Source organism: Microcoleus sp. Pol11C2 (assembly GCF_036701505.1).
Taxonomy (GTDB): domain Bacteria; phylum Cyanobacteriota; class Cyanobacteriia; order Cyanobacteriales; family Microcoleaceae; genus Microcoleus.
On the sequence record NZ_JAUBQX010000004.1, the window covers coordinates 173649 to 231319 of the forward strand.

Genomic DNA, 57671 nt, shown 5'->3' on the forward strand with positions numbered 1-57671 from the left:
GCTGTGCCATCGCTTTTCCACAATTCTCTGCCGTTGGTAGCGTCAGTGGCTGAGAAATAGAGAGTGTTGTTGAAGTTGATCAAGCGATAAGGGTTTGAATTGCTACCCCCCGGATTGATGTCTTTAACCAGCTCCGTGCCGGAGGCTGTGCCATCGCTTTTCCACAATTCATCGCCGTTGGTACCGTTATTGGCTGAGAAATAGAGAGTGTTGTTGAAGTTGATGAAGCTACCAGGGTCTGAAGCTGAAGTGTTAGACCCCAGATTGATGTCTTTAACCAGCACCGTGCCGGAGGCTGTGCCATCGCTTTTCCACCATTCATTGCCGTTGGTACCGTTATTGGCTGAGAAATAGAGAGTGTTGTTGAAGTTGATGAAGCTACCAGGGCTTGAACCGATACCCCCCGGCCAGATATCTTTAACCAGCTCCGTGCCGAAGGCTGTGCCATCGCTTTTCCACAATTCTCTGCCGTTGGTACCGTTATCGGCTGAGAAATAGAGAGTGTTGTTGAAGTTGATGAAGCTACCAGGGTATGAAGCGGTAGCCCCCGGATTGATGTCTTTAACCAGCTCCGTGCCGGAGGCTGTGCCATCGCTTTTCCACAATTCACTGCCGTTGGTATCGTCACGGGCTATGAAATAGAGAGTGTTGTTGAAGTTGAAGAAGTTCTCAGGGCTTGAATGGGTAGCCCCCGGATTGATGTCTTTGATGAAGGTTAGGCCTAAGATTCCTTGGTAGTTGGTCATTGCTAGGGGGCCCAATGGCAGGAGAGCCTGAATTTTCCCGGTTTTTACTTCTAAGTTCCAGTCGCCTCCTAGTTCTGCATTGCCTGTAATGTTATTCGATGCTGCTACATCGGCTAAAGTTAATTCGCTCAGTTCTTTTACAAATTTGATTCCTGTTTCTCCTGCTGCTACATCGCAGCCGTAGAGCTGGATATCGCCATTTTCTGTTAAGGCATTTCCCCACTGTTTGATCTGAGTGCTGAAAGTTTTTATCTCTTTGTCATTGAGGGTGTCTGCACCGAGTTTTAAACTACCTGGGCTGCCGTGTGAAAGGATGTGTACGGCTTCAATGCCTCTTTCACTAGCTAGTGCTTGGGTAATTTGTTCAATGCCACTACGCTTGTTATCTAAAATGACTATTTTAGCGTTAGCATCGGCGCCCTCTATCAAGTTTTGATAATTCTGTACAGAAGAGTCTACGAAAATAATTTGCTTGTGGGCGGTAGATGAGTTCATAATTACTGAAATCCTTGATATCTATGGTTTACATCCAAGTTTCGCTCCCCCTCGCATCTCCCTTAAAAAGGGAGACTTTGAACGCTCTTCCCCCTTTTTAAGGGGGGTTAGGGGGAATCTAGAGGCTAATGTTTTGCGGCTTATTGAGTTTTCGCTACAATCGCACTAGCACGACTATTTGTTGAATCTGTCCAAAAGGATAAGCCATCAAATCGCTCAAACAAGTCGGGAGGTAAAATCGTTTTTCTCGGTTTAAATTCAACTTGAGCTCGCACTTGATGTAACCCTTGTGTTTTCAGCTTATTATCAAATTCCGGTTCTTGATATTCAACATTATCAAAATCATGCTCAAAAGGCTCTTCGCCGAGAAATTGATAAATCAGCGACATTGTTTTAGCCGGCCCTTTGGTTAATAAATCGTAATCTACCAGTAGAAGGGCTCCACTCTGCTCGCTATAAAATGCTTCTTTAAGAGCGTTATAAGCATAACCCACTAAACGGGAACTTTGACTTAATGCCTCCGTGCGATTATAAACTGTAGCCCGTTCCACTGGATTATTAAATAACCTGGAAACCTCAAAGGCATTGCGCCGAATTAGTAGCTCAATGCTATCCATAATCCAAGCAATGTTTCTGACGCAGCAGATGACTTTTGCTTCGGGAAAGAGTTCCAGAATTAATGGCAACTTGCTGCACCAAAGACGATTGGTGTCAAAAATCACTTCTTTTTCAGCTTGCGGGTGGTAATAGGCTGAAAAGATGCTCATAATCAGTGCCCGTTTTTGTTCAGAGGAAATGAACACGGAAAACTCATTATCTTCGCTCAGGGCTTCCAACATTCGCTCCACTAAACCCCCGACGGGGGAGGTCATAGCAGCGTGAAATCGCGGATTTTGCCGGAGTAATGCTGCGAGTAAAGTAGAACCAGATCGGGGTAGTCCTGATATGAAGTGAGCTTTCACTGGCTTCGCGCTGGAATGGGTTTGTACAATTTAGATGCAAGCTCAGGGTATCATCATAATGACATATCTTTTATAAGATAGTTTTATTTAATATTTCATTTCGCAACACAACATCAAGGTTTACGATATCTTTACAATCTAGACATCGTAACTTTACTTTTGCTATCTGTATCATGGCTTAGGGCCCCTGTCAGTCGGAAAAGTCGGCTCTTTGCCATGATTACAGAATTACTCTGGAATTTTTGACCGCAGATGGTGGCGGATGTAGGCGGATGAACGCAGATTAGGATACAGTTTGTTTAGTTACTTCGACATAAATATGTTCTAACCGCACCGGATACCGAGCGATTGAATCAATAGAAATCCCATCAAAACGCAAAATAATCTCTTTTAATTCTAAACGTTCCGGCAGCCAAAAAGCCAAATCGCTACCGTAGCGGCGGGGAATGAAACTGTATTGTTTAGCGCGGGCGATGACTTCAGCTTCTTCGTCGGTTTTTACCACGATAATTTCTTGAGCCGGAATCAGTTTTTGCAACTCTTCCAAACTGCCCTCAGCGACAATACTGCCATTTTTCAGAATTCCGATTTTCTGACAAAGACGCTCAGCTTCATCCAACAAGTGAGTTGTCAGCAAAATTGTAATTCCTTCCGATTGCAAGCGCTGAATTAACTCCCAAATTTCATAGCGAGCCTCAATATCTAAACCCGTTGTCGGTTCATCTAAAATTACTAATTTAGGCTGATGTACCAAAGCCACCGCAATATTCAAACGGCGTTGCATTCCTCCGCTCAAAGTTTCTACTGGGCTTGTAGCTCTATCTGTCAAATTTACTGCTTTCAAACAGTGTCTTACTTGATAGCGACGCTGTTTGCGCTCTAAGCCGTAAATTTGAGCAAAAAAGTTGAGGTTTTCTTCGCAGCTAAGGCTTTTGTAAAGCAAATTTTCTTGTGGCGCTACACCTATTAAGGATTTTGTAGAGTCAGAAACAGGTTCGCCATTAATAGAAACTTGACCGCTGTCGGCATTTAGCAAATTGCATAAAATATTGATAGTTGTAGTTTTTCCCGCCCCGTTTGGCCCGAGCAAACCGTAAATTTCTCCAGCTTGGATGTGCAGTGTTAAATCTTTAAGCACTGAACGCTCGCCATAGGACTTATTTAGCTTTTCAATTTGCAGCACTGCTTTAATTCTCCGTATTATTTTATATATTTACGGGTGTTTCTGAACGATTAAACCGCAGAGAACGCAGAGGGCGCTGAGTCTCCAGAAGAGAGAGATGAATAATTACGACATAATGAGATAGTTTTAAAGTCTTCTTTCTACTCTCAGCATTCGGCGGTAAGAAAGCCATCCACCTGCAATCATGGCAATAGAAAATATGAATAAATACCAAAAGTGTTTGGCAATATCAGCCAAATCTTTGCCGTCAGCCCACACGCCCATCAGCGCTTCGTTCATGTGATAAATTGGATTGTACTGGGCGAGTTCCAGCAGACTTTGGGGAAAGAGCGAAGTAGGCAAAAATGCGCCTCCTAAAATCAACAAAGGAACGCCGAAAGCTGCTACTAGGGAGTTGACATCTTCAGTGCGCCTCGCAAACTGGGTGCCGAGAATAAAGCCTACACCTACATAAGATACAATACTGAGCAGAATAATCGCACATCCTAGCAGAATAGACCCTTGGAATTGTGCTCCTAAACAAGAGGCGATCGTGTATACTAAAATTACCTGACCGATGCCGATGCAACTATGAGCCAGGAAAATTCCTAAAAAGTAGGAAGTGCCGCTCAGCGGGGAAATAAACAAGCGTTTGAGGGTATGCTGTTCTCGCTCTGCTACTACTGTTGCTACGCTACCACCGAGACAGCTAAAAAATAAAGCTGCTCCTACTAAGCTTGCAGGTGCAGCAACTTCAAAGGCTTTTGCTGTGCTGAGATTAGCGCGTTCTTTTAAAATTAAACCGTTAATTACCAAGATAGAAACTGGAAAAATACTCCACAATACTAAGCTGCGTCGCCGCCTCCCCAATTCAATTAAAATCCGCTGGGCTACTGCGAGCGTTTCGTACCAGTATTTCATAGCAAATATATTAGTATTGTTAGAATTGGGAATTGGCGATCGCGCCACCGGATATCATACCATAGAGGTGCAAATAAGTTTAACTCTCAATAAAAAACCCGCCGACGCGGGTTTTGTGATTGTAGGGGGATAGGTTTTAACACCAGTAAAAAAAAGCATGGAACTGTAACAAATTCCAAATCCATATCTAATCAGTTATTCCCTATCGAAAATCGAAAATCGTATAACTTGTCGCCCTCTGTCGCTGCTCTCAATTAATACTAAAGTTTTTACCTCTGTAGCATCCTTGAAAGGAAGTTAAATTCGTGCGGTTTCTCTGTTCCAATTTAGTCACGAGGGAAGAAGTATTGGTACTTTCCGCGGTAGCACCCCACTTGTAGATAAAGTCGCCGAGATTGTCTCTGGTTTCTTCGTAGCTGTGCTCTTCAATTGGAATTCCCGAAACTCCTGAAACAGTTTGGTTGTGGTATCCGTTAACGATGATTTTTTCGATAACTGCGCCCGGTTCTGCGGTAATGTTCCATTGCACCGGTTCGTAGGCTGAAAGCGCGAGAATTATTGGCTTGTTTCGGCGTTCTACTTTGACTTCGATCGCACTTTTTGATAAATCTCGGTTCTTGTGATCCGCATTGGCTTCGTAAACGCCTATTAAATGAAGTTCTTTATTTCCGCTTGACGAACCGATATAAGCTGAAAAATCGTCGGAACCGCCCAGCCCGCAGTTAGCGCCAGAACTAATTGGAGAAATAAAAGCCGCTTTTTCGGCTATTTTCTGCTGCACCGCCGGCACTACCCACAATCCGGTTCCGATGCCTAAAGCACCTATTAAAGCGGCTGCGATACCGAAAGGAAGGACATTTGTCAGGTTGCGAATAACTGGTTTGGCTGTTAGTTGAGATAGGGTTTGCTGCCAATTTTCACCAGTTTGTCGATCGGCATTCCCGCCATCGAGACAGGCCAATAAACCTAAACTTTCCGGCTGTTCGAGCAGACTTTGAACTGTTTTCCCTTCACCGACGTAGAGATTTCTAGTTTCGGTGTCTAAAAGCAGCCAGTAGCGATCGCCCTCGCCGAGGTTGTACTCTTGTAGCGCAGGATCGACTAAATCGTGCTGCAAAAACACCAGCCAAGCCATATTATTGCCAGTGCCGACTGTTTTGCCGTCGCTGGAAATAAGTTGGTCGATTTCGGGTTCCCAGCGCCAAGCTACCCAGCGACTCTCTCCTCGATAGCCGAGGGATTTTTCTAGTTGCGGATGAGCGGTTATTTCTAAGCGTTGAACTAAGTTTGACACTAGATGTCCTCCTCAAGTGCGATCGCCACTTCAATGTCTTAGCATAACTCATCCCCGGCAGTTCAAGGAGTGCCCGTGCCGTTGCCAGTTGTACTGTTGGGAGACAAATTGTTGCTGGGAGTGGTATAGGGCGAACTTCCCGGATTGAGATTATTCTGATTGGTATTCGGCGAAGTTCCCGGATTGGCATTATTGGGACTGGTACTCGGTGAACTTCCCGGATTGAGATTATTCTGATTGGTATTCGGCGAAGTTTCCGGAGTGGGATTATTGGGAGTGATATAGGGCGAACTTCCCGGATTGAGATTATTGGGATTGGTAGTCGGTGAAGTTCCCGGATTGGCATTGGGAGTACCTGCGGGCGAAGTTCCCGGATTGACATTGGGAGTACCTGCGGGCGAAGTTCCCGGATTGACATTGGGAGTACCTGCGGGCGAAGTTCCCGGATTGGCATTGGGAGTACCTGCGGGCGAAGTTCCCGGATTGGCATTGTTGGGATTGTTGGGATTTGCCGTGCCTGTAGGAGTAGTTATCGGGGTGCCGACACCATCTCTGGTGATGGCGTTGGGGTTCGGGGGAGGAGGCGGAGGAGTGCCTGCATTAGGGTTATTTGCAGGAGCATTGGCGGGGTTGCCCGCAACCGGAGCAGGGTTTTGGGGAGCAGCGTTGCTGCCGCACAAGCTGACTAAATCAAAAGTTGTGCCGCCTCGAGTTTCGATAAAGCAAACCGGCACATTTACTTCGGGGTTTGAGGCTCTGGGAAAATCGGCTGTTCCCGGCATGGGACGGCTAAAGGCAGCTTCAGCCATCAGTGGGGTCAAGGCCGCCGATAGAGCGGCGATTGTTCGCAATAATCTCATCAGCGTTTCCTCAAATGTTGAAGTTTATTTTCTCCAGTATTGCCCATAAATTGCCAAGTGTCGTCACTCTAAAAGCCGATCGATCTTTTGGACAACTGCTTCTACAGGGCCACCGCTGGCTGAAATATCTGGCGCAGGCAGAAAGTACAGGTAGAACAAGCCTAGAGTGCCACAGTCGCGCATCCGTTGCCCTTCTTCCTTGATATTTTTAGTACCGAATTCGCGGGTCAACGTAAGCGTTCAAAATATCAATTACAATGCTGGCAATTACGACAATTGCCGCAAAAAACACCACAATACCTTGAACAGTTGGATAATCCCGCAAGCTAATCGCTTCGTAAAGGCGATTTGCCAACCCCGGCCAAGAAAAAGTAACCTCTGTTAAAATAGCACCGCCCAACAGTGCAGCAAAAGTCAATCCTAAGACAGTAATCACCGGAATTAGTGCATTTTTCAGAGCGTGAGCCCATAAAATCTGGAATTCGGGAATGCCTCTAGCTCTAGCTGCTTCGACATAATCTGCTTGCAAAGTTTGCTTGAGATTCACTCTGACAATGCGCTCGAAAATGCCGCTCAAAAGAATCCCCAATGTCAAACTCGGAAGTGCCAAATAATGTAAAGATGTGAGAAACTGAGCAGGGTTAGCGCTCAGGAGACTGTCAATAGTGTATAGTCCTGTGTAGCCTTCGGGGGCTGGGAATGTCACGGGAAAGCGAGTTCCCAAGGGAAACCATCCCAACTGCACCGCGAAAATTAATTGCAAAACCATGCCGGCCCAAAAAGCGGGCAGCGAGTAAGTGATAATGCCAAACAAACGTCCCGCAGCATCGAAAATAGTGTTGGGGCGGGATGCTGCCAGGGAACCGATACTGATGCCGACAATTAAAGCTATGGCCATGCTACAAACTGCTAATTCCACTGTAGCGGGGAAATAATCTCCGATAATTTGCCACACGGTTTGTCCGCGAGTGGTGATGGAGGTTCCCAAGTCGAAGCTCAACAAGTCTTTCATGTATTTGAGATATTGCTGCCACAGGGGTGCGTCCAGGCCGAGTTGAGTTCGCATTGCTTCTTTGGCTGCTGCAGGAGCTCGTGAGCCGAGAATGGCATCTATGGGGTCGCCCGGAGTGGCCCGCAACAATAAAAATACTGCTGTGGTGATTGTCCACAACATTAGGGGTGCGAGAAGCAAGCGGAGAAAAATATAAGATTGCAGGGCTTTGGAACGAGACATAATATTTGGGAATTGCCAATTGCGAAGTCATTAGACATTAATCAGATGTGGAAGGCATCAGGCAGATGGAAGGTAGAAGATGGAAGAAACAGATATTATTGTATATCTGCGACTTCCGTGCCGCGAATCAGGGAAATTGAGCATTGCTAAGAGACAGTTGAGTTGATTTTTGCGAAAAAGTCGATCGACTTTTTCGCAATTGGCGATTTTCCTATTCGCCCAGCAGCGATTCAAAGGCGGCTTGTAAAGACTTGATATCGCCTACTCTGGCTACTAACAAGTTTTCGCTGCCGGCATCTTCCAGCCTGTGTCTCCAATACTGGATGCTATCGGAGTTGTTCATCCAGAAACTAATCACGGTGTCTACAACTCGATCGACATCCCAGCCCCGGTAAGGAGAAACTGTCTCCACAGATGCGACAAACGCATCGAGAGTACACTTCCAGTTTCCCAAGTATTCTACACCCGATGGCTCCTGTTGTTTCAGCAATTCCTGCTGCTGGTTAAAAAATGTTAAAGTTGGAGATACGCCCAGGATTTCAAATGTATAGTTCATGTCATCCTCCAGAAGTATTATTTTGCCAAAATATTGAGCGTCAAAAAAAGCCAAAAACGCTTTAATTTGCTGCTTTTGATGGAATGCAGATGCTTCAATTATCCTCTTGGTACTCGATGGCTTACGCCCGCTACGCTAAGGGATTTTGGCGGCTTATCTTATTAATAGCAAATTTTTTAACACCCGATTGTCACAGAATTTACATTTGTCCTGGCACGGTAGAAAAAAATCAAATCAAATTTTTATTAACTAGGCGTAAGGAAGACAATGCCCACCCGGACAAAGTGACACCTTTTAGATTTAAAAGTTGAGATTAAAAATTTGAATAATTGGCAATGACTGATGACAACCACAGTGTAGAGCACAGGCCTAAAGTTGCTTTTTTTTACGGAGTGTGACTTTTTGACCGCGAGTCCCTAGAGCGATCGCCACATTCAGGCAAGTAGTGGCATGATTAATATTACAAGTTTTTACAGTAGCGGTGGAAACCTCAGCCCCGTTTTGAGCGGCTGGTCGCTGCACTTCACTATGTGTGTAGAACATTGTAACTTATATCGAGGGGCTTTTTTAAGCGGCAAACGATACGCAAACTCGGTAGGTGTCAGAATATTGATGTTATTGAAAAATCTGAGCAGTTGTCTGATGAAAAGCTCGCCCAAGATGTCACTGAGCCTAGTTTTGTTGATACCGCTGGTGGTACAAATCTCCGTAGCAGTCGGCGTGACTGGATGGCTTTCGTTTCGCAATGGCCAGAAAGCCGTCAATGACCTGGCTACGAGGTTAAGCTTGGAAGTTGCAGCGAGGACGAAAGAAAATTTCCGCAGTTTTGGGGATGTGTCTCATTTATTTCTGCAAATGAATACTGCTGCGATCGCCTCTGGAAACTTAGATCCGGAAGACTTCCCCAACTTAGAGCGCTATTTGTGGAACCAGACCAAGCTGAGCGATCGAAATACAACGATCTACTACGGCGACGAACAGGGCAGATTCCTTTTGCTCAAGCGAGAAGCAGAAAACTTAGTATACATCAGAGACGAGTCAACCGCTCCAAACCGCCAAATTTATCGTCTAGATAGCCAAGGAAATCGCACCGAGCTAATCAAAACCGTTGCCTATGACCCCCGTACTAGACCGTGGTACCAAGCTGCCAAACGGTCAGGCAAAGCCACTTGGTCTCCAATCTACGTCTTTGCAGCACCGCCAGTGCTCGGCATTACGCCGGTGATGCCTATTTACAATGAAACAGGAAACCTGCGGGGGGTATTGGCAATTGACCTGACTCTTTCTCAAATCAGCGATTTTCTCAAAAGCATCAAAATTAGCCCGTCAGGACAAGTTTTTGCGATCGAACGCAGCGGGGAAATAGTCGCCAGTTCCACAGATGAACTGCCCTTTGTCACCGACAAAGACGGACAACAAAAACGGCTGTTGGGGACACAGAGCAAAAATTTGCTAATTCGATCGGCGTCCACATACTTGCAAAAACGATTTGGTAGTTTTGAACAAATTGACAGCAAAGGACAGTTTACCTTCGAGATAGACGGCAAACGTCAATTCATTACCGTTGCTCCCCTGCAAGACGGCCGTGGCCTCGATTGGCTGATTGTAGTCGCAATCCCGGAAGCAGACTTTATGGAGCAAATTAACGCCAACACTCGCACAACTATCTTATTGTGCTTTTTTGCCTTCATACTGGCGATCGCACTCGGAATATTTACCTCTCGCTGGGTTGTCAAACCGATTACCAGATTGCTGGAAGCTTCCAAAGCTTTAACAAAAATGTCTGAGTCATCCGACTTCACCTCCGCAGAATTAGACGGCGAAGTCGAAGTGAAAGGTGTCAACGAACTCGGTCTTCTAGCTCAGTCTTTCAATCAAATGGCCCGACAATTGCGATCGTCTTTTGTTGCCCTAGAACAAACCAACTCTAGTTTAGAACAGCGAGTAGCAGAGCGGACTGCCGAACTCAAAGCCGCAGAAGCAGAATTGCGGGCTTTGTTTGCAGCCATGAACGAATTAATTATAGTTGTGGACTCCAATGGTCGCTACTTAAAAATCGCGCCTACAAATATTTCCCTGCTCTACAAACCAGCCGAAGAATTAGTTGGCAAAACAGTCAAAGAGGTGTTTCCGCAAGCTACAGCCGACAATTTTATCCACCACATCCGAGCCGCTTTAGATACTCAGCAAACTGTCAGCATCGAGTACGATTTAACCATTAACGACCGCGAACTTTGTTTTGCAGCCAGCATTTCACCGCTTTCAGAACAATCCGTCATTGTGGTGGCCCGCGATATTACCGAACAGAAGCGAGCCGAATCGGCGCGACGCCAAAGGCAAAAACAATTGCTCAAACAAAATACGGTTTTGGTAGAATTGGCAAGAAATAAAGCGCTATATCGAGGCGATTTGCAAGTAGCTTTGAGGCAAATCACCGAAGCGGCCGCTCATACCCTAGATGCAGAACGAGCCGGAGCATGGTTGTACGATGAAAGCCGATCGAAACTGCAATGTCTCGACCAATTTTACCGCAGCAACCACCAGCATTCCCAAGGTAATGAACTCGCAGCAGCAGACTATCCAGCTTATTTTCAAGCTTTGGAAGAACACCGGACGATCGCAGCCGAGGACGCTCTCTCAGATATTAGAACTAGAGAATTTGCCGAATCTTACTTTTCACAAGCTGGCACTACTTCTACCTTAGACGCGCCAGTGCGCCTCGGCGGACAAACAGTCGGAGTCATCTGTATCGAACAAGTGGGAACTACTCGCAACTGGACATTAGAAGAACAAAATTTTGCTGCTTCCCTGGCAGATTTGGTATCATTGGCGATCGAAGCCAGCGAGCGCGATCGTACACAAAACGCTTTGCGTCAAGCAGAACAAAAATATCGTAGCATTTTTGAAAATGCTGTCGAAGGCATTTTTCAAAGAACCCCCGAAGGCCACTTCTTGAGCGTAAATCCAGCTTTAGCCCGCATCTATGGCTACGCCACTCCCGAAGAATTAACATCAAATCTCACCAACATCAGGCAGCAAGCTTACGTCAATCCTCAGCAGGGCGAAAAGTTTATGCGGGTGATGGAAGAATTCGGAGAAGTTTCGGGGTTTGAGTCACAAGTTTACCGCGTTGATGGCAAGGTAATTTGGATTTCCGAAAGCGCGCGTGCAGTGTGCGACGCCAACGGCGAGATACTTTATTATGAAGGCAGCGTCGAGGATATTAGCGATCGTAAAGTCTTTGAATCCGCCTTGCAACTCGCCCTAGAAGCAGCCGAAGCTGCTTCCACCGCAAAAAGCGCATTTTTAGCAAACATGAGCCACGAACTGCGAACACCTCTGAATGCGATCATCGGCTACAGCGAAATGCTCCAAGAAGAAACCGCAGAATTGGGTTACGATGAACTCACCCCAGATTTAGACAAAATTCGCACTTCCGGCCGACACTTGCTATCGCTAATTAACGACATTCTCGACATTTCTAAAATCGAAGCCGGCCGCATGGATCTTTACTTAGAAACCTTCGACATCGCCGCCTTGATTGAAGATGTCGCCTCCACCGCCGCGCCGCTAATTGAGAAAAACGGCAACACTCTAAACCTGCATCAAATTACGAATATCGGCACTATGCACGGTGACATTACCAAAGTGCAGCAGATTTTATTAAATTTGCTGAGCAATGCCGCCAAATTCACTCAAAACGGTACAATTACCCTCACAGCCAGCCGAGAAATGATTGCGGGCGACAGCAGCGAAGCAAAACAAGAAAACACTTCTGAACAGGCGGCAAGTTCTCAATCTTCAATTGCTAGTAAAGAATTTTTAGTTGTTAATTGTACAGATACAGGAATTGGGATGACTCCCGACCAGTTGCAGCACATTTTCCAACCCTTTACCCAAGCAGACGCTTCCACCACCCGCAAATACGGCGGCACTGGTTTGGGATTAGCAATCAGCCAGCGTTTTTGCCTAATGATGAGTGGCAATATTTCAGTAAAAAGTCAGGAGGGTGTTGGTTCTACTTTTACGATCCGCTTGCCGGTTAATCCGCCCAATTAGGGTGCATCACACACGCAGCACTCAATTTCCGGAAAAAATAATGCTGGCACACCTTATAAGGGAAGTTCCCCTAAAAAAGGGGGACTTCAAAGCAAGTAGGGAAACTAAAAGTAAAAAGAACATTCTTTTTATTTTTTATTTTTTACTTTTATCTTACTCATCACGGCTGTGTACTTGGCTTAGATTCTCCATCTACCACCCCCTTCGTATTTATAAGATCAGCGATATCTTTTTTTCCATTTTCAATAAACCATTGATACTGAGCGAGCATTTCGGGACGACCATGTTGTAGACACTTCTGTTTCAAGTCCGATTCCTCTTTTGTATCTAGTTTATTTTCGAGAATAGCTGCAAGGAAGCAATAAGCCATCCCTCCACCGATCTGGTTTTTGATAACTTTTTTGTCGAAAGAAATTGCTTTTTTGAGTTCTTTTTCAGCCTCTTGGTTTTGTTTTTGTTTGAGCAGTACCCAGCCCAAGTTTAGATGCAGTTCATAGTTGAGTTGAAACTCTTTTTCTTCTTTAGGTTCTTTAGGAGCCCGTTGTAATCCCATTCGCAGTAAAGATTCACCGGGAATCAGTTTGTTTTGGCTAATATAAACGCGACCTAAATTATTAAAAGCGCGGGCATCTCCTTGCTGTAAAACTTTTTTATACTCATTGCTAGCTTGATCGAGATCACCCAAAGATTCGTAGATTTTCCCCAAGGCAATTTGAATGTCCAAATTCTCGGGATTTATTTTTGCCGCTTGCTCGTATTTCGCTTTTGCTTTTACCAGTAAACCTTTTTCATATAGTTTTTGTCCGTCTTGATAATTCCGTTCCCCAATCCGAGGCAAAGATTGAGAGACTCCCACAGATGCCAACAATAACATTGCGGTAATTCCCAAGGTTGCTTGACTGTGAAACTGGGGAGAAATATTGAGTTTTGTGAGCATATTTTTAATCTTATCTTGTCCTGTGTTCTGCAAGGTGCGGATTACCGTGAGAAGTAACCCTCCTTGTCCCAGCAGGCCTAAGGTCTCCAAGAAACCGAATCCTCCCGTGGAAAAGAGTTGAACGAAGTTTGTCATATAGGCCGCTACCACCGTCAATCCAGCGATAGTCAGCCCGTTGAACAACGGCTCGAGGGGATGTGAGTGGGAAACTTCCTCCTCGGAGGTGGGTGCGAGGAACCACCACCAAGCTTCTGTGGAGGGGTGAAATGTCGATCGCCATTCTGCCAAATTTGCTCCTCTGGCGATCGCATCGGCTTGTTGTTTCAGGAAGTTGTCCAATTCGAGTAGTTTAGCCAAACTTTCCAAAGAAATCTGGGTTTTATCGCTGAGTGCTTCTTTGATGGCATCGCGAGCAACTAAAATCTGGATAATTTTTATTTCTGAGGGTTCAGACTTTGCCAATTTTAGGTTAGTGAGAGCATCAGTATATTGAGCTAAGGCCTGTTCTAATTTCACGAGCCGACTGGAATAATTAGATTACTGAAAAAATTTTACAGCAAATTGCAGGTATATACTTGAAGATAATTGTAGCCCACAGTTGCAGCACATTTTCCAACCCTTTACCCAAGCAGACGCTTCCACCACCCGCAAGTACGGCGGCATCGGTTTGGAATTAGCAATCAGCCAGCGTTTTTGCCTCATGATGGGCGGCAATATTTCAGTAAAAAGTCAGGAGGGTGTTGGTTCTACTTTTACCATTTCCTTACCTGTTAATCCGCCCAATTAGAGGGAGTAACTGTTACACCGACTCTGCCTGGAAACTAGAAATTACTAACTTCCAATTACCTTTGAATGCTGCGCGGATCGAGAGCATCCCGCAACCCATCCCCCAATAAATTAAACGCCAAGACAGTCAAAATAATCAGTATCGCCGGAGGCCAAACCAACCACGGCTGCAACACTAAAATCGAAGCATTAGTAGAGAGGGATAGTAAATTTCCCCAAGAAGGATCGGGCTGTTGAATTCCCAAGCCAATTAAACTCAAAACCGACTCCGCCACAATAAAACCCGGAACAGACAAAGTAGCAGAAATAATTACATAAGTAGCAGTTTGTGGCAAAACGTGGCGGACAATAATATAAATTGGGTTGGCGCCCATTGCCCGCGCCGCTTGCACGAATTCTAGCTGTTTAATTGACAGTACCTGACCGCGAATCACCCGCGCTAAACTCGCCCAACTGATAAATGAAGTAATCAGCACAATCAATATAAATCGCTGAGCACTTGTCAATCCCGGTGGCAATACTGCTGCTAGCGCTACTAATAAATAAAGACCGGGAATCGTCATCAATACTTCGGCAAAACGCATTAAAATACTATCAATCCAACTGCCGAAATAACCAGATATGCCTCCGATAAACAATCCCAAGGGAAAAGAAATTGCTATTCCTACTAAACCGATGCTGAGGCTAATTCTGCTGCCATGTACTAAGCGACTGAATTGATCGCGAGCTTGTTCATCCGTGCCTAAAAGATTAATTTGGCCTTCTCCTGTAGTGCCAAACAGGTGCCTGTCGAAAGGCAAAAATCCTAAAAATTTATAGGGGGAAGCTTTGACAAACAAACCAACAGCAGATGGTTTTTGCCAGTCTACAATTACCTCACGAGCGCCCGTATTCGCATCCACCGGGCCCTGAGTAGTCGGATAAACGTGGGGGCCGATAAAGCGCCCGTCTTGGGTGCTTAAATAAATCTGAGTCGGTGGCAGCAAGGAACCGTTTAATTGAGAGTCGTAGGGGTCGTAAGGTGCCACAAATTCGGCTAAAAGCGCGACTGTATAAAAAATTAACAGTAGCACGGCTCCCAACCGAGCTAGAGGATTGTCTCTAAGATTTTGCCACCAGTTCATAAGTTTTTAGGTTTGAGATTTTAAGTTGGTTAGTAATAAAGACTAAAGTTCTTTGTAGAGACTTTAGTCTGTTCTTAATGGACTCAGCAGCCAAAAGTAAATTCCAGACGTATAAAAGTTTTCATAACTGAATTACTTACTACAAAAATTAGACTACTTTTGTTCATCTCCGACCAAGATTATTCGAGTTTCCTCTTCTGGTATTTTCCCCAATTCCTCGCCGCTAAAAGGATTGTAGAAAAACGAGCCTGTTTGGGGCGGCAATTTGGGATTGAGTACAATTTCTACTATACTTTTTACAACCCCAGTGAGCGGAATTGCCAGGATAACTCCCAACAATCCTCCCACTCTACCTCCTAAAAGCAAAGCTGTGAAAATAATTACCGGACTCAATCCGGTGAGATTCCCCATGATTCGGGGAGCTACTAAATTATCCTTGACTTGCTGGAGACCGATCGCCACTACCAAGACTTGCAGCGCCAGCCACCAATCAATAAACGCTACAATTATACTAACAGTGCCAATTCCCAAAGTGGCTCCAATAAACGGAATTATTTCCGTCAATCCTATAAAGACGGCAAACAACAGAAAAAACGGAACTTGCAGCCACCAAAAAGCCAGAGTTAGCGAAATGGCCATAAATAGTCCCAGCAATAACTGTCCCGATACAAATCGCTGGAGGTTTCGCTCCAAAGTCTCTGTTAAAACATAGCGAATGTCTGGGGAAAAAATGCTAGTCAAACCCTGCCACACTCTTTGCCCGTCTAGGAGCATATAAAAGGAAATCACGACAATAAAAATTAAGTCCAAAAACCAATTAAAAGTACCGACAACTAAGCCTAAACCCGTACCGGCGATCGCTTGGACTTGTCCTTGGACTCTAGCTGACAGTTGCTGCTCTAATATTTGCACGTCAAACGGTAAATTGCGCTCCGCACTCCACGCTTGAAATTCAGCTAGCTGCAGCCGCCCCGACTCCAGCAATTCCGGGAACCTCACCCCCAACTGCCTCGCTTGGCTGAACACCGGCGGCACAATAGTTACACCGATTACTACTAATATCACACCCGCAGTTAAATAAACCAGCCCCGCAGCGACTCCCCGGGGCAAAAATACTTGCAGTCTTTTTACTGCATAATTTAATAAAAATGCAATCAGTCCCGCTGTTACTAAAATGCTGACCAGTTCCCCAACATAACTGACTGCTGTCAGGGTAAACCATCCCGTCACTAGCACTAGCAGCCAAGTAATTAGAAACTGTTGGAGGGGAGAAAAGAGACTATTCATTTTGATTTTTTTTAAATAAAGTGGCACAATTTTTTTAGCAGATGTGCCGTATTATACAATAAACACATTAGAGTATAAGTTAGGAAGAATCAGTTCAAGATTAAACAGACTTTTCTCCGCATTTATACGTTGGTGAGGGCCAAACCACTTGGGGAGAGACAATGACAGCCCGATCGACCCCACGATCGCCCATCGCGCTAATATTCAGTATGCCCCAGAGGCAGATCAAATTAAATGTCGATCGCACAAACTCCGATCTATTCGCCATTGTAAGGTGAAACGACGCCACACTCACCCAAAAGGGGGACGCGGGATTGCTGAGGCTATCCGCTAAAATGAATCCAATATAAAAACCGCAATCTTTCTTTACAATAAAAAAACCAAAGGCTAATAGCGGCGAGAGGAACTACCGTGACCAATCAAGTTTTTTCAGAAGCGGAAGAAAAGCAACCCCTTCCCCCCGTGGAGAGCGGGCGCGACAGGAACTCAGCAGTGGATGTAGCTGAAAGTGAAGTCTCAGACAACTCTCGCTGGCAATTCTCCGGTGAGGAAGATGAACGAGAAGTTGCCCTGGAAGCTCCAGAAATGGAAGGGGAACAGGTTTGGGAACCAGAAGCAACTGAAGTTGGGCCGCGCAAAGAAATCAGGTGGCCTGCTTTGTTGGCGGGCGCAGGGGTTGGCGTCGCTGCAACGCTGCTAGCAGTAAACTTGACTGGGGGCAAGCAGAGTTCGCCTCCGGCAGCTCCAATTCCATCGGTAAACCAGCAGGCGACGGCTGCGACGGTGACAGTGGCACCTGTGGAATCTGCCCAGGTGGGTGAAACTTTGGAAGCGACAGGCACCGTGGCAGCCTACGACTTGCTGCCGGTACTGCCACAGGCCAATGGTTTGCAAATCAAGCAGGTGTTGGTGAATGAAGGAGATGCGGTAGAAAAAGGTCAGACGATGGCGGTTTTGGACGATTCGGTATTACGATCGCAAATTGCCGAAGCGCTGGCGGGAGTACAATCGGCCAATTCTACGGTAGAACAAGCCGAAGCTCAGGTACAGCAAGCCGAGTCAGCCCAACAAGAAGCCCAAGCCGGCGTCGCTCAAGCGCAAGCTGGCGTTGAAAAAGCCATCGCTGACGCAGCGCAAGCCAAAACAGGCGTCGGCCAGGCAAGAGCCGGTGTAGAACAAGCTAAAGCTGGTGTCACCCAAGCTAAAGCAGGCATTGCCTCCGCCCAGGCTAAATTAGATCAAGCTCAAAGAGAAGTAAATCGCACCCAAGATTTGGCTTCTCAGGGAGTAATTAGTCAGCAAGATTTAGAAAGACGCAAGACAGAGCGGCAGACTGCTGTTCAAGACTTGAACAAAGCTAAAGCTGACTTGAATACAGCTTTGGAAGAACAGAATAAAGCAGCGGAAGAAGTGCGATCGGCTATTGCTAAAGTAGCTACTGCTGAAGCTAATATCAGTACGGCTAGAGCAGCCCTCGCCAGCGCTCGTGCAAAAGTAAATACGGCCGGAGCGAGTGTCAGCAGTGCGAGAGCAAATGTCGGAAATAACGCAGCAAGTGTCCGCAGTAATGATGCCCAAGTCAAACAGTTACAAACTCAACTAGAACAAACAATTGTTCGAGCGCCGGATAGTGGCACTGTGGCTGAAAGAATTGGTCGAGTTGGGGATGTTTCTTCGGGAAGTCAAAAACTCTTTTCGATTATTCGCGGCAACAAGCTGGAACTGCAATTGAAAGTGCCGGAAACTCAGGTTGCCCAAGTACGGCCGGGAACAGCAGTGCAAATTACTTCGGATTCTGACAAGCGGATTAAGTTGTCAGGAACTGTGCGAGATATTTCGCCGCTAGTTGACCCGCAAAATCGTCAAGCTACGGTGAAGATTGATTTGCCAGCAAGCGAGTTGTTGCGATCGGGAATGTTTTTGCGCGCATCAATTGCGACGGCAACGGCTCAAGGTTTGAAAGTCCCCGCTAAAGCTATTGTGCCGCAACCTGACGGCAGTTCTATTGTTTATAAACTTGTCGGCGCGGACAAAGTGCAGGCTCAACCTGTGGAACTTGGGGAAATTTCCGGGGGTGCTGTGGGGGATTTGACTGCTGCCAAGGTGGAGGTTAAAAAGGGTTTGAAGGTGGGCGATCGGGTGGTTGTTACTGGGGCTGGTTTTCTTAAGGATGGCGCTGAGGTTAAGGTTGGTAAATAGTTATTGGTTAGGTTTATTGAGAGATTATTGCCTTTTTTTACCGCCGATAACGCAGATAACCACTGCCAATATTTCGATGACGCACGTCTACAGGTATTGCAGAATTAAAGCCTTGATATTGAGGTTAATCAGCCCCTGATAGTGCATCTACTGATAATCAATTGTGGCGATAGAACTCAGTTTGGGTTCTTAGCGGAGGAGATATGATTAGAAATAATATCAATTCTGGTTGTGCCGGAATGATATCAAATCCGGGCTTCATCCTCCTGATCAAGTCGTATCAAGCTGCAAACAAATATAGCCAAATTTTCAGTTGTTTGGACTCACAGTCAACAGTCAACAATCACGGATGGTACAACCGAAAACGATATCAATTATGTCTTTGGTAAATATTAGCGTCTAACTTTGTGGGATATCTGTTCGTAGCGGCAACTTCACGGTAAACGTTGCCCCTTGTCCCTCACCTGAACTTTCTGCACTAACAGTACCGGCGTGGAGTTCTACTAAATGACGGACGATCGAGAGTCCTAGCCCCAATCCAGCGTCTCTGCGAGAGTAGCTACTATCCGCCTGACGGAAGCGATCGAACACATAGGGGAGAAAATTAGGGTGAATGCCCTTACCAGTATCGCTAACTTGGATTTGAGCCATGCCATCAATGTAGTCTAATGCGATTTCAATTTTTCCTCCGGCTGGGGTGAATTTAATCGCGTTTGAAAGTAGATTCCACACTATCTGTTGTAAACGGCTTGGATCGCCCAATACTTTTAGTGTTAAAGGAGTTAGCCTGGATTCCATTTGAAGATTTTTGGCTTCTGCTGCCAAACGAACCACCTCCATCGCATTTTCAACCAGTGGAGTCAGCTCAGTTTCCAAAGCATTGAGCCGAAACTGGCCTGTGGTAATTCGCGAAACGTCTAATATGTCATCGATGAGCTGGTTTTGTGATTTGGCGGCGCGCTCGATCGTTTTTAGCGCCTCCTCGGTTTTAGCCTGGTCAAATTTTTTCAGGCGCAGCAACTGTGTCCAGCCAATCATCGCATTGAGCGGCGTCCGCAGTTCGTGAGAGAGGACGGACAAAAACTCATCTTTGATGCGGTTGGCCTCCTCAGCAGCCGCACGAGCCAACTGTTCTTGAATCCGAAGGCTGCGTTCTGTCTCCAACTGTTTTTGCTCCGTGATATCCTCGATCGCCAACAGAATCATCTGTGTATCGCCGATGGGAGGCATTTTGCGGCCATTGAGCCGCATTATTTTATGCCCGATGTGTTCAAAGTCATGCTCGACATCAAAATCGTGAAACTCGGTCTTTCCTGCCAGAATTTCTTGAAGGAGCGATCGCAAATTGGGAATATTCCACTGTCTGTTACCGAGATCGAAGATCGAGTGTTGCTCAGTGTGGATCGGCAGCACCTGAAACGTCTCGTAGAAAGAACGATTGGCGGTGATCGCCCGCAGGTCGAGATCTAAAACTAGCAAGGGTTCCCGCACGGTTTCTACGATCGTTTCGGCGTAATTTTTCGATTCCATCAACTGCTGGGCGCTGACTTTAAGATCGTGGATATCCACCAACATCACCACAGCCCCATCAATCTTGTGGTCGATCGTCCGATACGGTCGAATATGCAGATCGTACCAATGACCCTCTCGATCTTGAACCTCCTGAACTTTCAAATTGAGGGTGCGAATCACCTCTACAATCATTTGCTCTAACTCCGGCAGTATCAACTTGTGAGTGATGTCGCTCAAACAGCGCCCGACATCGCTAGAAATCAAGTTGAAGATGCTTTCGATTGCGGGAGTAAACCGGCGGATTTGCAGGTCGCCTCCCACCATCAGAATCGGAATATTGATGGTGCTGAGCAGATTCTGTAAATCGTTACTCACCTGAGTTGATTCAACATTGCGCCGCTGCAATTCGTCATTAATTGTGTTTAGTTCTTCATTGGTTGCCTGAATCTCTTCTTTTGCGGTTTCGAGTTCCTCATTTGTACTTTGCAACTCTTCGTTGTTCGACAAAATCTCCTCGTTGGCGGCTCTCAAATCTTGGTTAGCGGCTTGATGTTCTTGGACGATCGTTTGCAGGTGGTCTTTTGTAATTTTGAGTTCTTCTACCAGCCTCGCCATCTCCAAACTTTCACCCTCTAAAGCATCGGAGTTGACTCTACGAGAGTTTACAGGGGCAGGCATTACACGGCTCGGCGGCTCGTCTTGAAACAAAACTAAAAAATAGTTTTTTGATACAGCGTCTGTTGGGAATGGAATCACATTAATTTTCACGAGGCGGATGCGATCGCTTTCTCTAATTTGCAAGCCTTCGCGCGCGATCGGCAACTGGTGTTCGGAGGCCTGTTCAATTGCATTGCGGAGTTCGGCGCGCAATCCTTCTTTTGCCATTCTCAGCAAATTCAAGCTAGCCCTACCGGGAGACGGTTCTAGGTAGGCATTCGTCTGTCCTCGAAATTGCAGAATCTCCCTGGCTGTGTTAATTACGACGCCGACAGGCGCATAGTGATTCAAAACAATGCGATCGGCCTGTTTCTCGATTTCGATTTCGTTTAAGCTTTCCGTCGCCAGCGGTGGGTTGAGGAGTGTCCCAGGGTTGCTAGCAGTTAAATCCAGGCTTAGCCAATGCGACAGCGGTTTTTTAGTATAAATTTTGTTCTTTTTGTCTAATAGCGTAAACAATTCTGAAAAGTCACCAACCGTTTCCGAAGTGCCTAACAGCATAAAGCCCGTGGGCCGAAGCCCATAGTGGAAAATTGGCAGCAGCCTTTTCTGCAAAGGCGGGCCCAGATAGATCAGCACGTTCCGACAGGTGATCAAATCCATCCGGGAAAAGGGCGGATCGCTGATCAGGTTTTGTTTAGCAAAGACGCAGACTTCGCGCACTGGCTGAGCGATTTGGTATCCGCCCTCGATTTGCACAAAGAACCGATGCAGGCGTTGGGGTGAAATATCCGCGACTTGGGCTGGCGTATAAAAGCCACGGCGCGCATGGGCGATCGCATTTTCGCTGATGTCTGTCGCATAAATCTGAATCGGCAGATCAGTACCTCGATCTGCTAAAAACTCGAACAAGCAGATGGCGATCGAGTAAGCTTCTTCACCGGTTGAACAGCCGGCCACCCAAATTCGGATCGGTATTTTCGACGATTTATCTTTAACGATTTCGGGAAAAACTGTGCTGCTTAAAGCCTCAAAGCTTTCGAGATCGCGGAAAAAGCTGGTGACATGAATGAAGATATCGTGATAAAGCGCCGTTACTTCTGTCGGAGTGTTTTGGAGATATTCGGCATAATCCTCCAGCCGTTCCAGCTTGTACAGCAACATCCGTCGCTGCATCCGCCGCTTCAAGGTGGTTTGTTTGTAGTGAGTAAAATCAACTCCTGTAGCGGCGCGCAGCAAACTGTAGATGGTGGTGATCGCATCTTTAGATGCGATCGCATCTTTAGATGCGATCGCATCTTCACTGGTGGTCGATGCTTCCGCAGACTCAGTGGCCATGTAGGGATGACGGCTGAGCTCTGCTATTTTCTGGGCAATTTTTTCCGGTGTCAAGATAAAGTCTACCTGACCCGTAGCCACCGCAGTGTTCGGCATACTGCTGACTTGTGCCGAGCCTTCACATTGGGCCAAAGTAATACCGCCTGCAGCCTTAATCGCTTTAAATCCTTGGGCACCATCGCCGTCGCCCCCGGACAAAACGACGCCGATGGCTTGGTTCCGGCGTTCTGCGGCGAGGGAAACCAGAAAAATATCGACGGTCATAAATACCCCGTGTGTTCTGCCGCGAGGCGTTAGCTTTAGCACCCCTCGATCGATGGTCATGCTGAAATTCGGGGGAATGACGTATACCTGATTCGGTTCTATGGGCATCCCCTCTGTTACCTCATGCACGGGCATCTGGGTCGATCGAGCCAGAATCTCTCTCAACACACTGTCCTGAGTCGGCAACATATGCTGAATTATTACAAACGCCATGCCGGTATCGATCGGCAAATGGCTGAGTAATTTGGTAAAGGCTTCCAATCCACCGGCAGAGGCTCCTATTCCGACGACTGGAAATAACTCGTTTTGATTGTTTTGTTGCTTTACTTCAGCATTCATATCAGCTTGAGGTTTAGATTTTTTAGAAAACTTATTTCGACTCATTTTTTATACCAGATAGCTTGCTGCCAGCGTATTATCGTTATATTGTATTTAATATATATATATATATATATATATATATTAAAATGAATAATAAGTCATCTACCTACCGATATAATATCTAGGCAAGGCCGCCTGTGTTCTCAAGCGATTTTAAAATCATTATTTTGGAGTTCCCCCTTTCCTAGCGGGGGACAAGATTGAGACAGGAAATTCCTCAAAAATTATACTCTTAAAAGTTAAGAATTAGTTAATTTTCCCGATTCTGCCAGCGTAGGAATTCTATTAAGGTTTGCGAGCGACTGGAGTTCTCCTCAATGCCCCAACTCATCAATAAAATTCCAACCAGAATTTTGTCCGCCCTTATCAAGCAGTGGGACTCTGGAGAATCTCTGGGGAACGAAAACAGTACAATAGTAGATTAACTCAAAAAAACAGCATACTCTATAGAACCGCAATTAATCTCATTTTGAGGAAGGTTGTTGCGAGCGCCAATTGGCTACCACCCGGCCGATATAAACTATCTCGGGATAATTTTATAAGTGTCTCATCACGACTTGTTGGGCCATTTGTACCTTTTTAGTCATTTCCCAGGTATCGTCGATCTGCTGTTGCCAATATTGCTTGAACTCAGCAATTACTTCCTGAACTTTTTGTGGTGTTGAAGTTTGAGGCTGTTAATTTGCCGACCTAATATAATAACTAAATTTTTTTTAAATCTTCCCAAAATCCGGCAATCCTAGCTAAAGTCGTAAAGAAAAGTAACAAAAATATTTTAATTGGCTTAGGGAAATTACCGAAATCCCAGCAGCGCTGCAAAGTTCGGATTCTCAAGACAGGCCGCGGGGGATAACGGTTCACAGAAAGTGCGATTCTGCGGTGGCGCTACCGATGTGGCTGAGCAAAGTGAAGGATACCGAGTTGATGGTGCGATCGTTCCTGGCGATGCGATGGCGGCATAGTTAAACAGTGGACTCAATGGCTGCGCTGTTAAAAATGATGCAGTTCGATCGCGCGATCCGAATGTGCGCGCAGAAGCCGCTAACTCTTTGTCAAGGTTCGGAACCGAGGCGATTGCTCATTTAGTGGCAGCTTTTGGCCGCGAGGACAATTGGCTCGTCTGCCACAGTATCATGGCTCGGCTGTGCGATCGGCGATCGCCCAAAATTGATTGTCAAAATGCTATACTCAAAATCAGAAAATAGTTGTACAATATTTTTCTAGTCGTTTTTTACCGATCAGCCTCCACAGTGAAAGAAGGTGAAAGCAAGTAAAAAACACTAAGCGCGGGCGTAATTCAGTGGTAGAATGTCAGCTTCCCATGCTGAACGTCGTGGGTTCGAGTCCCACCGTCCGCTTTGACTGAATTTTCATAGAAGTATGAAAATTAATTAGTGCTATAAATTCAATCTATGGCTTATTTCTTAACCGCTGCTTTATATAAGTTCGTTGAACTACCTGATTTTGCTGAGCTGAAAGCACCCCTAATCGATTGTTGCAACAACAACAACGTCAAAGGCACTATTTTACTCGCCCAAGAAGGCATCAATGGCACGATCGCAGGCTCATCCGAAGGCGTACACGCAGTGCTGGCATTCTTGCGTAGTGACCCCCGTTTGGCGGATCTCGTACACAAGGAATCTTTTTCGGAAAAAGCACCTTTTTACCGCCTGAAAATACGCTTGAAGCGCGAAATCGTCACGATGGGAGTACCAGACATTAATCCCCGCCTCATGGCTGGCAAATATGTTAAGCCGGAGGAGTGGAATAAGCTGCTTGACGATCCCGATGTTGTCGTGGTTGATGTGCGTAACGACTTCGAGGTATCTATGGGTACTTTTGAAGGTGCTATTAATCCAAAAACAAAAAGCTTTTCTGAGTTACCTGAATGGGCGCTGCGGGAAACTGCTTTACGCAATAAACCCAAGGTGGCAATGTTTTGCACGGGTGGTATTCGCTGCGAAAAATCTACTGCTTTTTTGCGTACTCAAGGTTTTGATGAAGTCTATCATCTCGAAGGCGGAATTTTAAAATATTTGGAAACGGTGCCGGAAGCAGAAAGTCGTTGGGAAGGCGAATGTTTTGTCTTTGATGAACGGGTTTCTGTTGGTCAGGGGTTAAAGCCGGGAAATTATGAACTTTGTCGCGGTTGTCGTCACCCGATTAGTCAGGAAGATAAGGCTTCTGAATTATTTGTACTTGGTGTGAGTTGTCCTCATTGTCATGATTCAAAAACTGAAACCAAAAAACAAGCCTTATCTGAACGTCAACGTCAGATTGAGCTTGCTAAGCGTCGCAACCAAGTACATATAGGCGCGCGCTACAATGCGAAGGAAAAAGTAGATCCGGCGATCGACTAATATTATTATTCACTAAGCTTAAAGAAACCCCGTTTCTACGAAAAATCTTGTTTGGCGACAAGAAATCTACGAAGGAACGGGGTTTCTGAACCGAAAGACCAGATCGTGCGATCGACTAATTATATGTCAGCAACATACCCGATTTTGTATTCCTTCCGCCGCTGTCCCTATGCTATGCGCGCGCGCTTGGCCTTAATGGTTAGCAATCGGGTGTGTGAGTTGCGGGAAGTTGTTTTGCGAGACAAACCACAAGAGATGTTGGAGGTATCTGCCAAAGGTACAGTACCAATATTAATTGATGTTGACGGGCGGGTACTCGATCAAAGTATCGATATCATGTTGTGGGCATTGAGACAACACGATCCTGAAAAATGGTTGATGCCACAGCAAGGTTCGGTTACAGAAATGCTGGAACTAATCGCTCTATTTGATGATAAATTTAAATATCATCTTGACCGTTATAAGTACCCCGATCGCTATCCCGGTGTTGATGCCCAAGTACATCGCTATGAAGGTTCTTTATTCCTGGACAACCTCAATTCACAGTTAAGTGCCACTAAATATTTATTTGGTAATAATGTAGCATTGGCTGATATGGCGATCGCACCTTTTGTTCGTCAATTTGCTCATACCGATCAAACTTGGTTTCACGAACAGCCTTGGCCACAGCTACAAGCTTGGTTAGCAGGGTTTACAGAGTCGGAAATTTATACCAGTGTTATGCAGAAATACCCGAAATGGGAATCCGGTAATGCAGGCGTTGTTTTTCCTTCATCGTAAGTAGGTATTCTTATTTGCGTCCAGCATATTTATTGAATACCAAAATGTTAGTTACCATGCTAAACTTATTGTTTTCCGAATAGCAGATTGACTGTCATTTGACTAGAAAAGTGACGCAGGCGAAAATCGCATCTTGCTAATTTTTTGAAGGTGAAAGGATTTACTGTATTGTAGTAAGTATTGTCAGGCTAAAACTATGATTGATGTTGGTTCGTTAGTTCGATCGCCCAGAAACGATTTGGGAGTCGGAAAAGTTGTCGAGGTATCGCGTACTGATGCTGAAGTTGAATATTTTTGCTCAGTTAAAAACCGCATCCGCAAAACTGTGCCTTTGGGTTTGCTGCAAGAAGCGAGACTTCAGCGCCAAACCCGCTGCTACCTCTGGAGTACCACTCAGGAAAGATGGATAATTGGGCGAGTTTATGACTGGGATGAAGATAAATTAGAGTACGAAATTGACCTCCCCGACAGCCAAAGTTTGCAAGCTGTTGAAAGCGAACTTTACGTTCGCTGCAATATCCCGATCGCCGATCCGATCGACATTTTAGCAGTCAAAGGCCAAGAAACGCCGTATTTTCACGATCGCCGATTGGCATTCGTTCAATCTGCGATCGAACAGCGGGCCGTCAGCCGCGGCATGACGGGTTTAATTTCTGCTAACATAGACCTCTATCCGCACCAAGTTGAAGTCGTCCGGCGCGTCCTAGAAGACCCAATCGTGCGCTATTTATTAGCAGACGAACCAGGACTAGGAAAAACAGTAGAAGCTGGCACAATTCTCCGCCAATTTCTGCTAGATGAACCTAACGGACGCGCTGTGGTACTGGTTCCGAAATACCTGCTCGAACAGTGGCGGCAGGAGTTGGAAAATAAATTCTATTTGTCTCATTTTGCTGACAGAGTGCAGCTTGTTGCTGTTAGCGACATTAATCAAATTAGCCGCAACGCTAACCTGGATTTTCTGATTGTTGATGAAGCGCATGATGTGGCAGCAATGGCACATTCGAGCGATCGCGCTCAGCAGCAGTCGTTTGAACTCTGTCAGAAACTAGCTCAGAAAAGCAAAAATGTATTGTTATTATCTGCAACGCCAGTTATTGGCCGCGAGCAAGATTTTCTAACGATGCTGCACTTGCTAGATCCCACAACTTACCGTCTTGATGACTTGGAAAGCTTCAAAGAACAGGTGCGAAACCGTCAAGAAATCGGTGGCGCTTTGCTGGATTTCCGAGAAAATGCCAAGCCTGCTGTTTTGCAAACAAAACTCGCTCAACTTCGCACTATTTTTGCCAAAGATGATTACTTAATCGGATTAGCAACAGAGTTAGAAAGTTGTTTGAAAACTAAAGAAACCGCAGAACAGGCTCGGCTTGTCCGAACTATTCGCACTCACGTTAGCGATACCTACCGCCTGCACCGCCGCATCCTTCGCAACCGCCGCGATGCAGTTGAAGATGTGATTTTCGATCGAGATGCTGTCCCCAAAACTGAGTACGATCTGAATGATGAACAGTGGTCGGAAATTCAAACCGTACTCGATAAGTGGCGCACAGTCGCTCCCAAGTCGAGCGAATATCAGAGAATTTTTCTGCTGTTTTTCCGCGCTTCCGGTACTTGGCTGAATGTTTTAGAACGGGTGGTCAAAGCTCGTTTGCAGAAAAAATCGACTCCAGAACTCGATCGCGAATTTGGACAAAATGACACGGCAATTTTGACGAAAACTGCGCTGTTTCCCGAAGAAAGGGAAATGCTGGAAACCTTGCTCAATACCCTGGAAAAGCCCCAGGAAGGACTCGATCGACTGAGTTTGTTGCGAATCGCGATTCTCCGATTTCTGGCAGTTGCTTTGAAGGTTCCGCGCGAGTATCACAGCAAACCTCGCGATTTGCTGTCGAGAATTCAACAGCAAATTAAACGACCGATTCCGGGCGAACGTTTTCCGAAAATTGTGATTTTTACCAGTTTTACGGCAACTTGTAAAGAGATTGCGGAAAATTTAGCGAAAATCTTTGGTAAAAATGCGATCGCCAGCCATGAGACGAGCAAATCGGCTGATGATGTTGAGGCTAGTCTCAAGCGGTTTAAGACTGAACCGCATTGTTTTATCTTAGTGTGCGATCGATCGGCGGAAGTAGGGGTAAATCTACAAGTGACAGATTGGTTAGTTCACTTCGATTTGCCGTGGTTTCCCAACCAGTTAGAACAAAGACTCGGCAGAGTCGATCGCATTGGCAGCAAAATGGGAGTGCAATTTTGTTTGTTTGCAGGCCCGGATTTGCCGGAGAGTCCCCACGAAGCTTGGTTTCAAGTTTTAAAAGATGGGTTTGATATCTTCCACAAATCTATTGCCAGCCTTCAGTTTTATGCTGAGGAAAAACTTCTCAAACTTGAAGAAAAGTTTTTTGCTGAGGGAGGCAAGGGCTTATCCAGCGAAATTGAAGCGATTAAAACTGAAATCGAACAAGAGAAAATCAAAATAGACGAACAGTACGTTCTCGATGAAATTGATACTCTTGATGACAGCGCATCTCAGTATTTTGAATCTCTCGATAACTGCGATGCTAAGCATAAAGAAATGCAGCGGGCTACTGAAGGTTGGTTGTGTCAAGCTCTTCACTTCAAACAAATCGAACATCCGAGTATATCGGGGTTACTGCGCTATCAACCTACTCAAAAAACGTTGATTCCGTCGAACGATTTGAGAACCAGATTGATTCCTTATTGCCAGCAATATGGTAGTTACAATCGCCGCATTGCTTATCAGAATGCGGATGTCGCTCTTTACCGAATTGGTGAGGGATTGATCGATGCACTTGGCTCTTATATTCGCTGGGACGATCGCGGTCAAGCTTTTGCCATGTGGCGGCATGATGAAAGTTGGGATGCTGCGCCTGGGAAGGAGTGGTTTGGCTTTCAGTTTAACTATTCAATCCAGACTGATGTGCAGCCGGCCGAGCAAGTTTTGCAAGCACAAAACATCGAAAATTACAACTTGAAAGCTTTGCAGCGCCGCGCTGATGCTCTGTTTCTCCCAACTTTTGAAACTGTGTTTGTAGAGGCTCGCAGCGAAGAAATGTCTCTGGTAGAGGATGCAGAACTTTTGGCAATTTTGCAGCGGGCTTATAAGGGGAAAGGCGGGCCGAATCGGGATTACAATTTGTCAAAGAATCGCACGTCGCTGCTTGACAGTTTTGTCGATCCGCTAGAATGGGATGATTTTTGCCAAAAGGGGCGGGTGGTATCGGAGGAATTGCTGCGCGGGCGATCGGCTTTTGTGGAAATGTGCGATCGATCTGCTGTCACTGCTGCTATCCAACTCGAAAACCGGGTGAATCAATTGCAATTGCGATTGAATCGGCTTTCTAAATCCGAACAACTTTTAGAATCGGTTTTGGCTGATGAAATCAATACCGAAAGTTTGTTGAGTCAAGCGGTGTTAGATGGTATTCGCCGCCCAAACCTGACTCTCGAATCTGTGGGATTTATTGTGATTTCTGGGCGTCCTCCTGTAAAGTCGGAGGATGAGGGGTAATTTGTTTGGGAGGGCGATCGCTCTTTTTGGGGGCGATCCCCTACCCTTCGGGAACGCTTCGCCAACGGGATAGCTTCGGTTCACGCTTTTTTTGAACCGCAGATGCAGGCGGATAAACGCGGATGGACGCAGATGGATGAAAGGGCGATCCGGTTTATCTAAACTGCGGAAGTGACAGCAATTTTTAAGTGATGAGACTGCAAAAAGGGTAAGATAAAAGCAGTAGTAACGACTACCACTGATTTACTTAAAAGCAACGCTTCGACCTGACATCAAAGCGCGTCGATCGCATGGAAATTGCACCGCACAGCCAAAATGAAGAAGTCTCCGATAAAAATTCTGCTAGTAGAGGACGATGGATGGCTGAGTACAACACTGGCTAAGGTGTGGGAAGCAAATCATTACGGGTTCGATCGGGCAAATGATGGACAAGTGAGCCTAGACTTGGCAGCAGCAATTGAGTATGACCTGATTTTGTTAGACGTGCAGGTTCCCAAACTAGATGGAATGAGTCTATGTCGGCAACTGCGATCGCAAGGCTACCACAAACCGATCCTGTTAATGACGGCAAAGGATTCAGATGCGGAGGTGGTGGCTCTTTTCGATGCGGGAGCCGATGATTACATCAGCAAGCCTTTTGCTACGGAAGTATTACTGGCCAGGATACGAACTTTATTGCGACGCAGTAAAGCACTTTCCCCAGGAGGTTCTACTCAGAATTCAGCGGCTAATACATTGACTTGGGGAGATCTTTGTTTAGATTTAGAGTCTGGTAGAGTGACATTTGGCGAACAAATAATTTCACTGACAGCGACAGAATATAATCTGCTGGAATTATTACTGCGAAATCCCGATCGCATCTTTAGCCGCAGTGCTATTTTGGATCGTCTGTGGGGATTTGATGAGGCACCAACCGATCGCGCCATTATCACTCATATTAAGGATGTCAGAAAGAAACTGAAGGCAGGCGGCTTAACTGAAGAAATCATCGAAACAGTTTATGGCATGGGCTATCGACTGAAAGCGTACCCCCAATCTGCGCCTTTTAAATTCAACAATTCTGTCACAAAGAGTACCCAAAAACATCAATCTCGCGGGGTAGATAAGTCCGAAAGCGACAAAGTGTTAGAGCGGTTTCGGGGAGGCTTCAACCAACAAATTTCTGTATTGGAACGGGCCAAAACTGCTCTATTAGCAGGAAACTTAGAAACAGAGTTACAGCAAGCGGCAAAACATGAAGCTCATAAATTAGCCGGCTCTCTGGGATCTTTTGGTTATCCCGAAGGCTCGAAATTGGCACGCTCAGCAGAGCATTTGCTAATAAATGATCGCTCTTTGAATGCTGAGGAAATTACTCGCTTCTCGGAATTGGTGACAGGATTACAGCAGGAATTAGCCACCACACCGATTACATCAACTGCTGTACCAGTTTCTACTATTTCAAATTTTAACTATCGGGTTTTGGTAGTTGATGATGATGCTGGATTAACGGAGCGATTGAAAGTAGAATCCGAAGCTTGGGGATTTCGCATGAAAATTGCGCCGAATATTACTGCTGCCCGATCGCGTCTTGCGCTGTCAATACCCGATGTGATGTTACTAGATTTAAGCTTTGCAGAGACAGAGGAAGATGGATTGACGCTACTGCGAGAACTGACCGAGCGATCGCCTAATCTTCCTATAATCGTTTTTACCGGACGAGATAGCCTTGCCGATCGCTTGGCTGTATCGCGCTTAGGTGCTAAGCAATTTCTCCACAAACCTGCAACCACCGATCAAATTTTTCGAGCGATCGCCCGTGTTCTACCCAGTCCCAAAACTTCAGAAGCCAAAGTCTTAATGGTAGATGATGACCCTGTGATGCTGGTTAAATTATCAGCGTTACTGACTCCTTGGGGACTTGAGGTGACAAATCTCAAAGAACCACAGCAATTTTGGGAGGTGTTAATTAGCACTGAACCCGATTTAGTAGTGCTGGATCTAGAAATGCCGATCGTCAGTGGCTTAGAATTGTGTCAGGTCGTCCGACAAGATATCCAATGGGAAAATTTACCGATTTTAGTGGTGACAGCCCATACCGATCCAGCATTTTTGCAACAAGCCTTTGCAGCGGGAGCCGATGATTTTATTACCAAGCCGATACTAGGGCCTGAATTAGTCACGCGGGTACTCAGCCGAATTAAGCGCACTCGTCCTTTACTTACGCCTGGAAATACTTAAATAGAACTTACGCACGAAGGCTAAAAACCCGGTTTCTGCCTCAATCTAAAAAATGTAATTAATTAAGTAGATTAATGAGAGAACATACTGATGAAGATTATGGGAAATGGCAACAACAGCCACAGCCAATCCTGGCTAAAACAGCACTTTCTCTCTCCGAATCCCTCACACTAGAAGATATTCTCAACACTACGGTAACTGACCTCAGAAACGTTCTGCAATGCGATCGCGTAATTATCTTCCAATTTGCTCCCGACTGGAGCGGAAAAGTGGTGGTAGAGTCCGTTGGTTCAGAATGGACAGCAATCTTATCCACTCAGATACACGATCCTTGCTTGGGTGAAAGCTATATCGAACCCTTCAAACAAGGCTTATTCACCTCTAAATCTGATATTTATACTGCCGGAATTGATACTTGTCACCGGGAATTCCTAGCCTATTTTCAAGTGAGAGCTAACCTGGTTGTTCCTATCCTTGAGGGAGAAGAACTTTGGGGATTATTGATTGCCCATCACTGTGCAGAACCTCGCGAATGGCAATCCTCAGAAATTGAACTCATGCGACAGCTAGCAACTCAAGCGGGAATTGCTATTCAGCAAGCTGATTTATTTGAGCGAGTACAAACGGAACTGAGGGAGCGGCAACAAGCAGAAATTGCCCTACAACAACTCAATACTGAACTCGAACAACGAGTCCTAGAACGGACGGCAGAACTCACTGAAGTCAACCATAGCTTGCAACAATATATCCATCAAGTTGAAGACCTCTATAATAATGCTCCCTGTGGCTATCATTCCGTAGATGCAGAAGGAACAATAATTATGATTAATGATACGGAACTGAAGTGGTTAGGCTATACCCGCGATGAAATTGTGCATAAAAAGAAATTTGTTGATTTAATTACACTTGAAAGTCACAATATTTTTTATCAAAACTTTGGCTTATTTAAAAAACAAGGCTGCATCAACAATTTAGAGTTTCAGCTCTTGAATAAAAACGGAACACCCATTTGGGTCAACTTAAATGCTACAGCAATTTATGATGAAGCAGGTAACTTCATGATGAGTCGTTCTAGCGTATTTGATATCACCGAGCGCAAACGTACTGAAGAAGCCTTCCGCCAATATGAACGCATCGTATTCAATACAACAGATGGGATTGCGCTGATGAATATTAACTATATTTATCAAATAGCCAATCAAGGTTATTTGACTTGGTGCAACAAATCCCAAAGCGAAGTTATAGGAAATTCTGTTAGGAATATTTGGGGTGCAGAGTTGTTTGATAACTTCATCCAACCTCGCTTAGATAGATGTTTGGCTGGAGAAACAATTCAGTATGAAAAGTGGTTTGACTCTCCCTATTTAGGAGCGCAATTTTTGAGCGTTACCTATACGCCTTTCCGTGATGCAGGTGAAAATATTTCAGGCGTTATTGTCAGTCTGCGCGATCTGACTCAACTCAAACAAACAGAACAAATGCTGGATCTTCAGGCTGTCATTACCCGCAACATGGCGGAAGGCATTTGTTTAGTAAGAGCAGATAATGGAGTTATTGTCTATGCCAATCCTAAATTTGAGCAGATGTTTGGCTATGACTTTGGCGAACTCAACGGTCCGCACGTTTCTATTCTCTACTATGCCACCGAATCGGTCAGTCCTGAAGATGTCAATCAAGCCATTCGGTCTGCGGTTTTACAAAACAGTGAATTCAGCTATGAAGTCCACAATGTCAAGAAAGATGGGACTCCCTTTTGGTGCAGTGCCACTTGCTCTGTATTCAAGCACTCAGACTACGGCGATGTTCTGGTGGCAGTTCATCAAGATATCACAGTAGCGAAGCACCTCGAAGAAGTTCGACAAGAGGCGGAAGCAGCCTTACTACAGAAATCCCGAAAGGAAAATTTGCTCTGGAGGATTACTCAAGGGATTCGCCAATCTTTGGATCTGAATGCCGTTCTAAATACTGCTGTTACTGAAATTAGGGAGACATTACAAACCGATCGCACTGCCATTTACCGATTTAATCCTGATTGGAGTGGTGATTTTATTTTCGAGTCAGTTGGTGAGGGTTGGGTAAAACTGATAGGCAGCGATAGTCAAAAAAATTGTGCAGATACCTATCTGCAAGAAACTCGCGGCGGTCGATTCCGCAATCATGAAAATATTATTGTTAATAATATTTACAGCGCTGAACTTCCACCCTGTCATATCGAGCTAGGGGAACAATTTCAAGCAAAAAGTTATGCAGTTTTCCCGATATTTTTGAGAGAAAATCTCTGGGGTTTGTTAGCTATCTACCAAAATACTGCACCTCGTCAATGGCAATCGTGGGAAATAGAATTACTTGAACAGATTGCCAGCCAATTGTCGATCGCCATTCAGCAATCCGAACTCTACCGACAACTTCAGCTAGAACTGCAAGAACGCCAGCAAGCCGAAGCCACGATCCGAGAAGCCGAACGACGCTGGCGATCTCTCTTGGATAACGTGCAGTTGATTGTTGTCGGACTTGATATAGAGGGAAATGTCAATTACGTTAATCCTTTTTTCTTAAAAATCACAGGATATACTCACCCAGAAGTCATCGGAAAAAATTGGTTTGAAAACTTCTTACCCCCTTCTCTTCAAGAATCGCTTAAAGTTATTTTTTCGGAAGTTTTAGACCAGGAATATCATTCCTATTATCAAAATTCCATCTTGACCCAATCTGGTGAAGAACGGTTCATTGCGTGGAACAATACCATGCTGCAAGATTCAGAGGGCAACATCATTGGAACTATCAGCATTGGGGAAGATATTACCGAACGACAAAAGCTCGAACAGATTAAAAATGAGTTCATTGGCATTGTCAGCCATGAACTTCGCACTCCTTTGACAGGAATTAAAATGTCATTGGGACTAATAAAAAGTGGGGTTTATGATAAAAAGCCCGAAAAATCTAGACGCATGATTGAAATTGCCCTCCTCAATACCAATCGATTAGTGAACCTGGTTAATGATATTTTAGATTTGGAGCGCCTAGACTCCGGGCGGGCAATTGTCGATAAAACCGTTTGCAAAGCTGCCGATTTGATGCAGCAAGCAGTAGAGAGCATCCAGGCGCTGGCTACTCAACAGCAGATCTCATTAATCGTTAACCCCACAGATGCAGAAGTCTGGGCAACAGGAGATGCGATCGTCCAAACTTTAACAAATTTGCTCAGTAATGCGATTAAATTCTCACCTGCAGATTCCACAATTCATCTGAGTGCTGAAAATCAGACAGACTTTGTGCTGTTCCAAGTTAGCGATCGCGGACGAGGCATTCCTGCAGATAAACTAGAACTCATTTTTGGGCGATTTCAGCAAGTCGATGCCTCTGACTCCCGTGAAAAAGGAGGCACCGGTTTAGGTTTAGCAATCTGTCGCAGTATTGTTGAGCGGCATGGCGGCAAAATCTGGGCGGAAAGTATCTTAGGTGAAGGCAGCACATTTTGCTTCACCCTACCCTTACCCACCATTTAATAACGCTTAGATTAATCTGTACCATCAATCCCAAATCCAAAATCTCCAATCCAAACTCCCATGACAGACAGACAAATTCTAGTGGTTGACGATGAAGAACACCTTCGGGAACTTGTGCAGGCCTGCTTAGAAGATTTAGGCGGATGGGAAACAGTGGGGGCAGGATCGGGAGAGGAATGTTTACAAATACTGCAAATAGAACAACCCAACGCTATTTTGCTAGATGTATCTATGCCGGGAATGGATGGGTTTGCCGTGTACGAGATGCTTCAGTCCGATCCGATTACCCGATCGATTCCAGTGATTCTGCTGACAGCGAAAGTTTTGCCCAGCGATCGCGCTAAATTTGCCCAAATGGGTGTTGCTGGGGTAATTGCCAAACCGATCGAACCCATCACCCTGACGGAAGAAGTAGCAGAGATTTTGGGATGGGTTGAATAACTTTCACCATTTTTGTGAAGTTTTGTAACAATAACGGCATCTTTACCAATTCCTTACCGTTGCTATTTAGTCTCCTGTTATGCAGCTAAAAGTTCTTTGCATTACGAGGAGACTCAATGAATGCTTTTCAGGCTTTGAATGATCTAAATCAGGATCTCGCAGGTTCATTTTCCGGTTTGCCCACTGGTTGTCAGCAATCCACACTTTGGATTGCTCATACAGAGGAAACACCGATCGCAGGTATTAAAATTCAAGGAAAGGATGTGACACTTATCCTTAAAGTTCACATTTATGACATTCATCTTGTCAAATTGAATCTCCAAATCACTCCAGAAACTGTTTTAATTCAAGGTCAACCTACCGAAGTGGCTGGAGTAGAAGGTTATTTCCTTCCTAGTGAATTTCAAAGTCTCATCCCGTTGCCCCACCGCGTACATCCTGAAATCTATGGGACTGAAATACACTCGGATGGTTTAACAATTCAGCTTGCTAAAGAATTGAGATTTCCGCCATCCCAAGTTCGGATTCCACTCTCAACTGCAAATTTGAGCGATGGCTCAAAGATGTGTATTTGAGACCAAATTGGCAACCGAAAAATTAATTTGTAATCAACCCAAATAAAATGAACACTTTGCAAGTAGCTAATTATGATGGCACTCTCCTGCCCGAAAACAAGATAATAGGGAAACAAATTCTCATCGTTGATGACCAAGAACACCTCCGCGAACTGATACAGTTGTGCCTGGAAGACCTAGCGGGATGGAACACCCTGGTGGCCAAATCAGGACAAGAATGTTTACAAATCCTACAAACACAACGACCTAACGCTATTTTGCTGGATGTATCAATGCCGGGAATGGATGGGTTTGCTGTGTGCCAGATCCTCCAATCCGATCCCATAACTCGATCGATTCCAGTGATTCTGGTGACAGCAAGAGTTTTGTCAACCGATATGGCTGAATTTGCCAAAATTGGTGTTGCTGGGCTAATTTGCAAACCATTTGAAGCCACCACCCTGCCGGGAAAAGTGGCAGAGATATTGGGATGGAAGGATTGACACTCCCCGGTATGGCATACTCCGTATTCTTAAGACTTTACCAGAAAGAATTGGTTTAAAGCCCCAAGCCCGATCGGGAGAAATTAAAAGAAGACTATTCATTACTCCAATCCTCTTCCTTCCAGGTAGAGGTAGCCCCGCGTGCGGTCAACTGTCAACTGTCAACTGAAGACAAGCAATTGTCTGTCAGCCAGATGCGCTTATTTGGGAGGTTTCTATGGGCGAAATAGATGGATTGCTATTTCTCAAACAACTAAAAACGCGACCAGAAACCCAAGGGATTCCGGTTCTGCTGCTAACTCTCAAAGCCACATGGTCAGATTGACAACAGAGTTGGTTCCACAAATCTCAACTTGCAGCAGCGAGTGTCAATCCTCTCCAACCAACTATGCTTGCCGTTGAGATTGCGAAGGTGTTGAGTTGGGATTTAGACTGAGTATCCTCTCTGGGAACCTGGGGATTGTTGGATACAATTTCTCTCAGTTATTGCTATTTTTACGAAATATTTCGATTTGCATCAATTCCTTAACAACCTTGTATTCTTTACCAAATCTTTATTTATTACCTCTACATTCATAGAGTTGCTGCTTCAACCCAGCTTACAGCACTTGGCAACAAAAGACAAATACACTTTCGTCGGTAAAAAAGAGGTTTTTATGACAAGCTGTCCTTGCTGCACGACTCCAATGCTGCGTCACCTTAGCCACAGCCGAGTATACTGGTTTTGCCGTCAGTGTTGGCAAGAAATGCCTGTTTACCCTCTTAACAGCTACGGTTCATCGCTATCTATAAATGTAGTTAGAGAGTTAAGGGTTAAGAAGCAACTTTCTTTAGAGGCGGTAGTTTTAAGGTGAAATTCCATCGCACAGGCGTGACGCCCGTGCCACAATGGACGCGGATGAATGAAAGGGATCTCGCACTTACCGACTAAACCTCTTCAAAAATTGCCCCTCGCTGCTGTAAATTCACCTGCATCTCCTCATCCATTCCTGAATTGTTCCCAAACCTCGCTGACTCGACATTCGCACCGCTGAAATTAGTATTTGTTAAGTTCACTTCCAGCAGATTTGCGCCCCTCAAATTGGCACCGCTGAGGTTAGCTAAAGCTAGACTTGCTTTGTGCAAATCTGCACCGCTTAAATCAGCATTTCCTAAGAAAGCGCCGCTCAAATCTGCACCGCCGAATTTGGCGTTTTTCAGGTTGGCGTCGCTGAAATCAGCATCGTTTAAGTTGGCACCCCGGAAATTTACCCGATCGAGATTTGCGCTGCTAAAATCCACTGCACTTAAAGTCGTTCCGCGCAAGCTGCTACCCGCGAAATCTAGTGCTGGATTGAGATTGGCGATTTTTGCCAACTCCACAAAGTTGTCGGTTTCAGCGGAGATAATGCGATCGACCATTTCCTGCAATTCCGATTCAGCTTCGGGGACAATTTCCACTTCGCGCGGTTCAACCGGAGGTAAATTGTAGGAAAATAGCGCCCAACTGAGGGCAGGTTGGAGTTTATGTTCTTGCAAGTATATAGTCAGGATTCTTTCTAAAACCGAATGTTGATTTGGCGTGATATCGTGCGGCCACAAACCCTCCGCATCTGTGAGATTAATATCTTCTTTAGCAACTTCAAAAGCCGCTGCCATCCGAAATTCTTTGCCAGCTAATTCTCCCAGCTTAGCACTTTTTAGCAAACCTTTTAATACTGATTTGCGTTGTTCTACTGAAAAAATCCAGGCTGGCATTGTATCATCACTGATTGTGGAAACGTGACAAAATATGCTCTCTGTTTCCTTAGCTTTTTCCGCCTTCTCCCCGCCCTGAACTCCCCGCTGACCTTCGGTTACTAAAATTTCTGCACTGCTTTGAATAGCAAGCGTTTCTTTAATTGGCAAAAGCTTGAAAGAACCGACTAACTGACGTGAGGCTACGGGTATTTCGCAGTTTTCTAGATAGAGTTTGAGCGTCCCGCCTTGCAGACCAAATTTGACGCGACCACCTAGCAGGGGTTCCCAATGCTCGTTAAAATTCAGGCTCAAGTGAATGTCGAGCTGCTGGGTTTGGGGTGCAACCGATGGAACTGGAATTGCTTCTAATTGCATCCACAAGCAATCTGGGTATTTGTTGTGAGACTCTAGCGATCGCATATCGGGTAGAATTGCTGGCACTACCAGCCTGTAATTGATATTTAAATTAGTTTATCATCTCTATTTTATCACAATACAGCTTTTTTTTGTGGAGACAATTGTAAATTTTGTTTAATTTTATCCGCAACTCATTGGTCTTGGTGAATTTGGCTTTTTACCCAATTCCGAAATGCTTTTACTAATTCCAAATAGTCCATTGTTTCTGCTTGTTCCAAAAATCTGACAATCTCTAATATCGGTAAGCTAGGAAATGCTAAACTTATCTCGCCCTCAACGTATTCTCCATTTTCTAATCTGTTGATTCTGAGTCGCGATCCATTATAAATCCAAACTTCCGGCACTCCCAGATCCGCATAAACCTGCAAGGTATTTTCCGAACGGCTGGTAATGTCAATTTCCACTACTAAATCCGGCGGCGGATCTTGAGTCAGGTCGATTCTTTTTTTGCCTTTAACTGCACTAATATTCTGGATGTAAAAACATTTATCTGGTTCTGCACCGCTAAGTTCAGGACGTTTGAATGTCGTAGAACCCAGAGGCTCAATTCTCACATCTAATTCTTCAGCTAAGGTTTCAACAAATCGACCCAATACTTCTTTGAAACGTTCGTGTTCGGGAGAAGGTAGCATAATTTTCAAATTGCCACGATTATATGTCAATCGGAGTTGTCTATCCCCTAGTTCGAGCAGCAAAGTTTCGTAAGTTTGCCAACTGATACCCGATAGCTGGACAATTTGTTCCGGTGGAGCGAGAGTTTTAGCTGTCATAGTGCTACTTTGGTGAAGAGTTCGTAAGCCGGGGCCGGGGCGTAGCCATCGCACTTTTGCATTATATCATCGAAGGAAGCCTAGGCTGGAAATACCAAAGACAAATCTAGAGACAACTCTGGAAAACCAGGAATTACCACCGTCTGATTTGGCAAAACAACTCGTTGCAATTGATAACTATAACTCCCGTTTTGTTTCTGATAAGGTTCGCTTTGCATTTCCAGTTCATTATTAACCAAATTAAATATCCAATAATTAGAAATACCAGTCTCAGCATAGAGAGAAAACTTCGTTCTGCGATTGTACTTCAACGTAGAATCGGAAACCTCAATTACCAACAAAATATCAGCAGGCTCCGGGTGAGAAGATAAATAATTATCAGAACGATTGCGGGCAATCACAACATCGGGTTCTGGTTCGCTATCATCCGTCAAAGTAATCGGCTCTTGTGCGCGCACAAGAGCGCGTCTTGCCAGTAAAATGATTAACTCCTGAACTAAAAGACTGTTACAAAAAGAGTGCAGCCTACCTTTAGCAGCCATAATGATAGTTTCTCCGCGAATCAATTCAACTCGCTCATCGGGGGCGAAAAATCCCAGTTCTCCCAAACGGTGATATTCGGCGATCGAGAATCGTTTTGCAGTTACGGCAGTCATAGCTTTTGTTACCCTCTACAATTACCAACCTTTCCAATAAATTCTACTCAAAAATCCCCCCCCCTACCATCAATTCAACCTTCACGGCTTCCGAAATTCCCACACAACCAGAAAAATTCGCATTTTTAACCACCGTATTTTTCAAATCAGCGCGGCTCAAATCAGCACCGTTTAAATTCGCACCACTCAAATTAACACCACTTAAATCAGCATTTTTGAAATCAGTATTTGTCAAATTTGCATTTACTAAAATCGCATTCGGTAAATAAGCACTGCTCAAATTGGCGCCGGTTAAATTTGCACCGCTCAAATTCGCACGGGGCAGCTTTGTCCGCAAATCAGCACCGCTCAAATTGGCGCTGCTGAGTTCAGCATCCCGCAAATTAGCATTGCACAAATTAGCATCAATTAAAATAGCAGCGCTCAGCAAAGCACCGCTGAGATCGGCCAAAGTCAAATCTGCGCCTCGGAGGTTGGTTTCGCGCAAATCCGCACCGTTAAAATCAGCGTAGTGCAAGTCAAAACCGCTTAAATTAGCCCCAGCAAAATCCTCAATCGGATTCAAACCAACTGTTTCTGCAAGTTGTACAAAACTCTTATTTTTATCAATTAAAAACAGTTCCCGGACGATCGCCAATTGCTCCTGTCGGTACTGGTTAGCCTTCTCGTAATCGGCTAAATACTTGTAACCCAGCTTCAAATACTTGAGAGCATTGCGCTCAATGCGATCGTCCTTGCTGATGCGCGCGAGCGACAACTGCTGGTGATAGCATTCGATCGCACCAGGCAAATCTCCCTTAGCATCGTAAGCTAGCGCCAAATTGCCCAAAGTTTCCAGCTCAGAGCGCCAGTCGCCAGTGTCCCGCGCGATTGCCAAACGCTGCTGCTGGTAATCAATAGCACTAGAAAAATCCTCAAGAGCACAGCAAGCATTGCCCAGATTTCCCAAAGCATTTGCCTCACCCCGGCGATCGCGAATTTCCCGCGCTAACACCAAATGCTGCTGGTAGCAGTCGATCGCCTGAGCATAATTTCCCAGCGCTTCATAAGCTACGCCCATATTACCCAGCGCCGCACCCGATCGGCGCTTATCGTCCATTGAGCGATACAGCGCCAGCGCTTCCTGCCAACAAACCAGCGCCGCCTCAAATTGACGCGCCTGATATTGCGAAATCCCCTGCTTGATTAGCTGGCTAGCTTGTTCGCTCATAATGTCAAAATTAGTTAATAACTAAAGTTGATATTAATCGACTCAAAGCGGTAATTGCTAATCGGTAATCGGTAATCGGGGATCGGTATGGTTAATCCCCCTCTCCCATCCGTATTTTCACGTCCGTGAAAAAAAAAAGACAAAAAAAAGAGAGAGCTACCTAAGTAACTCTCTCTGCCATCAGGGTGCATCTACATAACACAATATAACACGGTCGGGATGAGGGGTGTCACCCCCAAACGTGAAGATGTTGTAAAGAAATGTAGATTAATTATAAAGTTACGATCCAGGGATCGCAGCGAGCTCGGGAAAAACCGATCGCCCGCCGCTGTATCTGCTACACGACCCCCTTAATTTGCTTAGCTTGCACCGTTAAGCTTCGTCGCCAGCAGCTCATTGGTCAGTTTGGGATCGGCCCGGCCGCCCGTTTCCTTCATCACCTTGCCGACAAAAAAGCCCAGCAGCTTAGTTTTACCGGCTCGGTACTGTTCGAGCTCCTTGGGATTGGCTGCCAACACGGCATCGATCGCTCGATCAATCGCCCCAGTATCCGAAATTTGAATCAAACCCTTGCTCTCAACAAACTTCTGAGGCGAACCACCGTTTGCCAGCAACTCCGGCAAAATATCCTTAGCGATTTTGCCACTGATCGTACCGGCATCAATTAGCCCCAACAGTTCGGCTAAATCCTGCGGTTGGAAAGGAATTTCTCCGATCGCCAGTTTTTCATTTTTCAGATAAGCAGTAATATCGCCCATCACCCAATTCGCAGCTTGTTTAGCCACAGCACCGGCGGCGATCGAGTTTTCAAAATACTCCGCCACCGCTTTGTCGTCAGTCAGCACCCGCGCATCGTAGGGAGAAAGACCGAGCTCAGTTTCGTAGCGATTGCGCTTCATTGCCGGCAATTCCGGCAGTTGAGCTTTCCAATCCTGCAATTGCTCAGCCGAAACTTTGATCGGAGGCAAATCGGGTTCCGGGAAATACCGATAATCGCTTGCACCTTCCTTAACCCGCATACTGAAAGTACACTGCTTGTTTTCATCCCACAGCCGGGTTTCTTGGACGATGGTTTCGCCATTTTCCACAGCTTGAATTTGCCGCTCGATCTCATAATCGATCGCCCGTTCGATCGCATTAAAAGAGTTCATATTTTTAATTTCCACCTTCGTGCCGAACTCTTTTCTGCCAACGGGCCGCACCGAAATGTTCACGTCGCACCGGAGCGAACCTTCCTGCATATTCCCGTCGCCAACACCGATGTAGCGCACGATCCGGCGCAATTCTTGACCGTATTCGGCAGCTTCCGCGCCCGATCGCAAATCCGGTTCCGAAACAATTTCGATTAGAGGCACACCGGCGCGGTTGTAATCCACCATTGAATAAGTTGAACCGCTGAGCCGATCGCTGCCACCGTGAACCAATTTTCCGGCATCTTCCTCCATGTGTAAGCGAGTGATCCCGATTTTTTTTCTAGTAGAATTTCCCGTCTCATCCACCAGTTCAATTTCTAGCCAACCGTTAGTAGCGATCGGCAAATCGAACTGAGAAATTTGATAATTTTTAGGCAAATCGGGATAGAAATATTGCTTGCGGTCAAACTTACTGTAAGGTGCGATTTCGCAGTTGAGAGCCAGCCCTGCTTTCACCGCATACTCCAGCACTTTTTGATTTAATACTGGCAATACTCCCGGCATTCCCATACAAATTGGGTCAATGTTAGTATTTGGGGCATTGCCAAATTCTGTAGAAGAACTGGAGAAAATTTTAGTATTCGTACTCAATTGACAATGAGTTTCGAGACCGATAATGGCTTCGTACTGAGTTTGGTTTTTTATCGAAGAGGGTGCAGCAGCAGTCATAAGCGATTTAAAAGACTGAATAACTTTAGATTTTATTTTAGCTTTTTATTGACCAAAGTGATTGGAGAGTATTTGTAGGTAGCGGCGGTTTCATTGGTTTCTACAAGCGCGTCAAACCCTGAGTTCGGCAGGTTTAAACCCCTGCCGGACTTGGATAAAGCGTGTTTAGTTGAGACAAATGGGGATCTGCATAGGCAACGCCGTGCTACAGATTCGCGATCGACCCAAGCCCGCAGCCACGCCGATCTCCTTTTGATCGCCTCCAAACAACCACTCTGTGCAAAAATATACTTAGCGCCTGCTCCTGCCCGCACCCTTCCCTTACCCAGGAGAGTTTTAGATCGATCCACCACAATTGCTGATCAATGTACACCCCAAATCCTTTTACTGGCAGTATTTAATAACGCCCGCCGCCTCCAACGATCGGCTCCACGCACAGACTAAAAATTAAAAATGTATAATTTAACAGGAAATTACATATTTTTAATTTTTAAGCTTTAATTTTGAATTCTAAAAGTAACACTTGCCTAAGTGTAAAAACTATGCCTGAAATTCCAGTAGAAAGTGCCACACTGTTTCAGAACAGCATCACTGAGCTAGAGCAGGCGGAATCAGCCCTCGAACTCGCTTGGAACGAACTCGAAAAACAAACAGCAGAAACCATTGCTCACATTGCCAACGCCGGCTCAGCAAACACACAGGAAATTAGCGATCGCTTGGCCGGCGCGAAGCAACTCCGGCAGCAACTTCAAACTCAAATAAAAAAAGCCAACTCGCGGCGGGAATTTCATCTAGAAAACTCGCCCCTGGCAGTTGTAGAGTGGGACAGCGAATTTCGGGTAATGCGGTGGTCGCCAATGGCAGAACAACTATTTGGCTGGAGTGCAGCAGAAGTAATCGGCAAATACTGGCACGAATGGTCAATAGTTCATCAAGAAGACTTCCAGCGAGTGTGCGGCGTCACAAATCAACTGTTACACAGCAGAGAAACCCGCAACATTTGCCGCAACCGCAACTATACCAAAGATGGCTCGGTAATTTACTGCGAATGGTACAATTCTGCACTCATCGATGAATCGGGAAGAGTAGTTTCTATTCTCTCTTTTGGCAGAGACATAACCGATTGCCACCGCATTCAAGAAGAACTGCACCGGCGCGAACAAGCTTTCAGCACCCTAGCGGAAAATGCGACCGATATCATCGCCAGGTTTGATAGAGAATTCCGCCACCTTTACATCAATCACGCAGTAGAATTAGCAACCGGAAAACCCCCCGCCGAATTAATTGGCAAGAGCAACAGAGAATCAGGAATGCCACCACACTTGTGCGACCTGTGGGAGGACACTTTTTTAAAAGTTTTTGGCACCGGAAAACAAGAAACCATAGAATTTGAGTTTCCCACTCCAGAGGGCATAAAACATTACCACTGTCGAGTTATTCCCGAGTTTACTGAAGACAATTCAGTAGAAACAGTTTTATCCATAGCCCGGGACATTACTGAACTAAAACAAGTGGAATCCCAGTTGCGACAAAGCGAATTTAAATTTAGAACAATAGTTGATTCTAACATGATCGGTCTAATCTTTTGGGACATTAATGGTCCCATTATAGATGCCAACGCCGCTTTTTTAAACACGGTAAAATATACCCGGGACGATTTGCTGGCCGGAAGAATTAACTGGCAAGAAATGACACCGCCAGAATACGTGCGTTTAGACACAGAAAAAGTTGCCGAACTGAGGGCTAGAAATACCGTTATTCCCTTTGAAAAAGAATTTATGCGCTCCGATGGGAGCCGCGTTCCGGTGATGCTGGGCAGCACATTTTTAGAACGAACGCAGCAGTTAGGGGTCAGTTTTGTGCTGGATTTAAGCGAGCGCAAGCAGGCAGAATTAGAACTGCAAAAACATCAGCAACTTTTAGAGAGTATTGTTACAACTATACCTAACTTTCTCTACATTTACGATGCAGTAGAAAACAAAAATATTTATGCCAATGAATCGGTCACAGCCATGCTGGGATACACTCCCCAAGAATTGCAAGATTTGGGTACAGACGCTGTGGCTAAGTTGGTTCATCCCGATGATTTGTTAGAGCTAATTACAGGTAGGGAGCGGCTCAAACACAGCAGCAATACCCATGAAACGCATGACATAGACTACAGAATAAAACACAAAAATGGGAAATGGCGCTGGGTGCACGATCGCTCTAAAATTTTTAAAAGAACCCCAGACGGACAAATTGTACAATTTATCGGTTCCGTACTCGACATCAGCGATCGCAAACAAGCCGAAGAATCATTAAAACAGCAAAAAGAACTGCTGCAAACTATATTCGACAACGTGCCGGTCATGCTCGCATTCTTGGGAAGCAGCGGTGAAGTAAACTGGGTAAACCGCCACTGGGAACAAGTGCTCGGCTGGAGTTTGGCGGAAACCAAAGACCGCGATATCTTGGCGGAATTTTATCCGCAGCCAGAATACCGTCAATACGTTTTGGATGAAATCCAAGCAGCAAATCAGAACTGGAGCGACTTCAAAACACAAGTTAGAGACGGGCGCATTATCGACACTTCTTGGGCCAATGTTCGTCTTTCCGACGGCAGGTGTATCGGCATTGGTCAAGATATCACCGAACGCAAACGAGTAGAATCTGAACTTAAAGAACTCAACGAAACTTTAGAAGCTCAAGTTGCCCAGCGTACCGCAGAATTAGAGACTTTTTTTGATGCTTTGCCGGACTACATTTATGTTGTAGAACGGGACAATATGCGCTTGTCTTTTGTCAACCATCCCCTTGTAGAATTTTCCGGCTTCTACAGCAGGCAGCAGATGCAGGGCAAAACTATTTTTGAGTGCTATCCCAGCGAACTCACAGAACGATTTAGGCGGGAAAATTTGCACGTATTTGAATCGGGTAAAACTCTCCACTACCAGGAAAAGTTTGTGAGACCGGGTGGCAATGCTTACTTCGACACGTTTAAAATTCCGCTGAGAAATCTCAACGGCGAGGTTTATGCTTTAATTGGCACGGCTCGCGATATCAGTGAGTTGGTAGAGACAAAACAAGCTTTGTCAGAACGCACAGAGCAATTAGAAGCTGCTAATCAAGAATTAGAATCTTTTTCTTACTCAGTTTCCCACGACTTGCGCGCACCTTTGCGACACATTTCAGGTTTTGTAGAAGCGTTGAAGCAGCGGCTAGAATTAACTGAGGCTTTGAGCGATCGTAAAATAGTTCACTATATGGAAGTAATTGAAGAAAGCAGCCAAAAAATGAGCCTGTTGATTGACGGTTTGCTTGCCCTGTCGCGGGTGACTCGCACCGAGTTGAGGCAAATTCCGATCGATCTGAGCCGTTTGGTACAAAATGCGATTAAATTGACTAAACCACCAACTGTCGCAGATCCGGCCCAAACTCCCCACAGCGTTGAATTTGCCGTCGGAGATTTGCCAACTGTAATGGGAGATCCAACCTTGCTGCAACAGGTGTTCAGCAACTTGATTAGCAACGCCGTCAAGTTCAGTCGCGGACGCACTCCAGCTACAATAGTTATTGAGGGTTTACCGGATGGGACGATTTTTGTCAAGGATAACGGGGTGGGTTTTCCAATGGAATATGCCGATCGTCTGTTTGGAGCCTTTCAGAGGCTGCACTCCCAGAGAGAATTTGAAGGTACGGGCATCGGTTTGGCGATCGTCCAGCGGATTATTCACCGCCACGGTGGCACGGTTTGGGCCGAAAGCCTACCTAGTCAAGGAGCCACGTTTTACTTTAAACTAGGGCAAACAATCTCAAACGGTAGTATAGATTCGTAACTTAAGTGTATAAGAGTTTTAAATTCAAAATTTAAAACTCTTATACACTTAAATAAGTCACAATCGGTGAGAGCATCATAATTTTGGTATGACAGGAGTGTTCACTGTTAGGGATGGAAGCGAAAGATCTAGGCTAGGCTATCCAAGATGCTCGTACTCCTAAAAAACGCTCTTTTAAAAATGGGGAGGCTCCCCAATCGGTTCAGTCAGCCCTCGACTGCCGGTGCTAAATCAAGGTCTGGCGAGTAGAGTAGATAATTGATTTTGCTAAAAATATAGAGATAAAATTAACAACAAAACTCAGTCTAAAAAATTACTAGCAAAAACACGAATAACCATTTGAAAACCTCCCAAATACATTATGTTAGATATAAATCAGACCAACTATCTACTAAAAATGGTTGCGGAATCAACATTAAACTTGTTGATTATCGAAGACATGGCAGAAGATATGGAATTAATAGTGCTCGCCTTAGAATCGGGGGGGGTAAATTTTAAGTGTGACACTGCCGAAACAGCAACAGAGTGCAGAAAACTGCTCGAAAATTACAAGTACGATGCTGTACTCTCCGATTACCGCCTCCCCGGATTCAACGGTTTAGAAGTGTTGAAATTAATGCAGGAATTAGGGCAAGACATACCCTTGATTTTAGTAACGGGAAGTTTGGGAGAAGAAGCGGCAGTTGAGTGCCTCAAAGCCGGAATGACCGATTACGTATTAAAAGGGCGACTGTTTAGGTTGCCAACAGTCTTAGAACGATCGCTCCAAGAATACAAAATGCGGCGCCAGCAACAAGAAGCGATCAGCCAAATTCAGCGGCAAGCTCAGCGAGAAGCGATCATCAACCGCATCCTCCAAGCCATGCGCTTCACCCTTGTACTCGACGAAGTGCTGCAAACCACCGCAGATCAACTGCACGAAGCTCTAGACATCAGCGCCTGCGCCATCTTGCAGCCAGATGCTGAAGGCGGCATCAGAGTTCGCTACATCAGCAAAGCATCCGACCGAGAAGGGTTTGTTGGGCTAAATTGCAAAGTAGCCGAGCACTACAGATCGGGACTCGCGGCCGGGGAAACCCTGATTATCGACGAGTTATCGACACTGTGCCCGTCCCTGCAAGAATCAGCAGGGTTGGTAGGGTTTCGCTCCGTCGCGATCGCGCCACTGCTCTACCAGCAGTCATTTTTGGGAGGAATTAGCCTCTATCAGTGCGATCGGGCGCGCTCTTGGAGCGCAGAAGAACTGTCGCTACTCAAAGCCATAGCCGATCAGTGCGCGATCGCGATCCACCAAGCCGAACTCTACCAACAAGCCCAAACCGAACTTGCAGAACGCAAGCGCGCCGAAGCAGCAGTCTGTGGCATCCAGCAGCAGCTAGCCACAATGGCAGCCAACATTCCCGGCTCAGTCTACCGCACGGTGCTGCATCCAGATGGCACAATGTCCCTGCCCTACATCAGTCCGGGCGTGCGCGAAGTTACTGGGTTCGGGGCCGAAGAAGTGATTTCGCACCCAGAACTCTTGACCGAAATCATCCATCCAGAGGACAAAAGTTCGTGTGACAGCAGGGTAGCAGCATCGAGAGCGAGTCTTTTGCCGTGCGATCGCCAGTACCGCATCGTTCTGAGATCTGGGGAGATCAAGTGGGTGCAAGACAGCGCTAAATTTTCCAAAAACGAAAACGGCGACGTAATTATAGACGGAGTAGCCCTCGACATCAGCGATCGCAAACAAGCAGAATCAGCCCTGCGCCAAAGCGAACAGCGATTTCGCTCGCTGATTGAAAACGCCACAGACATCACGATCATTCTCGACGCCGAAGGAATCTTCCGCTACATCAGCCCTTCCGTCAAGCGAATTTTAGGATACGCGCCCCACCAGGCGATCGGGCGCAGCGCCTTAGAAATAGTTCACCCCGACGACTGCGCCACGATCGCCGAAACCCTCCACAAAGCTATAAAAAACCCCAAAAGAAGCCAGTGTCCAGTTGAGTACCGAGTCCGCCACCGCAACGGTTCCTGGTGTTATGTAGAAGCTGTAGCCACCAACTTGCTGTACGATCCCGCAGTCGAGGGAATCGTGATTAACTGTCACGACATCACTCAGCGCAAACTCGCCGAAGAACAACTGCTGCACGATGCTTTTCACGACGCCCTCACCGGATTGCCGAACCGATCACTATTTACCGATCGGCTGGAACACGCTCTGAGGCTGGCAAAACGGCGCAAAGACTACTTGTTTGCCGTACTGTTTCTCGATTTAGATAGATTTAAAGTAGTCAACGATTCCCTCGGCCACGCCATCGGCGATCAACTGCTAGTATCGATCGCGCGGCGTCTGGAAGCTTGTCTGAGGGTCGGAGATACAGTGGCCCGCCTCGGAGGTGACGAGTTTGTGCTGTTGCTAGAAGACATCGAGGGCATCAATGAAGCTACCACCATTGTCAACCGCCTGCAAAAGAAAATCACATCCCCTATCCTTCTAGACGGACACGAAGTATTTATCACCGCCAGCATCGGCATAGCTTTGAGTTCTGGCGAATACCTGGAACCGACAACCCTGCTGCGCGACGCCGACACAGCAATGTACCGCGCCAAAGAACTTGGCAGAGCCCGACACGAAGTTTTCAACAGTTCCATGCACGCCCACGCTTTGCGCTTGTTGCAGCTAGAAAACGACCTACGGCGGGCGATCGAATCAATTAAAGAGTCGGTCAGAGAAGAAGACTTTCCCTCATCCCCCGAATCAGCCTTACCTCCCTTATCCGCAGCGCCCCAGTTTATTATTCACTACCAGCCGATCGTGTCGATCGCCAGTAACACAATTACCAGTTTTGAGGCCCTAGTGCGCTGGCAGCATCCAGAACGCGGTTTAGTTTCCCCCGGCGAATTCATCACCATCGCCGAAGAAACCGGCTTGATCGTACCCCTCGGCCGCTGGGTACTCCGCACAGCTTGCCACCAAATCCGCCAGTGGCAGCAGCTATTTCCCAGCAACCCCCCCTTGAGCGTTAGCGTCAACATTTCTGTCAAACAGTTTTCTCAACCAGACTTAATCGAATACATCGACCAAGTTCTCGAAGAAACTCACCTCGACGGCAGCAGTTTAAAACTAGAAATTACCGAAAGCGTACTCATAGAAAATTCCGAATCAGTAACAGCAATGCTGGTTCAGCTCAGAACCCGAAACATACATTTGTGCATTGACGACTTCGGCACCGGCTATTCCTCTCTCTCCTACCTGCACCGCTTCCCCACCAATACCTTAAAAATAGACCGCTCTTTTGTTAGCAGGATGGGAGGTGAGTTCGATTTCAGTAAAGGAGGGATTGACCCGACCGAAATTGTGCGGTCGATCGTTACTTTGTCCCACAATTTAGGCATGGATGTAGTAGCCGAAGGAGTCGAAGAAGCGTCGCAACTATCTATACTAAAAGGGTTAAAATGTGAGTACGCCCAGGGATTCTTTTTCTCAAAAGCAGTAGACTCTCAAACAGCAGCAGCCTTAATCCGACAGCAAGCAGAAAATCAGAATTTGCTGACATTTAGTTTGTTAGAGAAAGGCTATTAAAAAAACACGGCATTTTGTGAGTCCCGTTTCAGCATAAAATCTTAAAATATTTTAAAGCTGTGCCTAACTGGCGTCAGTTAATAACTACGGCATCCCAATCACTGTCAACGACCCGGGTCTCAGGACACGCTTGCTTCGGGCCTAAGACTTAAACCATAGTTGACCAGAGGCGTACCTGCGTACTACGTTAACGGTAAGAGTTAAAGACCTACTAGGGAATGCTCTCGCTAGTTCCTTGCCAAGCGAAATTTAGGATTAAACAGACTTATTGGGTTAAATCAGTTTCCTAGATATAGTACCGGCTGTTAACGAAGGCGCAAGCTAACATTACCCCTCTCATAGAGGCTCATAAAGGAGCGAACATTATGCGATCGCGGGTTGCGAGGTTGGAAGTGGTAATTGTCCCACTGAAAGTACATTACAAAAGTACACTCACATCTAGCAATCCTCGTGTAATGGAAAGATTTACGGCGGTTCAAACCGCCGACCCGTTTCCCTCTCAGCCCTAAAGACGCTGAGTTTCCCACTTACCGAATTTTTTTATGACTATTGGCTACCTCGCCCTCGTTCTCCACGCCCACTTGCCTTTTGTCCGCCACCCCGAAAGCGACTACGTTTTAGAAGAAGAATGGCTGTTTGAGGCGATCGCGGAAACCTATATTCCCCTGCTGCAAGTCTTTGAAGGGCTCAAGCGCGACGGGATCGACTTTAAAATTACCATGAGCATGACGCCACCCTTGGTGGCAATGCTGCGCGACCCCTTGCTGCAAGACCGTTTCGACGACCACTTGGCTAAACTCGAAGAATTAGCCGATCTCGAAATCGAACACAACAGCGGAAACGGTCACCTCCGGTATTTAGCAGAACATTACGCCGCTCATTTCTCTCAAGTCCGCAACTTTTGGGAAAAGTACGATCGAGATTTAGTCAAAGCCTTCAAAGAACACCAAGATACCAACAACCTGGAAATCATCACCTGCGGTGCCACCCACGGCTACCTACCGCTGATGAAAATGTACCCCGAAGCAGTTTGGGCACAAATTCAAGTAGCTTGCGACAACTACGAAGCAAACTTCGGCCGCCGACCAAAAGGCATTTGGCTGCCCGAATGCGCCTACTATGAAGGCTTAGAGCGAATGTTAGCCGACGCCGGCCTCCGCTACTTTCTCACAGACGGTCACGGCATCCTCTACGCCCGCCCCCGTCCCCGCTACGGCAGCTACGCCCCAATTTTCACCGAATGCGGAGTCGCAGCCTTCGGCCGGGATCACGAATCCTCACAGCAGGTTTGGTCTTCGGAAGTCGGCTATCCAGGCGCCGCCGAATACCGCGAATTCTACAAAGATTTGGGCTGGGAAGCTGACTACGATTACATTAAGCCCTACATCATGCCCAACGGCCAGCGGAAAAATACCGGCATTAAATATCACAAAATCACCGGTCGTGGATTGGGTTTAGGCGATAAACAGTTATACGATCCGTACTGGGCACGGGAAAAAGCAGCCGAACACGCCAGCAACTTTGCTTTCAACCGGGAACGCCAAGTCGAGCACCTGAACGGCATTATGCAGCGTCCGCCGATTATTGTTTCGCCTTACGACGCCGAACTTTTCGGTCACTGGTGGTACGAAGGGCCTTGGTTCTTAGATTACCTGTTCCGCAAGAGTTGGTACGACCAAAATACCTACGAGATGACGCACTTAGCCGATTATTTGCGGGGAAATCCGACTCAGCAAGTGTGCCGCCCGTCTCAGTCGAGTTGGGGTTTCCGGGGTTTCCACGAATATTGGCTCAACGATACCAATGCTTGGATTTACCCGCACTTGCACAAAGCTGCGGAACGGATGATTGAGTTGGGAAGCATGGAACCTGCGGATGAATTGCAGTGGCGGGCTTTGAACCAGGCGGCGCGGGAAGTGCTGCTAGCTCAATCTTCTGACTGGGCATTTATCATGCGTACAGGAACGATGGTGCCCTATGCAGTGCGACGGACTCGATCGCACTTAATGCGCTTTCACAAGCTTTACGATGAAGTGAAAGAAGGGAAAGTTGATTCGGGTTGGTTGGAGAAGGTTGAGGAGATTGATAATATTTTCCCTGAAATTAACTATCGCGTTTATCGATCGCTTTAAGCAAACTGCGAGCAAATCCCGACAGTTCCAAACCACTTGCGACACAAAAAAAACCCGCCTACGCGGGTTTTTTTTCATACAGTTGTTCAAGACTTGGGCAGAACATCTATATTGCAGGTTTGCAGTGGGCGCCTTACCCCGATAAGTAGCGCGTCAAACCTATTCAGGACTTAGGCAACTGTCCCAAGTGAGCCTCGCACCATGCACCAAACCATTAGACAATAAACATATGAGCATTGGGACGTTTTAGTTAACAAATTAAATAACTTGACAGCACTAGAGTGTTTAATTTGATAAATTGTTTGACCCGATTGATCGGCTAAACTTGTTAGCGCACAGCCTACACGAGTAAAGCGCAAGAAGCAAAATGAGTTATTTTAATCCGAGCTTTACGGCACTGCCAAGACTATATCCTTGTTAATTGCTTGAAGTCTCTGAAATTAGTTGTTATTCCAACGAATGGCACACACTTTGTCTAGATCACTTGTTGTAGATTGATTCTTGTCCGTAGTTGCGACATATCCATTTTTTCACAAGTACGGGAAATAATTTAATTTATTGAATAGGGGAAAATTTTTAATTTTAATAATTGTCCCTCATTTGAGTTCGTTTGAGAACCCACTTAAATATCCAACAGATTTATAATATTCTTGACATAAGGTATCGTCAACCAATCGGTTATTGTTTAAGGGGCAATAATATATTTAGCCAAGACTGATACAAAACATTGTATTCGTAAATAAATGGCATTGCCATGTCCTTTAGCAAAATCGAAGGGAATACAATTAATCAAACAAAAAACCGGGTTTCTGCTCAAACCCGGTCACCTACCATGAAAACAAGCAATGTTAACACGGCTAAAACCTCAATTTTTTAATAACTTCATCCCCATTTTCACCTTGTCCAAAATAGTCTTTTGTGAGACACAAGTAATCAGACAAAGCTTGCCGCAATTCAAAGTATCGCGACGGACTTCCTGAGCTTTTTCGCCGTACCAAATGTCGCGGGCGCTGGCATTTTTTACATTACCAATTACCGGGAACTCATCGCACAATTTCACATCGCCGCGCGTATCAATCCAGTAATTGCGGAGTCCTACGCGACAAGGACGAGTTGAATCAGGAGCTTTTTCTTCGGCAAAGTGAGGAATCATCAATCGCAACACTTCATCGCTGTTCATAATCGGAGCACCGTTGTTCTTCATTTCAATTAGGCGTTCGATTACTTGTGAAAATTCCTCGATGTCTTCTTTTTCAATCCACAATTCCTCGTATGTTTCTGGCGTCCAGCGGTTGACTGGTTGGAAGTTCACCGTCGTCGCGCCAATTCCCTGAGCCCAGGTGACTATTTCCGGGAGGTGGCGGAAATTGAGTCGGTTCATTGTCGGTTTGATGTTAATCGGAAACAGGACGTTCTGTTTTTCTTGTTCTTCGCGCAGATAACCGATTCCTTTAGAAAGCCGATCAAATAATCCCGGTTGACCTCGCAAATAATCGTGCAGTTCTGCATTCGGCCCGTCAACTGAGATATTCACATTAAAAGGACGAGCGGCCACAGTTTTGGCTGCGTTTTCCCTGGTCATGCAATAGCCGTTTGTGGTCACGCCGGCGTGAATGCCATTTTTATTCGCAAAGGCCAGCAAGTCTAGAAAACCTTTTTTAATATAAGGTTCGCCGCCGCTAAAGTTGATTGAAAATTCGCCCACAAATTCTTTGACGCTCAAGAGGGCATTTTGCCATTCTTCGATCGTCATTTCGTCTTTATATTCTTTGAGCCGCCAATACTCGCACTGCCGGCATTTTACATTGCAGCGCTCGTTGACAATCCCGTAAAAAGTGACGGGGCTTGTCACGTCGTATCCTGTATTGATTCGCAGCGATTCGGCCACTGCACTTTTGGTGTGCTTGACGCCCAGTCTCGATAATGTTAAAGCATCCATGTCTTTTTTTCCTTACGTGTTGTTAGCTAGGTCAATTTCCCGATCCCTATTTTGTACGTATAATTACGCATTGCTGATTACGTATTGCTTTTGAATACGTATGCCCCATCCTAAGTGTTGCGTTTAGGTATGGCTAGATGTTTGTCAAATATTTATATTATTAAGAGTTGTAACATATTAAGATTTCTAATCAATCAAGCGATGCTTTGTGTAAAAACATGAACCCGGTTTAATAATTCCCCAACTATATGGGCTTAAGATTGACTTAATTTAATAATTGTACTTTTTGTTTAAAATTTGTTAAATAACTTAATACTGCCTGTCAATAAAACTACTTAAGTAAGCGGTCTAAATAATTTAAAATTATAGTGAAATAAGCAGCCGTACAGCAGTTAACTTCACACAAGTTTTACAATAGGATGAAATCTAAATATTTCAACGGCAAAAAATGGCGACAAACATGGGACGATATTTGCACGTACTGAAATTGTTCTGGGGTGCGGCGATCGCAGCGGAACTAGAATACCGAATCAACTTTGTCCTCGCGGCCATCAGCAGCCTCGGAAATCTTGCGGGCAGCTTGTTTGGGCTGTTTTTGTTCTACCGTACCGGTTACACGTTTTCTGGGTGGAAATGGGAAGAGGCTTTAGTTGTACTCGGTATTTTCACGATTTTGCAGGGGTTTTCGTCAACGTTTCTAGCACCTAATCTCAGCCGTATTGTCGATCGAGTGCAGCAAGGTACTCTCGATTTCGTACTCCTCAAACCCATCAGTTCCCAATTCTGGCTATCTGCAAACACAGTTTCGCCTTGGGGAATCCCAGATTTAATCTTCGGCACCGTATTGCTGCTGTATGCTGCTAACAAGTTGGGAGTAGGAATCGGCAACTATTTTTTAACAGCAATACCGCTGTTATTCGGAACTATTACTCTTTACAGTATATGGTTTATGTTAGGGGCAACCAGCATTTGGTTTGTCAAAATTTACAATGTTACCGAAGTTCTCAAAGGATTGTTAGAAGCGGGTAGATTTCCAATGGCAGCTTATCCTGCAGCTTATCGATTTTTCTTCACTTTCGTAGTTCCCGTTGCCTTCTTGACGACTGTGCCAGCAGAAGCCATGCTGGGGAGAGGTGAAATCGTGTGGATCGCAGGGGCGGGAATATTGGCGATCGGGCTGTTATTTTTCTCCCGCTACTTCTGGCAATTTGCACTCCGCTTTTACACCAGTGCTTCCAGCTAGTTAATTAGGTAGGTAAGCTGCTGCACATCTAGATTGTCTCTTATGTTGGAGACGGAGAAGATTTGACACGTGGGGAATAGGGAATTGAAATATACCTTTTAAAGGCCCAACAGCTTATCTAATTTTTTTGTCTACTTACTTAGATAGTTAAATAAATGTAAGACTTAAACTTATCCTTGAAAGGTAAACTGGAAATAAACGACGCAAACGAAGGCAAACCAATGAAAAGAAAAAAACTGGGTAACAGTAATTTTACTATCAGCGCGATCGGTCTTGGAGGTATGCCAATGTCCTTAAGCAGCCGGCCGCCAGAATCGCAATCAATTGCGGTAATTCACCGCGCCCTCGATTTGGGTGTCACCCTAATTGACACCGCAGATTCCTACTGCCAAGATGAATCCGACAAACACCACAACGAACAACTGATTGCCAAAGCTTTGGAACAGTACACCGGAGATACTCGGGCCGTTACTGTCGCCACTAAAGGCGGCTTAATGCGGCCTCAAGGTGCATGGACGCGCAACGGCAATCCCCATCATTTGCGCCAGACAATTCGCGAAAGTTTTGAAGCATTGGGCGGCGAGAAACCGATCGACCTTTGGCAATATCACTCGCCAGATCCCGCTTATACCATCGAAGCAGCCCTAGCACCCGCAAAAGAAGCAGTAGAAGCAGGAATGATTCGATTTATTGGAGTTTCCAACTTTTCTGTAGAGCAGATCAAACGCGCCCGCGATACAGTAGAAATTGTCTCTGTACAGAATCAGTACAATCCGTGGCACAGACAGCCGGAATCAGACGGCGTTCTGGAATATTGCGAAACCGAAAAACTGACATTTTTTCCCTGGAGTCCTTTGGGAGGAAGCCGCCGCGTCACCAGCTTGCAAGATATACCCGCGATCGCCAAATTAGCCGCAGAAAAAAACGTTTCAGTTTACTGTATAGTATTAGCTTGGTTGATGGCTCAATCGCCCTGCGTCGTTCCGATTCCCGGTGCGACCAAAGTATCGAGTATTGAGGACTCTGTGGGGGCGCTCGAAGTTAAATTGACTGACCAGGAATTGCAACAAATTGCCGCAAGTTAAGTATATAAGGGCGAAAAAAACAATAGAACAGGCTTTCCGGCCTGTTCCACAAACAGAACTTTATTGTGGGGTGGGCCGGAAAGCCCGCCCCTGAAAGTGGGATTGAATGAGTAAAGTTGACCTTTTTTGAGGAATTGGGTTTTATGGAAGCTAATCAAGTGAATGCCGATCGAGACGTAGCAATTGAACATCAAAACGTACCAGTCGCCCATGAAGGACTGCACAACTTTTTATACAGTTCCGACTCTGAACACAGCGCAGCCGCCGCTATTTCTGAATTAGAAAATGACGGCACGCAAGTAATGTCGATCGATACATGGCGCGATTTGGCAACTAACGCAAAAGTCGCGGGCGTTTACGCTGTAATGGACACTTCCGGCAACACTCAGTTTATCGGTTATTCGCGAAATATCCTGCTTTCAATCAACGGTCACATCGCCCAAAATGGCGCAGAAAATTGTGCTTTCCTGCGCGTGCAAACTTTCAAATTTCCGAAGCGGGAAGAAATGGAAAGTTTGCGGGATGCTTGGATAGCAGAAATTGGCAGCATTCCACCTGGAAACGATGCTGAAAGCGAAA

Annotated in this window: 37 protein-coding genes, 1 tRNA gene and 1 pseudogene (1 of these 39 only partly in view); 19 read left to right on the forward strand and 20 right to left on the reverse strand. The window is 45.7% G+C overall.

Going from position 1 to position 57671, the window contains the following annotated elements:
• The 10 genes from QUA42_RS04365 to QUA42_RS04410 form a co-directional block, all read right to left on the reverse strand.
• Nucleotides 1-1241, reverse strand: a 1241-nt coding sequence (locus QUA42_RS04365; RefSeq protein ID WP_333135424.1) for an ELWxxDGT repeat protein, incomplete at its 3' end; no start/stop codon positions are given.
• 140 nt (nucleotides 1242-1381) lie between these two features.
• Complete coding sequence (locus QUA42_RS04370) at nucleotides 1382-2203, reverse strand: sulfotransferase (protein ID WP_333135426.1); 822 nt, start codon at nucleotides 2201-2203, stop codon at nucleotides 1382-1384.
• A gap of 283 nt (nucleotides 2204-2486) precedes the next feature.
• On the reverse strand, nucleotides 2487-3386 hold the full coding sequence (locus QUA42_RS04375) for an ABC transporter ATP-binding protein (protein ID WP_333135428.1): 900 nt from the start codon (nucleotides 3384-3386) through the stop codon (nucleotides 2487-2489).
• Between the two features lie 126 nt (nucleotides 3387-3512).
• Nucleotides 3513-4286: an ABC transporter permease gene (locus QUA42_RS04380; RefSeq protein ID WP_333135430.1), complete on the reverse strand. Its 774-nt coding sequence runs from the start codon at nucleotides 4284-4286 to the stop codon at nucleotides 3513-3515.
• A gap of 250 nt (nucleotides 4287-4536) precedes the next feature.
• Complete coding sequence (locus QUA42_RS04385; RefSeq protein WP_333135432.1) at nucleotides 4537-5580, reverse strand: hypothetical protein; 1044 nt, start codon at nucleotides 5578-5580, stop codon at nucleotides 4537-4539.
• A 62-nt stretch (nucleotides 5581-5642) separates the two neighbouring features.
• The gene (locus QUA42_RS04390; protein ID WP_333135434.1) at nucleotides 5643-6440 is read right to left on the reverse strand and encodes a hypothetical protein; all 798 of its coding nucleotides are present in this window, start codon (nucleotides 6438-6440) and stop codon (nucleotides 5643-5645) included.
• Between the two features lie 63 nt (nucleotides 6441-6503).
• Nucleotides 6504-6671: a hypothetical protein gene (locus QUA42_RS04395; protein ID WP_333135436.1), complete on the reverse strand. Its 168-nt coding sequence runs from the start codon at nucleotides 6669-6671 to the stop codon at nucleotides 6504-6506.
• Nucleotides 6649-7674 carry an ABC transporter permease gene (locus tag QUA42_RS04400; RefSeq protein ID WP_333036567.1) on the reverse strand — a complete coding sequence of 342 codons (1026 nt, stop codon included), beginning with the start codon at nucleotides 7672-7674 and terminating at the stop codon, nucleotides 6649-6651. The genes QUA42_RS04395 and QUA42_RS04400 overlap by 23 nt, the downstream gene beginning before the upstream one ends.
• Nucleotides 7675-7885: 211 nt before the next feature.
• Nucleotides 7886-8230, reverse strand: a complete 345-nt coding sequence (locus QUA42_RS04405) for a hypothetical protein (protein ID WP_190663046.1) — start codon at nucleotides 8228-8230, stop codon at nucleotides 7886-7888.
• A 369-nt stretch (nucleotides 8231-8599) separates the two neighbouring features.
• Entirely contained in the window at nucleotides 8600-8773 is a 174-nt protein-coding gene (locus tag QUA42_RS04410; RefSeq protein WP_333135439.1) for a hypothetical protein, read from the reverse strand.
• 99 nt (nucleotides 8774-8872) lie between these two features.
• On the opposite strand from QUA42_RS04410, the gene QUA42_RS04415 reads away from it, so the two are divergent.
• Nucleotides 8873-12289, forward strand: coding sequence for a PAS domain S-box protein (locus QUA42_RS04415; RefSeq protein WP_333135441.1), 3417 nt, complete (start codon nucleotides 8873-8875; stop codon nucleotides 12287-12289).
• A gap of 160 nt (nucleotides 12290-12449) precedes the next feature.
• Here the strand turns inward: QUA42_RS04415 and QUA42_RS04420 are convergent, their stop codons facing one another.
• Nucleotides 12450-13742, reverse strand: a complete 1293-nt coding sequence (locus tag QUA42_RS04420; RefSeq protein ID WP_333135443.1) for a tetratricopeptide repeat protein — start codon at nucleotides 13740-13742, stop codon at nucleotides 12450-12452.
• A 79-nt stretch (nucleotides 13743-13821) separates the two neighbouring features.
• On the opposite strand from QUA42_RS04420, the pseudogene QUA42_RS04425 reads away from it, so the two are divergent.
• Nucleotides 13822-14013 (forward strand): annotated as a pseudogene (locus QUA42_RS04425) (ATP-binding protein); the annotation flags it as partial.
• A gap of 55 nt (nucleotides 14014-14068) precedes the next feature.
• Here the strand turns inward: QUA42_RS04425 and QUA42_RS04430 are convergent.
• Both QUA42_RS04430 and QUA42_RS04435 read right to left on the reverse strand, forming a co-directional pair.
• The gene (locus QUA42_RS04430; protein WP_333135446.1) at nucleotides 14069-15136 is read right to left on the reverse strand and encodes an ABC transporter permease; all 1068 of its coding nucleotides are present in this window, start codon (nucleotides 15134-15136) and stop codon (nucleotides 14069-14071) included.
• A 153-nt stretch (nucleotides 15137-15289) separates the two neighbouring features.
• Nucleotides 15290-16423 (reverse strand): AI-2E family transporter, encoded by a 1134-nt coding sequence (locus QUA42_RS04435; protein ID WP_333135448.1) that lies wholly within the window; start codon nucleotides 16421-16423, stop codon nucleotides 15290-15292.
• Between the two features lie 148 nt (nucleotides 16424-16571).
• Here QUA42_RS04435 and QUA42_RS04440 point away from each other — a divergent pair, with 148 nt between their 5' ends.
• Together QUA42_RS04440 and QUA42_RS04445 are read left to right on the forward strand one after the other, a co-directional pair.
• Nucleotides 16572-16757, forward strand: coding sequence for a hypothetical protein (locus QUA42_RS04440; protein ID WP_333135450.1), 186 nt, complete (start codon nucleotides 16572-16574; stop codon nucleotides 16755-16757).
• Nucleotides 16758-16834: 77 nt separating this feature from the next.
• Entirely contained in the window at nucleotides 16835-18622 is a 1788-nt protein-coding gene (locus tag QUA42_RS04445) for an efflux RND transporter periplasmic adaptor subunit (protein WP_333135452.1), read from the forward strand.
• 399 nt (nucleotides 18623-19021) lie between these two features.
• On the opposite strand, the gene QUA42_RS04450 is transcribed toward QUA42_RS04445, so the two are convergent.
• Entirely contained in the window at nucleotides 19022-22732 is a 3711-nt protein-coding gene (locus tag QUA42_RS04450; protein WP_333135454.1) for a chemotaxis protein CheB, read from the reverse strand.
• 1328 nt (nucleotides 22733-24060) lie between these two features.
• Between QUA42_RS04450 and QUA42_RS04455 the strand changes: the two genes are divergently transcribed.
• The 9 genes from QUA42_RS04455 (at nucleotide 24061) to QUA42_RS04495 (ending at nucleotide 36670) form a co-directional block, all read left to right on the forward strand.
• Nucleotides 24061-24132: transfer RNA gene (locus tag QUA42_RS04455), tRNA-Gly, on the forward strand.
• A gap of 54 nt (nucleotides 24133-24186) precedes the next feature.
• Complete coding sequence (gene trhO / locus QUA42_RS04460; RefSeq protein ID WP_333135456.1) at nucleotides 24187-25134, forward strand: oxygen-dependent tRNA uridine(34) hydroxylase TrhO; 948 nt, start codon at nucleotides 24187-24189, stop codon at nucleotides 25132-25134.
• A 123-nt stretch (nucleotides 25135-25257) separates the two neighbouring features.
• Nucleotides 25258-25914, forward strand: coding sequence for a glutathione S-transferase (locus QUA42_RS04465; protein ID WP_333135458.1), 657 nt, complete (start codon nucleotides 25258-25260; stop codon nucleotides 25912-25914).
• A 196-nt stretch (nucleotides 25915-26110) separates the two neighbouring features.
• Nucleotides 26111-29446, forward strand: coding sequence for a protein DpdE (gene dpdE, locus QUA42_RS04470; RefSeq protein WP_333135459.1), 3336 nt, complete (start codon nucleotides 26111-26113; stop codon nucleotides 29444-29446).
• A 315-nt stretch (nucleotides 29447-29761) separates the two neighbouring features.
• On the forward strand, nucleotides 29762-31666 hold the full coding sequence (locus tag QUA42_RS04475; protein ID WP_333135461.1) for a response regulator: 1905 nt from the start codon (nucleotides 29762-29764) through the stop codon (nucleotides 31664-31666).
• A 74-nt stretch (nucleotides 31667-31740) separates the two neighbouring features.
• The gene (locus tag QUA42_RS04480) at nucleotides 31741-35172 is read left to right on the forward strand and encodes a PAS domain S-box protein (protein ID WP_333135463.1); all 3432 of its coding nucleotides are present in this window, start codon (nucleotides 31741-31743) and stop codon (nucleotides 35170-35172) included.
• A 60-nt stretch (nucleotides 35173-35232) separates the two neighbouring features.
• The gene (locus tag QUA42_RS04485) at nucleotides 35233-35613 is read left to right on the forward strand and encodes a response regulator (protein WP_333135466.1); all 381 of its coding nucleotides are present in this window, start codon (nucleotides 35233-35235) and stop codon (nucleotides 35611-35613) included.
• Between the two features lie 116 nt (nucleotides 35614-35729).
• The gene (locus tag QUA42_RS04490; RefSeq protein WP_333135468.1) at nucleotides 35730-36188 is read left to right on the forward strand and encodes a hypothetical protein; all 459 of its coding nucleotides are present in this window, start codon (nucleotides 35730-35732) and stop codon (nucleotides 36186-36188) included.
• Nucleotides 36189-36235: 47 nt separating this feature from the next.
• The gene (locus tag QUA42_RS04495; protein ID WP_333135469.1) at nucleotides 36236-36670 is read left to right on the forward strand and encodes a response regulator; all 435 of its coding nucleotides are present in this window, start codon (nucleotides 36236-36238) and stop codon (nucleotides 36668-36670) included.
• A 927-nt stretch (nucleotides 36671-37597) separates the two neighbouring features.
• Here QUA42_RS04495 and QUA42_RS04500 read toward each other — a convergent pair.
• The 5 genes from QUA42_RS04500 to gatB form a co-directional block, all read right to left on the reverse strand.
• Entirely contained in the window at nucleotides 37598-38830 is a 1233-nt protein-coding gene (locus tag QUA42_RS04500) for a pentapeptide repeat-containing protein (protein WP_333135471.1), read from the reverse strand.
• A gap of 107 nt (nucleotides 38831-38937) precedes the next feature.
• The gene (locus QUA42_RS04505; RefSeq protein WP_333135473.1) at nucleotides 38938-39576 is read right to left on the reverse strand and encodes a Uma2 family endonuclease; all 639 of its coding nucleotides are present in this window, start codon (nucleotides 39574-39576) and stop codon (nucleotides 38938-38940) included.
• 80 nt (nucleotides 39577-39656) lie between these two features.
• Complete coding sequence (locus QUA42_RS04510; RefSeq protein WP_333135476.1) at nucleotides 39657-40232, reverse strand: Uma2 family endonuclease; 576 nt, start codon at nucleotides 40230-40232, stop codon at nucleotides 39657-39659.
• Nucleotides 40233-40275: 43 nt separating this feature from the next.
• Nucleotides 40276-41442, reverse strand: a complete 1167-nt coding sequence (locus tag QUA42_RS04515) for a pentapeptide repeat-containing protein (RefSeq protein ID WP_333135478.1) — start codon at nucleotides 41440-41442, stop codon at nucleotides 40276-40278.
• A gap of 359 nt (nucleotides 41443-41801) precedes the next feature.
• A complete protein-coding gene (gene gatB / locus QUA42_RS04520; protein WP_333135480.1) occupies nucleotides 41802-43304 on the reverse strand; it encodes an Asp-tRNA(Asn)/Glu-tRNA(Gln) amidotransferase subunit GatB in 1503 nt (500 codons plus the stop codon).
• Between the two features lie 542 nt (nucleotides 43305-43846).
• Between gatB and QUA42_RS04525 the strand changes: the two genes are divergently transcribed.
• The 3 genes from QUA42_RS04525 to QUA42_RS04535 all read left to right on the forward strand — a co-directional run bounded on the left by QUA42_RS04525 (nucleotide 43847) and on the right by QUA42_RS04535 (nucleotide 52825).
• Nucleotides 43847-47122 (forward strand): PAS domain S-box protein, encoded by a 3276-nt coding sequence (locus QUA42_RS04525; RefSeq protein WP_333135482.1) that lies wholly within the window; start codon nucleotides 43847-43849, stop codon nucleotides 47120-47122.
• A 397-nt stretch (nucleotides 47123-47519) separates the two neighbouring features.
• Entirely contained in the window at nucleotides 47520-50693 is a 3174-nt protein-coding gene (locus QUA42_RS04530) for an EAL domain-containing protein (protein ID WP_333135484.1), read from the forward strand.
• Nucleotides 50694-51235: 542 nt separating this feature from the next.
• A complete protein-coding gene (locus QUA42_RS04535; RefSeq protein WP_333036521.1) occupies nucleotides 51236-52825 on the forward strand; it encodes a glycoside hydrolase family 57 protein in 1590 nt (529 codons plus the stop codon).
• Between the two features lie 865 nt (nucleotides 52826-53690).
• Here QUA42_RS04535 and QUA42_RS04540 read toward each other — a convergent pair.
• Nucleotides 53691-54764 (reverse strand): radical SAM protein, encoded by a 1074-nt coding sequence (locus QUA42_RS04540; RefSeq protein ID WP_333135486.1) that lies wholly within the window; start codon nucleotides 54762-54764, stop codon nucleotides 53691-53693.
• A gap of 448 nt (nucleotides 54765-55212) precedes the next feature.
• Here QUA42_RS04540 and QUA42_RS04545 point away from each other — a divergent pair, with 448 nt between their 5' ends.
• The 3 genes from QUA42_RS04545 to QUA42_RS04555 form a co-directional block, all read left to right on the forward strand.
• Entirely contained in the window at nucleotides 55213-56007 is a 795-nt protein-coding gene (locus QUA42_RS04545; RefSeq protein WP_445301287.1) for an ABC transporter permease, read from the forward strand.
• 221 nt (nucleotides 56008-56228) lie between these two features.
• Nucleotides 56229-57092: an aldo/keto reductase gene (locus tag QUA42_RS04550; protein ID WP_333135488.1), complete on the forward strand. Its 864-nt coding sequence runs from the start codon at nucleotides 56229-56231 to the stop codon at nucleotides 57090-57092.
• Between the two features lie 143 nt (nucleotides 57093-57235).
• Nucleotides 57236-57671, forward strand: the 5' portion of a protein-coding gene (locus QUA42_RS04555; protein ID WP_333135490.1) for a GIY-YIG nuclease family protein. The gene runs 242 nt beyond the window's last position; only the first 436 of its 678 coding nucleotides appear in the window; the start codon lies at nucleotides 57236-57238; its stop codon lies beyond the right edge, outside the window.

Bases quoted from the DNA above. Each gene is read 5' to 3' on its own strand.
- QUA42_RS04380 (WP_333135430.1), bottom strand. From the start codon at position 4,286: ATGAAATACTGGTACGAAACGCTCGCAGTAGCCCAGCGGATTTTAATT.
- QUA42_RS04390 (WP_333135434.1), bottom strand. From the start codon at position 6,440: ATGAGATTATTGCGAACAATCGCCGCTCTATCGGCGGCCTTGACCCCA.
- QUA42_RS04400 (WP_333036567.1), bottom strand. From the start codon at position 7,674: ATGTCTCGTTCCAAAGCCCTGCAATCTTATATTTTTCTCCGCTTGCTT.
- QUA42_RS04405 (WP_190663046.1), bottom strand. From the start codon at position 8,230: ATGAACTATACATTTGAAATCCTGGGCGTATCTCCAACTTTAACATTT.
- QUA42_RS04410 (WP_333135439.1), bottom strand. From the start codon at position 8,773: ATGTTCTACACACATAGTGAAGTGCAGCGACCAGCCGCTCAAAACGGG.
- QUA42_RS04415 (WP_333135441.1), top strand. From the start codon at position 8,873: ATGAAAAGCTCGCCCAAGATGTCACTGAGCCTAGTTTTGTTGATACCG.
- QUA42_RS04430 (WP_333135446.1), bottom strand. From the start codon at position 15,136: ATGAACTGGTGGCAAAATCTTAGAGACAATCCTCTAGCTCGGTTGGGA.
- QUA42_RS04435 (WP_333135448.1), bottom strand. From the start codon at position 16,423: ATGAATAGTCTCTTTTCTCCCCTCCAACAGTTTCTAATTACTTGGCTG.
- QUA42_RS04450 (WP_333135454.1), bottom strand. From the start codon at position 22,732: ATGAATGCTGAAGTAAAGCAACAAAACAATCAAAACGAGTTATTTCCA.
- trhO (WP_333135456.1), top strand. From the start codon at position 24,187: ATGGCTTATTTCTTAACCGCTGCTTTATATAAGTTCGTTGAACTACCT.
- QUA42_RS04465 (WP_333135458.1), top strand. From the start codon at position 25,258: ATGTCAGCAACATACCCGATTTTGTATTCCTTCCGCCGCTGTCCCTAT.
- dpdE (WP_333135459.1), top strand. From the start codon at position 26,111: ATGATTGATGTTGGTTCGTTAGTTCGATCGCCCAGAAACGATTTGGGA.
- QUA42_RS04475 (WP_333135461.1), top strand. From the start codon at position 29,762: ATGAAGAAGTCTCCGATAAAAATTCTGCTAGTAGAGGACGATGGATGG.
- QUA42_RS04480 (WP_333135463.1), top strand. From the start codon at position 31,741: ATGAGAGAACATACTGATGAAGATTATGGGAAATGGCAACAACAGCCA.
- QUA42_RS04485 (WP_333135466.1), top strand. From the start codon at position 35,233: ATGACAGACAGACAAATTCTAGTGGTTGACGATGAAGAACACCTTCGG.
- QUA42_RS04490 (WP_333135468.1), top strand. From the start codon at position 35,730: ATGAATGCTTTTCAGGCTTTGAATGATCTAAATCAGGATCTCGCAGGT.
- QUA42_RS04495 (WP_333135469.1), top strand. From the start codon at position 36,236: ATGAACACTTTGCAAGTAGCTAATTATGATGGCACTCTCCTGCCCGAA.
- QUA42_RS04505 (WP_333135473.1), bottom strand. From the start codon at position 39,576: ATGACAGCTAAAACTCTCGCTCCACCGGAACAAATTGTCCAGCTATCG.
- QUA42_RS04510 (WP_333135476.1), bottom strand. From the start codon at position 40,232: ATGACTGCCGTAACTGCAAAACGATTCTCGATCGCCGAATATCACCGT.
- QUA42_RS04515 (WP_333135478.1), bottom strand. From the start codon at position 41,442: ATGAGCGAACAAGCTAGCCAGCTAATCAAGCAGGGGATTTCGCAATAT.
- gatB (WP_333135480.1), bottom strand. From the start codon at position 43,304: ATGACTGCTGCTGCACCCTCTTCGATAAAAAACCAAACTCAGTACGAA.
- QUA42_RS04525 (WP_333135482.1), top strand. From the start codon at position 43,847: ATGCCTGAAATTCCAGTAGAAAGTGCCACACTGTTTCAGAACAGCATC.
- QUA42_RS04530 (WP_333135484.1), top strand. From the start codon at position 47,520: ATGGTTGCGGAATCAACATTAAACTTGTTGATTATCGAAGACATGGCA.
- QUA42_RS04535 (WP_333036521.1), top strand. From the start codon at position 51,236: ATGACTATTGGCTACCTCGCCCTCGTTCTCCACGCCCACTTGCCTTTT.
- QUA42_RS04540 (WP_333135486.1), bottom strand. From the start codon at position 54,764: ATGGATGCTTTAACATTATCGAGACTGGGCGTCAAGCACACCAAAAGT.
- QUA42_RS04545 (WP_445301287.1), top strand. From the start codon at position 55,213: ATGGCGACAAACATGGGACGATATTTGCACGTACTGAAATTGTTCTGG.
- QUA42_RS04550 (WP_333135488.1), top strand. From the start codon at position 56,229: ATGAAAAGAAAAAAACTGGGTAACAGTAATTTTACTATCAGCGCGATC.